Raw genomic sequence first — 56,187 nt, forward strand, 5'->3', positions numbered from 1 at the left:
TCTCCGGCATCAGCAGGATCGACCGGCCGGACCTGCACTACCCCAAGCAGGTGCCGCACACGAACCGGCACCTGAAGGAATCCGAGACGTCCAAGCCGGCGAACGTGTTCGCCGCCATGCGGCGCCGGGACATCCTGCTGCACCACCCGTACGATTCCTTCTCCACGTCCACGCAGGCATTCCTGGAGCAGGCTGCCGCCGACCCGCGCGTACAGGCCATCAAGCAGACCCTGTACCGCACCTCCGGCGACTCCCCCATCGTGGACGCACTGATCGATGCGGCCGAGGCAGGCAAGCAGGTCCTGGCCCTGGTGGAAATCAAGGCCCGGTTCGATGAGCAGGCGAATATCTCCTGGGCGCGCAAGCTCGAGCAGGCCGGCGTGCACGTGGTCTACGGCATTGTGGGCCTGAAGACGCACTGCAAGCTGTCCCTGGTGGTCCGGCAGGAAGTGGACGGCCTGCGCCGCTACTGCCACATCGGCACCGGCAACTACCATCCGCGTACTGCCCGCTACTACGAGGACCTGGGCCTGCTGACGGCCAATGAACAGGTGGGTGAAGACCTCACGAAGCTCTTCAACCAGCTGTCCGGGTACGCGCCGAAGTCCACGTTCAAGCGCCTGCTCGTGGCGCCCCGTTCCGTCCGGTCCGGGCTGATTGACCGGATTGAACGGGAGATCGCCAACAAGAAGGCCGGCTTGAACGCCCGGGTGATCATCAAGGTCAACTCGATGGTGGATGAGGCAATCATTGACTCGCTGTACCGTGCCTCCCAGGCCGGGGTGCAGGTGGACGTGATCGTGCGCGGCATCTGCTCCGTGCGTCCCGGCGTGCCCGGCCTCAGCGAGAACATCACCGTACGCTCGGTACTGGGCCGTTTCCTGGAACACTCCCGCGTCTTCGCCTTTGCCAATGGCGGGGACCCGGTGGTCTTCATCGGGTCGGCCGACATGATGCACCGGAACCTGGACCGGAGGGTCGAAGCCCTGGTGCAGCTGGTCTCCCGGGACGACATTGCCGATCTGGTGGCTTTGATGGACCGGTACATGGATCCGGGCACGGCCAGCTGGCACCTGGACCCGGAAGGCACCTGGATCCGCCACCACAAGGATGAGGAAGGCAACCCGCTGCAGGACGTCCAGTCCTGGCTGCTGGCCTCCCGTTCCCGCCAGCGCTCGGTGTCCCGCCGCTGATGGAGGCAATCCAGGCTGCCGCCGCAGCGCCGCAGGAGGACGCCCCCGTCAAGGTAGTCGCTGCAGGGGCGTTGTGCTGGCGGGAACGCGACGGCAAGCTGCAGGTCCTGATAATCCACCGCCCCCGCTACGACGACTGGTCCTGGCCCAAGGGCAAGCTCGACGAAGGCGAAACCACGCCGGAGTGCGCGGTGCGTGAAGTCCGGGAGGAAGTGGGCATCCGGATCAGCCTGGGCATTCCGCTGCCGTCAACGGTCTACCCGGTGGCATCGGGCCTCAAGATGGTCCATTACTGGGCGTCCCGGGTGGACTCTGACAAGCCCCGGCCGGACGGCAAGGAAGTGGACGGGACGCGCTGGTGCAGCCCGGAGGAAGCCGCTGAGGCACTCACCAATCCCACGGACAAACTTCCGCTCGAGGAACTGGTCCTGGCCCACAGCGAACAGCGGCTGCGGACTTGGCCGCTGATCATTGTGCGGCATGCCAAAGCGAAGCCCCGTTCCGCGTGGACGCGGGCCGAGGGCGAACGGCCGTTGGTGGCCACGGGGCTGCGGCAGGCGATGGCCGTGTCCCGGCTGCTGGTGGCGTGGCGGCCCAAACGGGTGGTCTCCAGTCCCTGGGTGCGCTGCGTGCAGACCGTACGGCCCTATGTGAAGGGCGAAGGCGCGAAGTTCAAGACCGTGGACGCGCTTACCGAGCACAGTGCCAAGCGCAAGCCCGCCAAGGCCCGCAACACTGTGGAGGGCCTGTTCGACAAGGCAAAGCCGGTTGCGGTGTGCACGCACCGTCCGGTGCTGCCCTTGGTCTTCGACGTGCTGGCCGGCCATATGCCCGCGGAGATGGCCGCCGGGCTGCCCGCCAAGGATCCGTACCTGGCTCCCGGCGAATCGATCATCTGCCAGGTCAGCAGCGCAGATATTGGCCGGATCGTGTCACTGGAAAAATACCGGGCCTTCGACGACTGACTCCAGACTGACCCCAGTCCAGCGGCGCCGCCCCGGCGCCCTGCCGGCCGGTGTGGCCCGCGTCGCAGTGCCGCTGCCGCCGGGCCGACCTGAACTAGACTGGCCCCGTGAGCATTCCTACCCCGTATGAAGACCTGCTGCGCGACGTCATGGCCAACGGCACGCAGAAGTCGGACCGCACCGGAACCGGCACGCGCAGCGTGTTCGGCCGCCAGATGCGCTTTGACCTGAGCGAGTCCTTTCCGCTGATCACCACCAAGCGGGTGCATTTCAAGTCCGTCGCCCTCGAACTGCTCTGGTTCCTGCGCGGTGACTCCAACGTCCGCTGGCTGCAGGAGCAGGGCGTGAGCATCTGGGACGAATGGGCGGACGAAGACGGCGAGCTAGGTCCCGTCTACGGCGTCCAGTGGCGCTCCTGGCCCACCCCCGACGGCGGACACATCGACCAGATTGAAAAGCTGGTGGAAGGTATCCGGAAGAACCCGGATTCCCGCCGCCACATCGTGACGGCCTGGAACCCCGCCGAGGTGGAAAACATGGCCCTGCCGCCGTGCCACGCCCTGTTCCAGTTCTACGTGGCGGACGGGAAGCTGTCCTGCCAGCTGTACCAGCGGTCGGCGGACACCTTCCTCGGGGTCCCGTTCAACATTGCGTCCTACGCGCTCCTCACCCTCATGGTGGCCCAGCAGACGGGGCTGGAACCGGGCGAATTCGTCTGGAGCGGCGGCGACGTCCACATCTACGACAACCATGTGGACCAGGTCCGCGAGCAGCTCAGCCGGGAGCCCTACCCGTACCCGAAGCTGCGCATCCGCCGCACTCCGGACAGCATTTTCGATTACACCCTGGAGGACTTCGAGGTCCTCGATTACCGGCACCACCCCGGTATCAAAGCTCCTATCGCTGTGTGAGAGGACCACAATGACCGACTCCCGTCCCGAAACACCCGTTACTGCTCCGCCCGGAGTAACCCGCTACTTTCCGGCAGGCGCAGGAACCGGTGAGGGTGCGGACCTGCACCAGGTGCTCCGGGAACGCGGCACGGTGCCCGCCGGTGAACCCTTCATCGGCATGGTGTGGGCGCAGACCGTTGACGGCGTAATCGGACGCGACGGCGGCATGCCGTGGCACCTGCCCGAAGACATGGCGCATTTCAAGGCAACTACGTCGGGACACCCGGTCATCATGGGCCGCCGCACCTGGGAGTCCTTCCCGGCTGCATACCGTCCGCTCCCCGGCCGGACGAACATCATTGTGTCCTCCAGCGCCCAGCTGCGCGGCGATGCAGCGGAGGCCGGCGCCGTCGTCGTTGGCTCGCTGACGGAGGCCCTGGCCGTGGCGGGCACCAGCCCCGCCAGCGGGGAAACCTGGATCATCGGCGGCGCCCAGCTGTATGAAGCGGCAGTCTCCTTAGCCCATGCAGCGGTAGTGACCGTCATCAACACTGAAACCCAGGGCGACACCTTCGCTCCGCTGCTGGGCACGGACTGGACGTTTGCCGGTGTGAGCCCCGCCGCAGGCTGGTACACCGCAGCCAACGGAACCCAGTACCGGATCGCCCTGTGGACCCGCGACCGTGATCTGGACGACGGTGACGGAAACAACCACGACGCAGGCGCACCGCTGGCCTAAAGTGGAAGCCATGACTTCTTCCTCCATTTCTTCTGCGGGTGTTCCCACTGCAGGCTTCATCGGCTGGCGCGGCATGGTTGGTTCCGTCCTGATGCAGCGCATGCAGGACGAAGGCGACTTTGACCTGATCAACCCCGTGTTCTTCTCGACCTCCAACGCCGGCGGCGCCGCGCCCTCCTTCGCTGCGGGGGCGGGACCGCTGCAGGATGCGTACGACGTCGATGCGCTGGCCAAGCTGCCGATCATCGTCACCGCCCAGGGCGGGGACTACACGGCGGAAGTCTTCCCCAAGCTGCGCGGGGCCGGCTGGGACGGCATCTGGATCGACGCCGCTTCCACGCTGCGCATGGAGGACGACGCGATCATCGTGTTGGACCCGGTGAACCGCGACGTGATCGACGCCGGCCTGGCCCGCGGCGTGAAGAACTTTGTCGGTGGCAACTGCACCGTGTCCTGCATGCTGATGGGGCTCGGCGGGCTGTTCCGCAACGGCCTGGTCGAGTGGGGCACCTCCATGACCTACCAGGCAGCCTCCGGCGGCGGAGCCCGGCACATGCGCGAGCTGCTCAACCAGTTCGGTGCGTTGAACGCCGCCGTGGCACCCAACCTGGCCGATCCGGCGTCGGCCATCCTCGAAATTGACCGCGCCGTCCTGGCGCAGCAGCGGAACCCGTCCATGGACTCCTCCCAGTTCGGGGTGCCCCTGGCAGGATCCGTCATCCCATGGATCGATGCGGATCTGGGCAACGGCATGTCGAAGGAAGAGTGGAAGGGCGGTGCGGAGACCAATAAGATCCTGGGCCGCGGCGACTCCGGCCGGATACCGTTCGACGGCCTCTGTGTCCGGATCGGTGCCATGCGTTCCCACTCGCAGGCCCTGACCCTGAAGTTGACCGAAGACCTCTCCGTGGCCGAAATCGAGAAGATCATCGACGCGGACAACGAGTGGTCCAAGGTGGTGCCCAACACCAAGGAAGCAACCATGGCGGGGCTGACCCCGGTGGCGGTCACCGGCACGCTGGACATCCCGGTGGGACGCATCCGCAAACTGGAAATGGGCCCGGAGTACATCAGCGCCTTCACCATCGGCGACCAGCTGCTCTGGGGCGCCGCCGAACCGCTGCGCCGGATGCTGCGGATCGCCACCGGCAACCTCTGATTTCGGTTCCCGTCCCGGGTCCGCTCCGGGTCCGCTCCGCTGGAGCGGACCCGGACTGCGTTAAAAGTGAGCTCTCAACCTCCGTCCGACAAAACTGTCAGTGCCGGATGGCAAGGTGTGCGCATGGAGCAGCAAAGCGTGGATTCGATCCTTAACACCTTCTTCGCCTTCAGCTGTGCCGGCAAGCAGGTGCCCACCCGGGCACGCTACCTCCGCGTAGCCCTGCAGCTGCGGCAGTACCTCGAGGCCGAGGGCCCGCGCATCCTAGGCGAGGAGGACACAGCACTGCTGGCGCTTGAACGGTCGCTGGAACCGGAGGCAGCCTTTGCCCGGCTGTTCGGGGCACACGAGCTCGCCTACGCGCTCAGTGGTTTCCTCGAGCCGGAGTGGCTGCTGCCGGACCTGCAGGACCGGCGCACCCAGGTAGCCCTGACGCCGCGGCTCATCCAGTGGCTGTGCAACAGCGCCCTGCTGGACGCGCGCCGGGACAGCCCCGCTATCCGGAGTGCGCGGGCAGCCGCAGCACAGGCACGGAAGGGACCTGCACGGAAAGGACCTGCGAACGCTCCCCCACATCCACCGTGGGAGGCAGGGGACGCAGCCCCGGCTTCGTAGCGCTGGTCCGCCGGCGTCGGCTACATCGTTACAGCGTGCAGTTCACCAGGAGGGGCTCGGGGTGGAGCCGGATACCGAAGGCCTTCTCCACGCCGGAGGCCACTGCACGGGCAACCACCAGCAGGTCTTCGGCGGTGGCGTCCCCGCGGTTGGTGACGGCGAGGGTGTGCTTGGTGGACAGCGCCGCCCGCCCCCCGGTGCCATCCTCGGGTGCCAGGCCGAATCCCTTCCGGAAACCGGCGTGGCTGATGAGCCAGGCGGCGCTGAGTTTCACCTTGCCCGGCTCCGCGACCGGGTAGCGGGGTGCATCGGGGGGCAATGCGGCTGCCGTTGCCTCATCAACAATGGGGTTCGTGAAGAACGAGCCGGTGCTGTACGTATCCGGGTCCGATGCATCCAGGACCATGCCCTTGCCCGCCCGCAGCCGCAGCACCTCGCGGCGCACGTCCACGGCGCCGGCACGTTCGCCGATGTCCACGCCCAGGGCGCCGGCAAGCTCGGCGTAACGGACCGGAGCGCTGGTGGAGCCCTTGGAGAGGGCAAACTCGACGGTCAGCACTACATACCGGGGCGAGCCGTTGACCGTGCTGCGCTTGAGCACCGAGTCCCGGTATCCGAATCCCAGCTCTGCAGTGGAGAATTCCACCACCGTGCGTTCCCGGCGGTCCCAGGCCCGCACGGAGGTGATGGACTGGGACACGTCGGCGCCGTAGGCACCCACGTTCTGCACCGGCGTCGCACCCGCCAGCCCGGGAATGCCGGAGAGTGCCTCCAGCCCGGAATACCCTTCCGCCAGGGTGTGGGCGACCAGTTCGTCCCATGGATGCCCGGCCTCGGCGCGCAGGACGGCGGTTCCGTCCCCGGTCTCCCGGAGGTCCAGACCTCGGCTCGCAACGTGGATGACGGCGCCGTCGAACCCTTCGTCGGAGATCAACAGGTTTGAGCCGCCGCCGATGATCAGCAGGGGCTCTCCTGCCTCATCCGCGGCACGGACGGCAATGATCAGTTCGTCTTCGGTTTCCGCTTCGAGGTAGCGGCGGGCGGGGCCGCCCACGCGTGCGGTGGTCAGGGACGCCAGCGGCATCCGGGTCAAAGCTGTCACCAGACCCGCACCACTGCCTGCGCCTTGACCAGCACTTTCTGGCCGTTGAATGTCACCGTGAGGTCAACGCGTGCGGTCGAATTGTCCGCGTCAAGGGCACCGATCACGCCGGTGACCTCCACGACCGCACCGGGGGCGCCGTCGACGTCCTCCACCAGGACGGGCCGGGTGAAGCGCGTCTGGTAGTCGATCACTGCTCCGGGGTCCCCGATCCAGTCGCTCACCAGCTGGACGGCCGTGCCCATGGTGAACATGCCGTGTGCAATGACGCCGGGCAGTTCCACGTCGCGGGCGAAGCGCTCGTTCCAGTGGATGGGGTTGAAGTCGCCGGAGGCCCCGGCGTAGCGGACCAGGTCGGCGCGGGAGATTTCCAGCGCCGCCGAACCGATCTCAGCGCCCTTGGACAGCTCACTCAATGCAATGGACATGGCGGCTACTGCCCCTCTCCGCGGACGAGGATGGATGAAAGGGTGGTGGCGACCTGCTCGCCTTCCGTGGTGGAGATTTCCGCGCGGGTGGTGATCAGGGCGCCGTCGCCCATGGCCCGGACAGCGTCCACGTGCAGCTCAGCGACGAGTTCGTCTCCGGCCACGATGGGACGGTGGTGGGTGAAGCGCTGGTCGGCGTGGACCACCCGGGAGAAGTCGATGCCGGCGTCGGGATCGGCGACCAGCAGCGCGTCGGCCCGCTGGGCCACGATAATGGCGAAGGTGGGCGGCGCCACGAGGTCCGCGTACCCCAGTTCCCGGGCGTGGGCGACGTCGAAGTGGGCCGGGTTGGTGGCCTTCACTGCAGTGGCGAATTCGCGGATCTTTTCACGGCCCACGGAGTATGCCTCCCCTGCCGGATAGGTACGTCCCAGGAGTTCGGGGTTAATGCTCACTTGTTGCCCTCCATGCCCTTGATGCGGCGCCGGGTGTCCCTGGCGCGGACCACCATACCGCTCAGGTGCGTGCTCAGGCCCACCACGATCAGGGGCAGGGCGATGTACATCAGGACCTGGTTGTCCAGGACTGCGCCCAGAAGCACCAGCAGCACCCCGGCGCCGCTGATCGCCAGGGCGCTCACGACAAGTTTCCGGTACAGGGGCGAGCCGGTTTCCCAGGGGGTATTTAGCATGTCTTCAGAATACAGGGGCGGCCGGGGCCGCCCCGAACCGTCCTGCGGTGCGGGTCCGGGCTAGAACAACGCGGCCTGCAGTGCCGGGACCGCGGTCCGGAAGGGACCGAACTCCAGCCTTCTGCCCTTCAGCCGGGAAAGGTCCGCTGCGAACAGCGTTTCCTCGCCGTCCACCCGCACCAGTGCGGTGGCGCCCAGCACCGCCTCAATGACCATGCCGTGCTCGCCTGTGCCGGGGTCGCACGGATACAGTTCACACGCTGTTTCCAGGACGGTGGCGAACTGGGCCGGCGGGTGCCAGGCCTCATCGGCTATCCGGAAGCCGGTGATCCCCACATCCGGCAGCATGGCCCGCACTGCACCGGCAGCCTCGGCATTGCGGGCGTCCAGTTCCCCGGCGGGCAACGGCCGGGTCAGCGCGGATGTCTTGGTTCCTGCCCGGACTGCCTGCTGGAGCCCGACGACGGCCGTGACGGCGTCTTCGAGCACCCGTACCGTCAGTCCGTCCCCGGCACGGGCAACGTAGCGTGCGCTGACGGCACCCTGCTCGATCAACCGGAGCTGTTTGCGCCCGTCCGCGGCGGTGCCGACCTTGGTGGATCCGTCGGCGAACGTGGCCACGTACAGCCAGTGCGGCTGGCCCAGGTAGCGCCGCAGCGCGTCGGGGATGCTGTCCATACGGTGGCTGTTATGGATTCCCCGGACCTCGTCGCGGATGAAACAGCTGCTGCACTGGTATCCGCGTTCGGCAGGAGCCTGTCCGGGACAGGGCGTATGGGACTGCACGCCGTCGTCGTTCACCTGCCACGAGCCGAGGCAGAATTTAGTGTTTCCGCCGGTGTCCGGAAGGACCCGGAACCGGAGTTCGGTACCCGGTTCGAGCCGCAGCCGAGAAGGCCGTCCGTCCGGGAGGTGCAGGCTGAGGTTTGGGCCCGAGGCGTCCCAGGAGGTCCCTGAACACAGGAACCTGCCGGCGTCGGCATTCGTGGGTGTACTCCCGGCTGCGGGCAAGGTTTGAACCTCCGGTTAACGCCAAAGGGCGGGGCAACGTTTTCACGTTACCCCACCCTTTGGTGGTGCTTTGGGAGGCGTCAGGCGTGCTGGCCCGCGTGTTCTCCTTCGGCGATTTCTTCGACGAGCTTGTCATTGAAGGCCGGCAGATCGTCCGGGTTGCGGCTGGTCACGAACCCCTGGTCCACCACCACTTCCTCGTCCGTCCAGTTGGCTCCGGCGTTCTTCAGGTCCGTGGCCAGCGTGTGGTAGGACGTCAGGTCGCGTCCCTTGACGACGCCGGCCTCGATCAGCAGCCAGGGGCCGTGGCAGATGGAAGCCACGGGCTTGTGTGCCTCGAAGAAGGCACGGGCAAACTGCTGGGCGTTCTTGTCCACCCGGAGGAAGTCTGCGTTCACGACGCCGCCGGGCAGGACCAGCGCGTCGAAGTCGCTTGCGTTGGCGTCGGCTACGTCGAGGTCAACGGTGAACGTCTCCCCCTTGTCCATGCCGTCGAATCCCTGGACAGTGCCCTTTTTCGGGGACACGAGGACCGGCTCGCCGCCGGCATTCTTAACTGCTTCCCAGGGGCTGGTCAGCTCAATCTGCTCCACGCCGTCGGTGAGGAGAAAAGCGACCTTCTTGCCGGAAATATCGTGCTCTGCCATGGTGACTCCGTTCGTTTCAGCTGCGGCCCGAATACCTGCGGGCCGCAGCGATGCTTCTACGGTGTTGGTGCCTGGTGCCGCAAACCCTGCGGTCCCGGACTCCCCACACTATGAAGAAACGGTGTTGATAAGCAACCTTATGGTGGCTTGCGGGAAACACCTGCAGTCCCGGAAGTGGACCGGCAGCGCCGGCGGACGCCCGACGGTGGGCGGTCTGGCCGCTGGAAACCCTCCGCCCCGGGAGAATCCGGGCAACAAAAAACCCCCGGAAAACCGGGGGTTGTTTGTAGCGGTGGGGAGGCTCGATCTCCCGACCTCACGATTATGAGTCGTGCGCTCTAACCAACTGAGCTACACCGCCATAAATGAGTGAAGCCCGCCCTACATCGGCCTCTGCAGAACATACAGCCTAAGCAACGCGGGCCCTCCCATTGAGAGCCCCGACCGGGAATCGATCCCGGGACCTCCATCTTACCAAGATGGCGCTCTACCACTGAGCTATCGGGGCAACGACATAAAACTCTACCAGCAGTTTTCGGGAAGATGAAATCGAAATGGCCTATCCCCCGCAAAGGTGATGAGCGACACTCCCGACCACCCGGACGCGCCGTTGGCTGCTGCGGAAATGTCACCATTCCGCCGGCTTTATCAGTATGCTTATGCTACGAGAAAGCGAGGGCACGTGAGCATAGTGCCAAACCACGTTTCAGATGGCCTCTTCCTGGGTGGAAGATACCGGCTCCTGAATCAGATTGGGGCAGGTGCCATGGGCACCGTCCACCGGGCCATGGATGAGTTCCTCGGCCGCGACGTCGCGGTGAAGATTATCCGCCCGTCAGCCACCAGCGAGACGGACCTGCGGCGCAGCGACGCCGAGGCCAAAATCCTCGCGCGCCTGAACCACCACAGCCTCGTCACCCTGCTCGACGCCGGGTCGGACACTTCCGATCCCGAATCGCCGCTGATCTATCTGGTCATGGAACTTGTTGACGGCCTGGACCTCCGCGAACGGCTGAAAGAGGGCACGCTGCCCCGCCGGCAGGCCGCGCTTCTTGGTTACGACCTCGCCATCGGTCTGGAATACATCCACGACAACGGCGTCGTGCACCGGGACGTCAAGCCCGCCAACATCATGCTGTTCGACTACAGGAGCGCCGATGCCCGGATCCGGGCCAAGCTCACCGACTTCGGCGTCGCACTGGTCGCCAATGATCCACAGTCGCAGCACGGCACGTTCTCCGGTACCGCAGCGTTCATGAGCCCGGAACAGGCCCGCGGCGAACAAGCCGGACCCTGGAGTGATGTCTACTCCCTGGGCCTTGTGCTGCTTCAGTGCCTCACCGGCAAGCATGCCTTCCCGGGACCCGCGCTGGAAAGCGCCCTCGCACGCCTTCTCCGGGACCCTGAGATCCCCGCAGAGCTGGGCGGAGACTGGGAACCCCTGCTGCGGGCCATGACCGCCCAGGACCCCGCAGAGCGCCCCAGCGCCCACGACGTCTCCCAGGTCCTGTACGACATGATTGTCGCTGCACGCGGCAGGCACCGGGTGGATCCGGAAATCATCCCCGCTAACGAGGCACGGCGGATGGACGCGGTCCGCCGCTACGACTTGCTGGACACTCCCCCGGACGGCGCCTTCGACCGGGTCACTGCACTGGCATCCCGCATCTTCGATGTCCCCGTCGCTATCGTCAGCGTGGTGGACGCCGACCGGATCTGGTTCAAGTCACATCACGGCACCGAAGCCGTCGAGATCGGCCGCGACCCGGGCCTGTGTGCCTCCGCCATCCTGCAGGACGATGTGTACGTTGTGGACGATGCCCGCCGGGATCCGCGGACGCTGGCTAACCCACTGGTGGCCGGAGACTTCGGCCTTCAGTTTTATGCCGGTGTTCCGCTGCAGACCAGCGACGGATATAACCTCGGCACGTTCTGCATCCTGGATACGGAACCACGCGCCTTCTCCTCCGAGGACACTGCCACCCTGCAGGACCTGGCCGCGATTGTCATGAATGACCTGGAAATGCGCCTCGAGAGCCGGCGCGCGGGCGGCGCAGGACAGCCGGCGCCGCTGCAGCAGTAGCCACGCAGCAGGACAAGAGCACAGCAGAAAGGGCGCCTCCCAACCGGGAGGCGCCCTTTCTGCTGTGCGGCCTTGTTTGTGCGGCCATGCATGCGGCGCCGGGTTTACCGGCGCCGCTGCTTCCTAGTCGCGGAAGCGGGGCTTGCGGGCGCCGGCAGCGGCACTGTCGCGGAAGCCGCCTTCACGCTTCTTGAACGGGCGGTCGCTGCCGCGGTCTCCGAAGGAACGCTCGCCGTCGCGCTTCTTGAAATCCTTCTTGAAGCCGCCGCGGTCGGCGCGGTCGTTGAAGCTGCCGCCGCCTTCACGCTCGCGGGCCGGCTTGCGTCCCTTATCCAGCTCGAGGTGGATCAGCTCGCCGCCGATCCGGGTGCGGGACAGGGCGCGCAGCTGGTCCTTGGAAAGGTCAGCAGGCAGTTCAACCAAGGTGTGGTCGGCACGGATGTCGATGCCGCCGATCTGCGCGGAGGACAGGCCGCCCTCGTTGGCAATGGCGCCGACAATCGAACCGGGCAGCACGCGCTGGCGGCGGCCGACGGCGATGCGGTACGTTGCATTGCCTTCGGTCAGCGGACGCGTCGGGCCGCGGGAGCCGACGCCGTCGTTGCGGCCTTCGGAACGCTCGCGCTGACGGGCCGGAGCCACCGGGATTTCCCGCAGCAGCAGATCGCGGCCACCCTGGGCCATGACGGCCAGGGCTGCTGCAACGTCTTCGGCGGGAACCTCGTGCTCGGCCAGGTACTTGGTCACCAGGTCCCGGAACACCGCGATGTCCTCGGAACCGAGGGTTTCCGTGATCTTCTCGGAGAACTTGGCCAGGCGCTTCTCGTTGACGACGTCGACGCTCGGCAGCTGCATGTGCTCCACCGGCTGGCGGGTTGCCTTTTCAATGGCCCGCAGCAGGTACTTCTCACGCGGGGTCATGAACAGGATGGCGTCGCCGGTGCGTCCTGCACGGCCGGTGCGGCCGATGCGGTGGACGTAGGACTCGGTGTCATGCGGGATGTCGTAGTTGACGACGTGGCTGATGCGCTCGACGTCGAGGCCGCGGGCGGCAACATCCGTGGCAACCAGGATGTCGATCTTGCCGTCGCGCAGTGCCTCGACCGTACGCTCACGCTGCTGCTGCGGGATGTCGCCGTTGATGGCGGCGGCGCTGTAGCCGCGGTCCTTGAGCTTGTCGGCCAGGTCTTCGGTGGCAGCCTTGGTCCGGACGAACGCGATGACGCCGTCGAAGTCTTCGGTTTCCAGGATGCGGGTCATAGCATCCAGCTTGTGCGGGCCCATGACCTGCACGTAGCGCTGGCGGGTGTTCGCACCGGTGGTGGTCTTGGACTTGACCGTGATTTCCGCAGCGTTGTTCAGGTACTTCTTGGCAATCTTGCGGATGGCCGGCGGCATGGTCGCGGAGAACAGCGCAACCTGCTTGCTTGCCGGAGTGGAGGAAAGGATCTGCTCCACGTCTTCGGCGAAGCCCATGCGGAGCATTTCGTCGGCCTCATCGAGCACGAGGTACTCGAGGTTGGACAGGTCCAGGGAACCCTTGGCGATGTGGTCAATCACACGGCCGGGGGTGCCCACAACAACCTGGGCGCCGCGGCGGAGGCCGTTGAGCTGGGGGCCGTAGGCGGAGCCGCCGTACACGGGAAGCACGGTGATGCCATCCATGTGGACGGCGTAGGACGTGAAGGCTTCTGCGGACTGCAGGGCCAGTTCACGGGTGGGTGCCAGTACCAGCACCTGGGTGTCCTTGGTTGCCGGGCGTCCGGCGAGCAGGGACAGGGCCGGGACGGCGAATGCGGCAGTCTTGCCGGTACCCGTCTGGGCCAGGCCGACGACGTCGCGGCCTTCGAGCAGCAGGGGGATGGTGGCTGCCTGGATGGGGGACGGCGTCACATAGCCGACATCCTTGAGGGCTGCCAGGACGCGCTCGTCCAGTCCGAAGTCACTGAACAGCACTGTGTTCTCTTCGGGTTCGGGAGCGGCGTTTTCGACGGTGCTGTTTTCCAGCGGAGCTTCAGACAAGAGGTAATCCTCATTCAATCGGGGAGCAGGCAACCATGAGGCTGCAGGACGTAAGTCCGGCGCTGTTGCAATCCCAGGCAGGACTTTCCGTCACAGCTGTGGGCCGATTTCACTGGATTGTGTCTACGACCGGTGTGACGATTTCTTTGCCGGCGCTCCCCAAAAGATGAATCTGCCCGCATAAGAAATGCGGGCCCCAACACAACGTACCGTACGGGTTTCGGTGAATATCTCGAATGAACCGCAGGAAAATAAGGGAATACCGGAGTGGGGGATGTGTTCCAGTGTACGGCATCGCGGTCTCCGGTGCATGGCCGGGGGCGGTGAGCTTCGGCACACCGGCTTCCGGACGGTCAGGGAGAGGCCGGTTCGGGCAGTGTGGACCGTGCTGTCTTCGTGGCCTGTGTGCGCAGTGCCTTGAGGATCTCCGGGGACAACACCACTTCGTCCAGCCCGGCCAGGCGCAGGTTTTCACCGAACAGGCCCGGCGGGATGTCGTGTCCCAGTTCCTGCGCCCAGTAGTCGGCATCATCCTGGGAGTAGGCGTAGATCGCCTTGGATTCGCCGCCGTGGTGCTTGCGGCTGGCCTGCAGGTCCCCGGTCAGCCCCAGGGGATGCACCTGGACCGGGCCGTCCACGGGACGCTTATCGATGGCCGTGACACCGGTGGCGTCCTTGGTGGGCAGGAGCCCGTGCACCAGGCAGACAGCGAGCAGGGAACCGGTTCCCATGCCCGCAGTCTAGGGCTGCGGCTCCGTGGCACGCAGCAGTTCGGGCGGGTTGTTACGCCACCAGTTGCGCGGGCGGCTTCCCCAGAATCCGGCGAACCACCAGGCCAGCAGCCCGATGCCCCAGAACACACCGAGGCTCGACGCCATCAGCCACGGCTCGGGAAGCTGGGAATCCAGGTTGGGGGCGTTGAACAGTTCGCCGATGGTCTTGGGCGAGTAAATGAAGATGACCAGCGAAGATACCAGCAGGATGAGGCCGGTGATGCGCAGCTTCCGCTGCCCCGGACCCAGGTCCATGATGTTCCGCGCCAGGACGGGGATGAAGAGAGCCACCCAAACCCAGTGGTGGGACCACGACACGGGGGAAATCAGCAGCATCAGCAGCGCGGTGGCGGCCAGTGCGGTGAAGGTCTGCCCGCGGTTGCCGGCGATGCGGACGACGACGGCCGTGGCCGCAACGGCCAGCAGGGACAGGAGGAGCCACGGGATGTCGACGGGGAAATCCGGGCCGCCGAAGTGCAGGATCGCGCCCTTGATCGAGAGATTGTCCACGTAGCCGGCCCCGCCGATCCGGGAAGTGTCCGGCAGCAGGTCCACCCAATACGTGCGCGATTCCCGCGGAAGGATCAGGAAGCCCAGGGCGAAGGTCGCGAGGAAGCCGTAGGCCATGTTGCGCAGGCCCCGCCAGTCCCCCCGGGCCAGGAAGTACAGGCCGAAGACCAGCGGAGTCAGTTTCAGTCCTGCTGCCACCCCGGTGAGCAGTCCGGTGGGCCAGCCGTCCTTCTTGATCACGAAATCGGCCATGATCACCCCGAAGAGCAGGATATTGATCTGCCCGAAGGCGGAGGTTTCACGCCAGGGTCCGAGCAGCACGACAAGGCCGGTGCCGGCGATCGCCAGGGGCCGCAGCCAGGGGTGGCGCAGCACATCCATGGCACCGCTGCGGCGGAAGACATAGCGGACCGCCCAGACGGCGGTGGCCGCGGCAATCGCAAGGGAGATGCCGGTGAAGATATTCAGCCCCGTACCCTGCCCGAACGGGGCAAGCACGGCAAAGACCAACGCTGCGAAGGGTGGGTAGGTAAAGAGCAGGCTGCTGTCGGCGTCGTACTGGACCGCCTTCGTGTAGAGCTCTCCGGCGGCGTCGAGCACGCTCTGCCCGCCGGAAAGATAGACACTGAAGTCCAGGCCGTGGCGCGGCGATAAATCGAAAGCTGTCCATACGAGCAGCCCGGCAACTGCCAGCGCCCCCAGGGTCGCAGCGGTCCGCACGACAGCGGATCGGTGGATCTGGCCCATTGTTCTCCCTGCAAGACTGCCGGCCGCGCCCGTGGCGCCACATAGCGTTTGTTCGCCGATATTGACTTTGGCAAGTCTACCGGCCAGCCTGCCACTGCTCCCCCGCTGGAGGGCAGGCGATAGGCTGGCCGAACCAGATCAGCAAGCGAAAGGTCCTCCATGTCCCCCGCGCTTCGAGCCTTCACCAATGCCCATGTGGTTCCGGTCACGGGCCGGCCCTTCCACGGCACGGTCCTCATTGAAGACGGACGGATCCTGGACCTGGGCCCCGGGGTCGCGGTACCCGGCGGCGCGGAGGTGTTAGATGCCGGTGGCCAGTGGCTGCTGCCCGGGCTGGTGGATGCGCACACCCACCTGGGCGTGCATGAAGAGGGCGAGGGCTGGGCGGGCAACGACTCCAACGAAATGACGGACCCGGTGATGGCCGGCGTCCGGGCGGTGGATGCGGTCAACCCCTTCGACACGGGGTTCGACGACGCCCTGGCCGGCGGCGTGACCACGGTGAACATCAACCCCGGTTCCGGCAATCCCATCGGCGGGCAGGCGGTCGCCCTGCACACCCACGGGCGCTACCTGGAGGAAATGGTGCTGCGCGCACCCAGCGGCCTGAAATCAGCCCTGGGCGAGAACCCGAAGCGCATCTACAGCGACAAGAAACAGACACCCTCCACCCGTTTGGGCACCGCCATGGTCATCCGGCAGGCCTTTATGGATGCACAGAACTACCTGGGCAAGGCGGACCCCAACACCCGCGACCCGCACCTGGAAGCACTGGCCATGGTGCTGCGCCGGGAAATCCCGTGGCGCCAGCACGCCCACCGGGCCGACGACATCGGCACGGCCCTGCGGCTCGCGGACGAGTTCGGCTACGACCTGGTACTGGACCACGGCACCGAGGCGCACCTCCTGGCCGATGTCCTGGCCGAACGGGGCGTACCCGTCCTGATCGGTCCGCTGTTCACCACCCGTTCAAAGGTGGAGCTGCGTGGACGGAGCATGGCCAACCCCGGGAAACTGGCCGCCGCCGGAGTGGAAATCTCCATCATTACCGACCATCCGGTAGTGCCCATCAACTTCCTGATCTACCAGGCGGCGCTCGCCGTCAAGGAGGGGCTTGGCCGCGAAGAGGCGCTGCGTGCCGTGACCATCAACCCCGCCCGTGTGCTGGGCCTTGCGGACCGGCTCGGCTCGCTGGAACCCGGCAAGGACGCGGACCTGGTCCTGTGGAGCGGTGACCCGCTGGACGTGATGCAGCGGGCGCTGAAGGTGTGGATCGGCGGCCGGGAGGTCTACCGCTACGACCTCGAGGCCCGCGAGCAGATGGTGGCACCACGCTGATGGGTCCCCGTTCCAGCGGCTCCGCACCGGGCACTCCCCCGCGCACTCCGCCGCCCGGCATCATCAGGGCTGCGGGCGCTGCCTGGCTGGTGGCTGGCGTGTTGGTGGCGACCGCCGGGGTCTCGTTTATCATCTCCGCCCGGACCCAGCACCAGGACAGCAGTGCGCTGACCCTGCTGGGGGTATTGGCCCTGGTGCTGGCAGCTGTGAGCGCCTACAGCGTGGTCCGGCTGCGGTCGGGAAAGCGCAGTGCCCGGGAAACACTGAGCAGCATCGGCATCATTGCCGGATTCCCGTTCCTCTTCCGCGGCCCGGCACTGGTGTCCGTGGGCGTGGTACTCCTGGCCTGCACGGCGCTGCTCTGGCTGCCGCAGAGCAACAGGTATTTCCAGCTCCGTGACCCAAAGAAGCGCAGGGCCCGCAGGGGGAACGGGTCCTAGAGCTGTCCCAGCGCGGAGTCGAGGTCAGCGATGAGGTCCTCGATATCCTCCAGCCCCACCGAAAGCCGCAGCAGGTTTTCCGGCACGGCCAGGGCGGTGCCCTTGACGGAGGCGTGCGTCATCTCGGACGGGTAGTTCATCAGCGACTCCACCCCGCCCAGGGACTCGGCCAGCAGGAACAGCCGGGTGGATTCGGCCACCTTCCGCGCCGCAGCCTCGCCGCCCTTGAAGGACACCGAAACCATGCCCCCGAAGTCCTTCATCTGGGCCTTGGCGAGGTCATGGCCGGGATGCTCTTCCAGTCCCGGATACAGCACGTGCTCCACCGCCGGCTGCTCCTTCAGCCACTTCGCCACGGCCATGGCGTTGGCTGAGTGCCGGTCCATCCGCACCGCGAGGGTCTTGAGCCCGCGGGTGGTCAGCCAGGCTTCCATCGGTGCGGATACCGCCCCAACGGCGAACTGGATGAAGCCGATCTCCTCCGCGTTTCCGTCATCATTCAGGATCACGGCGCCGCCCACGGCGTCGGAGTGCCCGCCGATGTACTTGGTGGTCGAATGCACCACGATGTCGGCGCCCAGCGTCAGCGGCTGCTGCAGGTAGGGGGACGCAAAGGTGTTGTCGACCACCAGGAGAGCGCCGGCGTCGTGCGCGGCCTGGGCCGTGGCGGCGATGTCGCTGATCTTCATCATCGGGTTCGACGGCGTTTCCAGCCAGACCATTTTTGTGTTCCCGGCCGCGACTGCGGCTGCCACTGCGTCGGCGTCGGACATGTCCACTGCTGTGTTGGTGATCCCCCATTTGCCCAGGACCTTGTTGATCAGCCGGTAAGTTCCGCCGTAGGCATCATTGCCCAGCACAATGTGGTCCCCCGGGGCCAGCAGCGCCCGGATCAGGGCGTCTTCCGCGGCCAGGCCCGAGCTGAAGGAGAAGGCGTGCCTTCCACCCTCCAGGGCAGCGAGCTGTTCCTGCAGGGAGTCCCGGGTGGGGTTGGTGCCGCGCCCGTACTCATAGCCGTTGCGGAGGCCGCCGATGCCGTCCTGGGCGTAGGTGGTGCTCTGGTACAGGGGCGGAATAACCGCTCCGGTGGTGGGATCGGGGGCCTGGCCCGCATGGATGGCGCGGGTGCTGAAGCTCGTCATGGTGTCCTTCCTTGCGCCGGCGGCAGCCGGCAGGTTGGTACTTCGCAGCGGTTCCGACCCGGGGTTGGCCGGGTCAGAGGCTCAGGTACGAAAGTAGGTCGTGCCGGGTCAGCATGCCAACGGCGCTGCCATCGGACGTAACCATGACGGCGTCGTCCTCCTTCAGCTTCGCGCGGGCGGCTGCCACCGTGTCTCCCGTGCCCACGAACGCCGGGCGCGGGCCCATGTGTTCGCTGATCCGGTCCGTGGGCTTGGCTTCGCCGCGGAACAGTTTCTCCGTCAGCGAGCGCTCGTCCACGGACCCGAGGACTTCGCCCAGGACCACCGGCGGTTCCTGCGAGAGGACGGGCAGGTACGAGACGCCGTATTCGTTGAGGATGGCAATGACGTCCCGCACGGTTTCGTTCGGGTGGGTGTGGACCAGGTCCGGCAGCGACCCGTCCTTGGTGGCCAGGACCTCACGGACGGATGCCCCTTCCCCGCCGTCCTGCAGGAATCCGTAGGAACGCATCCAGTCGTCATTGAAAATCTTGCCCATGTACCCGCGGCCGCTGTCCGGCAGCAGGACCACGACGACGTCGTCGGGCCCCAGCGGGCGTGCAACCTCGAGTGCGGCGGTGACGGCCATCCCCGAGGAGCCGCCCACCAGCAGGCCTTCCTCCCGCGCCAGCCGGCGGGTCATGACGAAGGACTCGGCGTCCTTCACCGCAATCACCTCATCCGGCACGGACCGGTCATAGTTGTCCGGCCACATGTCCTCACCGACGCCTTCAACGAAGTAGGGGCGTCCCGTGCCGCCCGAGTACACCGACCCGTCAGGATCAGCGGCGATGACGCGGACCGGTCCCGAAGCACGGTCGGCGGAGACCTGCTTGAGGTAGCGTCCGGTGCCGGTGATGGTGCCGCCCGTCCCTGCACCGGCCACGAAGTGTGTGACCCGCCCGTCGGTATCGGCCCAGATTTCCGGTCCGGTGGATTCGAAGTGGCTGGCCGGTGCCGACGGATTGGAGAACTGGTCCGGCTTGTACGCTCCGTCGATCTCGCGCACCAGCCGGTCGGAGACACCGTAATAGGAGTCGGGACTTTCCGGGGCCACCGCCGTCGGCGTCACCACCACCTCGGCACCGTAGGCCCGCAGGACATCCCGCTTTTCCACGCCCACCTTGTCCGGCGTAACGAAGATGCATTTATAGCCCTTCTGCTGGGCCACCAGCGCCAGCCCGACGCCGGTGTTTCCGCTGGTGGGCTCAACCACCGTGCCGCCGGGCTTCAGCTTTCCGTCCCGCTCGGCCGCTTCAATCATCTTCACGGCAATGCGGTCCTTCACGGACCCGCCCGGGTTCAGGTACTCCAGCTTCACCAGGACGGTCGCACGGATTCCCTCGGTCACATGGTGGAGCTTCACCAAGGGAGTGTTGCCGATCAGGTCCAGGACAGTATTGGCATACTTCATGTGACCCACGTTACTTTGTTGTCCCGCAGGGAACAGCGGGACCGGAACACGCCGTAGCAAAAGCCACACTCCTGCCGGGTTCTGCTGCGGACAGGAGTGGGGGTGCTGCGTGCGACCATGGTTGCATGTCCTTCACTGCCGCTGTTCCAACGCTGCAGCAGACTCCCTCGGGTCCGGTGCGTTATTGGGATTCGCCCGCTCCGTACTGCCTGCAGACGTCCCTGCGGATCCTGGTCCGGGGTAAGCAGGATCCCACCATCCGGTTGGGTCCCGGGGTGGCCTGGCTGGCCTTCCTCACCCCGGAGGGCCCCGCCACCCTGAACCTGCGCGAGGAACGCGTGCCCGCACCCGGGGCACGGGTCCGGGCCCAGGCCTGGGGGCCGGGCGCGGAGTGTGCGTTGGCGTCAGTGCCTGCCCTGCTCGGCGAAGGGGATGACTGGTCCGGTTTCGACGACGACGCCTTCCTCGCCACGCTGCCCCGGATGGTTACCGAAACCCGGCGCCGGAACCTCTCCCTGCGCCTGCCCAGTACGGGCCGGATCATGGACACCCTGATCCCCGTGGTGCTGGAGCAGAAGGTGACCGTATTGGAGGCCTATTACGCCTGGCGCTACCTGGTGACCCGGTACGGGATCGATGCTCCGGGTCCGGCCCCCGCAGGGATGAAGGCCTCCCCCGCACCGGAAACCTGGCAGCGGATCCCCAGCTGGGACTGGCACCAGGCACGGGTGGACTTCTCCCGCTCCAGCACCATCCTGCGGGCCTGCTCGCAGGCGTCTTCGCTCCAGCGGCTCGCCGACGCTCCCCTGGGGAAGGACCTGACCGCCAAGCTGTGTTCAGTTCCCGGGATCGGCGTCTGGAGCGCAGCGGAAATCACCCAGCGGACGCACGGCGCCCCGGATTCCGTGTCCGTGGGCGATTTCCATCTGGCCGCCTATGTGGGCGCCGCGCTCACGGGCCGGCGCACCGACGACGCCGGCATGCTGAAGCTTCTGGAGCCCTGGCGGGGCCACCGTCAGCGGGTCGTGCGGATGATCATGCTCAGCGGCTACCGCAAACCCACCTTCGGACCCAAGCTCGCCCCGATGGACCACCGCCGGCGCTGAGGCAGCGGAGCGGTCGGGTCACTCAATGCGGCAGGATCGCAAGCCGGTAGATCGATTCCGGCTCCGCGCCGAAGCGCTTGAGGACCGCCACCACTGCTTCCTCATGCTCTTCGTCGACCGCGGCCTGCACCCGCAGCCGGTCATGGAAATCGATCCGCCTCTCTTGGCTGCGGAAAGCCTCGGTCCGGATTTTGCCGGTGTAGACAGCGGCATCGGACAGCTCCAGGGAACGGGCACCCGCCATCAGTAAGGCATCCCGGAGTCCATCGACCCGTTCGCTAGAGACCACGGCGCTGACGAGGTGGCTGGGGGCGGAGCGCCTCGGGTCGGCGGTGATGCTGCCGTTCACTGCTCCCCTGCCTGCTGCAGTGGGCCGGGCCGTGACGCCGCTGAGCGAGTAGCCCGAAGAGTCCTGCTGGACGCGGTCCAGGTCCTCCTGTTCCGGCCCGGGCTCACGCAGTCCGATGGTGCGGGAAATAAGCGAGGCAATAATCCAGCTCAGCACAAAGGAGAAGAGCACTACGCTGACGACTGCGACCGTCTGGTGCCACAGCAGGAGACCTCCTCCGCCGGAGAAAACGCCGTCATCGCTGACCGGGTTCACTGCACTGTCGGCGAAAAAGCCCAGCAGCAGGGTACCCAGCACGCCGCCGACAAAATGGACGGCAATCACGTCCAGGGCGTCGTCGTAATGCAGGATCCGCTTGAGCCGGACGGCCAGGGCGCACAGGCATCCGGCAATCAGTCCGATCAACAGGGCCGAGCCGGTTCCGACAAAACCGGCACAGGGGGTAATGGTGGCCAGACCGGCGACTGCGCCGGAGACGGCACCCACCAAGGTGGAGTGCCCGCTGCCAACCCGTTCCACGAGCAGCCAGGTAAGCATGGCGGCTGCCCCGGCCGCGTGGGTGTTGATCAGAGCCTGCGCTGCAATGTCGTTGGCTTCCAGTCCGTCCCCGGCGTTGAATCCGAACCAGCCGAACCAGAGGATGCCTGCACCCACCAGCATCAGGGGGAGGTTGTTCGGCGAGGTCCGCAGGTTCGGCCAGCCGCGCCGCCTGCCAACCACCAGGAGCACTGCGGCGGCGGCGGCACCGGCGGAAGTATGCACCACCATGCCTCCGGCCCAGTCCTGGGCCCCGAGCTGGAACAGCCATCCCTGGGGATGCCAGAGCCAGCGGGCAATCTGCGGGTACACCAGGACCGAGAACGCAGCGAGGAAAACCACCCAGCCGGCAAACCGGAGCCTGCCTGCGGTGGCCCCGGTAAGCAGGGCTGGAGTGATTACCGCGAACATCATCTGGTAGGCCACAAAAGCGAGCGCGGGTATGGTGACGCCTGCCGCGACGGTGTGGAACTGCGGGGTGTCGAGATCCAGGAGCGCCACGGCATCAAACTCGCCGAGCACGGAGTTGCCCTTATTGCTGAAGGCCAGGGTGTATCCGACCAGGATCCAGGTCAGGGAAATGACACCCAGCGGAATGATGTTCTGCAGCATCATGGTCAGGACATTGCGGACCGGCACCATCCCGCCGTAGAAGAGGGCCAGGCCCGGAGTCATGAAGAGCACCAACCCGGCACAGGTCAGCACCCATGCGGTGTCTGCCGCGTTCATGCCGGGCACCGCAGGGGCCCGGGCCTACTGGTGCTGGGCCTCCCCGTACCGGGCGTACCCGGCCCGGATCTTCCGGTGCTGCTCGTCCCGCTGCTACCGCACATGGAGTCCCGCTTCCAACCCGCTTGCCGTTCATGGGCGTTCGGACTGCTGGGCCCCGGAACCGGTGCCGGGGGCCCAGGACCAGTCGAGTTTACCGCCAGGCCACGCGGCACCAGAAGGGAACGGGCACACACAGAAGCAGACAGGGCCGATTCGGTTCCGGTCCTGCCTGCTTCTGTCCGTGCTCCCGTTACCGGGGCTGGTCTTACCGGGACGCTGGAGCCTTAGTGCGAACCGACCATGCCGTTGGGGTCAATGACGTATTTCTTCGCCACGCCCGAATCAAACTCGCGGTAGGCCTCCGGTGCCTGGTCCAGGCTGATCGGGGTGGCGCTCACGGCCTTGGCAATCTGCACCTTGTCATGCAGGATCGCCATCATCAGTTCCCGGTTGTACTTCATCACGGGACACTGTCCGGTGGTGAAGGACAGCGACTTGGCCCAGCCCGCACCCAGATTGAGACTCAGCGACCCCTTCTGGGCCGCCTCATCGACGCCGCCCGGGTCCCCGGTGACGTACAGCCCGGGAATGCCCAGCGCTCCACCTGCCGCAGTGATGTCCATCAGCGAGTTCAAAACCGTCGCCGGAGCCTCACTGCTGGAGCCTGCACCGTGGCCGCGGGCCTCGAACCCCACGGCGTCGACGCCGCAGTCCACTTCCGGCACCCCCAGGATCATCTCGATCTGATCCCGTGGATCCCCCAGCGACACGTCCACTGTTTCGCAGCCGAAACTGCGGGCCTGGGCCAGGCGCTCCTCGTTCAGGTCGCCCACAATCACGGCAGCCGCACCGAGCAGCTGTGCCGACACCGCTGCGGCCAGGCCCACGGGACCTGCACCGGCAATGTAGACGGTGGACCCCACCCCCACGCCTGCCGTAACTGCGCCGTGATAGCCGGTGGGGAAGATATCCGAGAGCATGGTCAGGTCCAGGATCTTCTCCATGGCCTGGTCCTTGTCCGGGAACTTCAGGAGGTTCCAGTCCGCGTAAGGCACCAGCGCGTACTCGGCCTGCCCTCCGACCCAGCCGCCCATGTCCACGTATCCGTAGGCGCTTCCGGGCCGGTCCGGGTTGACATTCAGGCAGATTCCGGTCTTACGTTCCTTGCAGTTCCGGCACCGGCCGCAGGAGATATTGAACGGCACCGACACCAGGTCACCCACGTTGATGTACTCCACGTCGGGTCCGGTTTCCACGACTTCCCCGGTGATCTCATGACCCAGGATCAGGTTCGGCGGCGCCGTCGTGCGGCCCCGGACCATGTGCTGGTCGGATCCGCAGATGTTCGTGGTGACCACCTTCAGGATGGCCGCGTGCGGAAGTTTGCGGCCGATGTTGGCAGGATTCACCCCCGGCCCGTCCTGCAGCTCGAAGGACGGGTAATCAATGTCCTGGACTTCCACTACACCCGGTTCAAGATAGGCAATTCCTCGGTTGGAACTCATGTCTTCCTCGCTGTCGTCTCGTCGTCGTTGACGTCCGCGCTCTGTGCGTTCCCCCATGCGGTGCGCCCTATGGGAGCGAGGTTACAACGGGGGCTGTGGCTGCGGTAGACGGTAATGCTTCCGGATCCACAGCAGATCCGGAGAGGGTGTGTGGTTCCCGCTTAACGCACTCAGGGAGGTGTGGAACACACCTCCCTGAGAGCAAAACTATGGAGCCGGGTGCGGCTAGCCCTGGCCGTTGGAGCCGGCTGCTCCCTCGCGTTCCTGCGCTGCGATCTGCTCGTGGACCGCCTTCATGTCCAGGCCCTTGACCGCTTCCACCAGTTCGCTGAACTGGCTGGCGTTCAGGGCGCCGGGCTGGGAGAACACCAGAACCTTTTCCCGGAAGGCCATGAGGGTGGGAATGGAGGTGATGGCGGCGGCAGCTGCCAGACTCTGCTCGGCCTCGGTGTCCACCTTGCCAAAGATGATGTCGTCGTGCTGCTGGGAAACGGATTCATATACGGGCGCAAACTGCTTGCAGGGTCCGCACCAGTCCGCCCAGAAGTCCACGAAGACTATGTCGTTTTCCTCGATGGTCTCGGGGAACGTTGCTTCGGTGATGTCGATAGTAGCCATGGTCCAACGCTAGCGGTGCCGGCGTGCATTGTCTGCAACTGTTCGCTGACCGTGAAGCGGCTCAGGCCCCGGGCAGTTTCGTCAGGCGGCGGATCACCGGCAGCGCCGCCGAAAGGGACGCGCGTTCCTCGCTGCTCAGCTGCTCCAGCAGGGCGGCCATCAGCGCGGTCCTGCTCTCATTGGCTTCCTGCAGCGCCCGTGTCCCCTGCGGGGTGAGCGTGACCCGTACACCCCGGGAATCGTGCGGATCTGGACTGCGCAGCAGCAGCCCTGCGCCTTCAAGACGGATGATCTGCTCGGTGGCGCTGGGCACCTTCACGCCCAGGTTCCGCGCAATCCCACTGACGCGCATGCCTTCACCGGCGGCCATCTTCATGATGCTCACCTGCGTGGCACTGAGATCGGTATCCGCATCCATGTTGCGGGCAATGTACAGGGCCAGCCGGAGGGACTCGCGGAATTCCACGGCGAGGTCGTCCAGTGCGGGATCGGTACTCATGGTTAGGAAGCCTAATATCTAGTGGGGCTGGGCACAAGGGTCCGGGAACCTGAAAAACCCGCCCTCACCTAAGTGAGGACGGGTTTGTCGGTGGCAGATACTGGATTCGAACCAGTGAAGGCGTTGCCAGCTGATTTACAGTCAGCCCCCTTTGGCCGCTCGGGTAATCTGCCGAGTGTCTTCAAAGTGAAGACCTTGTCCGCAGCAGCTGCGGACAAGACAACTTTACCGAAGATTCTCCCAAGTTACGAATCGGGACCCAGATGCCTGCCGGCAGGCTTTTTTCACGGCCCTCCCGGAGCCGCCACCGCGGCTTTCCTTACCTGCCGCCGGCGCTACAGGCCCCGCACCATCCGGTCCTCGAGCTGTGCATAGAACCGGTCCGCCTGGGCCTGGGTCACCGACCCCCACTTCACCGCATTGACGAGGTCAGCGTGGATCCCCGCCAGACGCTCACGCATGCCTTCCACCCGGTCCGCTTCGACGGGCGACGCCGGAGAGCAGTCCACAGTGGAAGAGACCGGCGTGATCGCGGCCCTGGCCGGAGCAGCACCAAGGACACCCATGCCTGCCGCCGAGGCAGCGGCCAGGAAGGAACCGGCTGCAGCGGTGCGGATCCGCACGGCAGCGGGACGGCGGAGGGAGGGGCGGGAAGCAGGGCTGGAAGCATGAGGGTGAGTGTTTTCCACCCCCTCACCTTTCCCCGCCCCGATGGGATGACGCCGTGTGTTGGCTGTGCGGCCGCTGGGAGTGGGGAGCCATCGGGGCGCAGACCTATTACGCTAAGTAGCAGGAAAAGTCATCAACTTAGAGGAGTTCCGAAATGGCCAGCGAGTCCACGTTCGACGTCGTCAGCAAGATCGATAAGCAGGAAGTGGCCAACGCGCTGAACCAGGCGCAGAAGGAAATCGTCCAACGCTACGACTTCAAGGGGGTAGGCGCCGAGGTGGACTTCAGCGGCGAGAAGATCCTTATGAAGGCCAACTCCGAGGACCGGGTAAAGGCCGTGCTGGACGTCCTGCAGTCCAAGCTGGTCAAGCGCGGCATCTCCCTGAAGTCCCTGGACGCTGGTGAGCCGTTCGCCTCCGGCAAGGAATACCGGATTGAAGCCTCCATGAAGGAGGGCATCGCCCAGGACCAGGCGAAGAAGATCAACAAGCTGATCCGCGACGAAGGCCCCAAGGGTGTGAAGTCCCAGATCCAGGGCGACGAGCTGCGGGTCAGCTCCAAGTCCCGCGATGACCTGCAGGCCACCATGGCCCTGCTCAAGGGCGCCGACCTCGAAGTGGATCTGCAGTTCATCAACTTCCGCTAGGACTTTCCGGAGCACTTGCGGCGGCGCCTTCCCCCAGTGGGAAAGGCGCCGTTTGTGCGTTCACTGCGTTTTCTCTGCGGGCCGGGGCTTGCTGCCGAAGCTAGAGCGCGACGTCGTCGGCAGCCGGGCCGTCGTCGCCCTCATCCTTCAACTCTTCCCCACCTATTGCCTCACCCATCCACGTCAGCAGCTGCCACGGGCCGAGTCCACCGCCGGGCAGATCTTCCGCCTCCAGTACGGCAACACCGGTGTTGCTGAGCGCGTTTGCCACGATAAAGTCTGCTCCCACGTTCGCGGCACGCGCGGTGGCCCAGGCCCGGATCATCGCCCCGTGGCTGAAGACCGCCGGGGACTTCAATCCCGCGGCGGCGAGTTCCCCGACCACCGCGTCAAAGCGGCCCAGTGTCTCCCCACCGTCCGGCCCACCGGGCATCCGGGCGGCGGTGTCCCCGGAGACCCAGCGGTAGACGGTCTTCAGATAGGCAATGATTGCCTCCCGGTCGTTGCGCATTTCCAGCTCGCCGGCGGAAACCTCCCGCAGCCCGTCCCGGATTTCGACAGGGAGCCCCAGAGCAGCCGCCAGGGGTGCGGCGGTGAGCTGGGTGCGGACCAGGTTGGAGGCGAAAATACCGTCGATCGGCTCATGCCCGAGGGCTTCGGGCAGGGCCGCCGCCTGCTCCAGGCCCAGCTCCGTCAATCCGGGGCCGGGGACAGCGGTGTCCAGGTAATGCTCCACGTTCGAGGGGGTCTGCCCGTGGCGGATGAGTATCAGGCGCATGCTCGAAGCCTACTTCTTCACCGGGTGTTGGTTGCGGCTAGGCACCCAGGGTCCGGCCGGCCATGCGTTCCAGCCGCTGGATGCGGTCATCCATCGGCGGATGGGTGGCCAGCAGGCCCCGCACGCCGGCGCGGAACGGATTGGCAATCATCAGGTGCGACGTGTTGGCCAGCTTCTGGTCATTGCTCGGAAGCGGAGCCCGCTGGGTTCCGGCTTCGAGCTTGCGCAGGGCCGAGGCGAGCGCCAGCGGATCGTCAGTGAGCTTGGCGCCGTCTTCGTCCGCGTCGTATTCGCGGGTCCGGCCGATGGCCATCTGGATCAGCGAGGCGGCCAGCGGCGCCAGGACCGCCATGGCGATCATGGCCAGCGGGTTGGCGTTGCGGCGGTCGCCGCCGCCGAAGAAGAGCAGGAACTGTCCCAGCGAGGTGATCACGCCGGCGATGGCTGCGGCCACCGAGGAGGTCAGGATGTCGCGGTTATAGACGTGCATCAGCTCGTGGCCCAGCACGCCGCGGAGTTCGCGTTCGTTCAGGAGGGCCAGGATGCCCTGGGTGCAGCACACGGCCGCATGCTGCGGGTTGCGTCCGGTGGCAAAGGCATTGGGTGCCATCGTGGGCGAAACATAGAGGCGGGGCATGGGCTCGCCTGCCTTGACGGAAAGCTCGCGGACAATCCGGTACATTTCCGGTGCCTGGGCCTCGGTGACCGGCACTGCACGCATCGCCCGGATGGCCAGCTTGTCACTGTTCCAGTAGCTGTAGGCGGTCGTTGCCAGGCCGATGACGAGGAAGACCCAGATGAACGTCGGGCTTCCGGTTCCGCTGGAGAGCAGCGCCCCGATTCCCAGCAGCACTGCGAAAAGCACGCCGAACAGGGCTGCGGTCTTGAGTCCGTTGAAATGTCGGTGCACGGGTACTTTGTCCTTCTACTTGGTCCTTTGCGCAGGCCGCACCGGCCTGCGCCGCATCCATGAAGTAAAGCTGATCCAAATAGTTCAACGTTTAACCAGGCGGGACTGTTCCTGCCTGTGGCGGACGCTCAGGGCTCGGGATGCTGGGCGTCGTACCGGGCGAACCGCGGCTGCATGCGCGCCAGCACGGCCACCAGGGCAAGGCAGATCAGCCCTCCGAGTACCGCCGCCCAGCCCTCTCCCACGAAGGACGCGTCCACGCCCGCCACCAGGTCCCCCAGCCGCGGCCCGCCAGCCACAACCACCACAAACACCCCCTGCAGCCTGCCGCGCATCGCGTCGGGGGTGGCGGACTGCAGGATGGTGGACCGGAAGACGCCGCTGATGGAATCGGCAATCCCGGCGCAGGCCATCGCCGCAGCCGCGGGGATGAGCCACCGGGACGGGACCGCGCCGTCGTTGGATCCGGCCAGCACCACTACGACGCCGAAGGCCGTGACCGACAGCCCCCAGGCCGCGACCGACCACAGCACGGCCAGGCCCTGCCGGCGGACCAGCCCGAGCGGACCGGAGAACAGGCCGGCGAGGAAGGCGCCCACGGCCGTGGCGGCCAGCAGCACCCCCACCGTGGTGGCACCGCCGCCGAGCATCAGGGCTCCGATGGCCGGCAGCAGGGCACGGGGCTGGGCGAAGACCATGGCGCACAGGTCCACCACGAAGGTCATGCGGATATTGGGCCTGGTGCCCAGAAAGCGGAACCCTTCCAGCACCGAGCCCAGCCCGGCCTTCTGCACCTTGCCGACCGGCGGCATCGGAGCCAGCCGGTACAGCGCCCACATGGCTGCGGTGAAGGTGACGACGTCGATCGTATAGGTCCAGCCGTAGCCGACGCGGGCCACGAGCACTCCCGCCAGCAGCGGACCGGCGGTCATCGCCAGGCCGAAGGTCATCATGCTCAGCGCATTGGCTGCGGGCAGCAGTTCCGGACGGACCAGGCGGGGAATGATGGCGCTGCGGGCCGGCTGGTTCAGTCCGCCCGCACCCGCATTGACGGCCACGAGGAAGTACAGCAGCCAGACGTTGCCCACCCCTGCCCAGGCCTGGGCGGCTATGCCGATGGTGCTGAGCCACAGCAGCCCCGAGGAAAGCAGTGCGACCTTACGCCGGTCATAGGCGTCCACCACCGAACCGCCGTAGAGTCCGGCCAGGATCAGCGGCACCAGGCCCACCAGTCCCAGCAGCCCAACGTTGAAACTCGACTCGGTGAGTTCGTACACCTCCAGGCTTACCGCCACGAGGGTGAGCTGGGTGCCGACGGCGGACAGCGCGGTTCCGGTCCAGAGGCGGCGGAATTCCGGGCTTTCACGCAGGGGCGTGAGGTCAGCGAGCAGTCTTGGCACCAGAGCAGTCTAGGGGCCCGGCGGCCCCGATCCGGCGCAGTACACGCACACCGCAATAGGAAGCATGCTTAGGATGGGAAGGAACCGATGCAGCCGCCGTTCCCGCCGAAGGAGTAACCACCGTGTTTACCCGCAATGTTGCCGATGGAATCCACCGCATCGAGCATGCCCACGTCAATGTCTACCTGGTTGAGGACGACGACGGCGTGGCGGTGATCGACGCCGGCCTGCCGGGAATGTGGCCGCACCTGACCGGGGCGCTGGACGAACTGGGCTACGGTGCCGGCGATATCCGCGCCCTGGTGCTGACACACGCGCATTTCGACCACGTGGGCACCGCCGCCCGGCTCCGGCAGGAATACCGCACGCCCATCCTGGTGCATGACGCCGACCGGTACATTGCCGCCCACCCCTACCGCTACCGGCATGAGACCAACCGGTTCCTGTATCCCCTGCGCTACCCCAAGGCCGTCCCCGTCCTGGGCGCGATGACCCTCGCCGGAGCGTTGAACGTGCGCGGAGTGACCGACGTGCACAGCCTGACCCCGGACTCCGGCGACACCCTGCCCGGCAGGCCACGGGTTCTGTATACGCCGGGGCATACAGCCGGACACATAGCCCTGCACTATCCGGACCGCGGCGTCCTGATCAGCGGCGATTCCCTGGTCACCCTTGACCCCTACACCGGATCCAAAGGACCCCAGATCGTGTCCGGTGCGGCAACTGCGGACAGTGCCCAGGCGCTCGAGTCGCTGGCACTGCTGGCCGAGGCCGATGCACCGCTGCTGCTCACCGGCCACGGCGAGCCGTGGCGGGACGGCTCGGCGGCGGCAGTGGAGCAGGCGCTGGCCCGCGGCGCGTCCTAGCCCGCGAAACCCCAGGGACTGGGCGGTCCCGCCGGCGCAGGGGTTAGACAGACTCGCCGGCGCAGGGGTTAGACAGACCCGCCGGCGCAGGGGTTAGGCAGACCCGCCGCCGTCCGTGCCGGCGTCGTCGAGTTCCTGTTCCAGCACGTCGAGCAAGCGGGAATCCCCGATGGGCCGGAAATGGCCCATGGACTCCAGCTGGACGTTCCGCGCACCGGCCAGGTGGCTGCCCGCGGGGATATGGGGATCGAAGCTGCTGTAGACAGAGGTAATCCGGGCGTTCACGTCCTCGTTGCGCAGCAGTCGCTGCAGGAACGCATCCCGGGGCGAGAAGGCACGGATCGATGCCAGCGGAAACAGGTTGGCGTACACGGAGCCGGAGAAGGGCGTGTTCACGGCAATCATGCGCGCCACCCGCGCTCCGCCGTCGGGCAGGGTCATCAGGTGCTTGCCGATCAGCCCGCCCTTGCTGTGCGCCAGGACCAGGACATCCTGCAGGTCCTGGTCCACCAGATAGCGTTCCACCAGCTCCGCCATCTGCTCAATGGCTCCGCGGTTGTAGCCCAGCGGCGCCACGGTGTGCACCGGATGGCCTCGATCGTAGAGGTAGTCGGCCAGCGGGCGCAGGAACTGCCAGTTCTCGTAGACGCCGGGGATCAGCACCACCGGAGCCCGCACCTCGCCCTCCGGATGCAGGTACGCCGCAGGGTCGCGGCGGAAGAGGAAGCCGTGGACCTGCCAGTAGGCCACGTAGAAGTAGTCCGAGGCCCAGCCCCGCGCCTGGCGCGCCCAGCGGAAGATCCGTCCCTGCCGGCGCGGGCGGACACCCGGGCGGAGGGTGCTCACCGTACCGCTGCTGCGGAACGCATCAGTTCGGCCGTCTCCTTTGGCCGGGTGTACATCATCACGTGCGGCTGGCCGGGGATTTCCGCGGTTACGGCACCGGGGCGGGCAGCGGCAAGCCGGGCCACCCAGTCGGCGCGCACCACGGGATCCTTGCCGCCGCGCACCAGCAGGACCGGCGGCTTCACCCCGCCGATCCGTTCCTCCATCCGGTGCCGGATCATCACGGGCAGCGTGGACAGGTACCAGCGCGGACCCGCACGCAAATAATCCGTGATCAGCAGGTAGTTGACCGCCGGGGGTTCGACCAGGCAGTCCTGCATCAGCCGCAGCGCCTGCAGCGGAGCCGAGCGCTCGGCGTCGTTGATGGTTGGTCCCAGCAGGACCACCGAGGAGGCGGCCTCCGGGGCGGCGAGCGCCATTTCCACCACCACCTGGCAGCCCATGGAATGACCCACCCACTGCGCACGGTGAATCCCGGCAGCATCGAGTGCCTGCACGGCAATGCGTCCGAAGTCCTCCATCTGCAGCTGCCTGCGGGGTTTGGGAGTCGAGCCGAAGCCCGGCAGTTCCAGCGTGTGCACGGTGGACGAGCGCGCCAGTTCCCAGATCAACGGTCCGTAGTACCGCTCCGAAGCTCCGATCCCGTGCACCAGGACCACCTCGCTGCGGGTCTGCGGCCACTCCGGCGTTCCGGCGTCGTCAAAGCGCCGGTACGTACGGATATCCACGTGCGTCTCCCCTACCGCCACGCGCTGGTATCCGGTTCGAACTTCTGCTGCCGGCACTATGCCTCCGCTTGATGTTCCGTTGAATCAATCTCCGCCCAGCGTACCGGGACCGTGGCAGGTAAGGCGATCCTTATTATGAGTAACTCAAAATAAGGCTAGGATGATGAGCATGACTGGAACCGCAGCAGCAGAGGAGGCCACCGCCAGGTGGTCGGACGAGCTGCGCGCCCACGGCCGCCGCGTCACCAAGCAGCGCCTCGCCGTACTCCGTGCCGTCGACGCTGCACCGCACTCGGTGGCGGACGACGTCGTCGTCGGTGTCCGTAGGGAGCTTCCGGACATTTCACTGCAGTCCATCTATGTGGTCCTCGCGGATCTCACTGAGACCGGCCTGCTGCGGAAAATCGAAACCCCGGATTCTCCGGCCCGGTACGAGACCCGCGTGAATGACAACCACCACCACGCGATCTGCACCGGCTGCGGCCGGATCGAGGACGTGGACTGCGCCGTCGGCCACGCTCCCTGCCTGACCCCCGGAAATACCCACGGCATGACCATCCAGATTGCGGATGTTCTCTACCGCGGGCTCTGCACCGACTGCGCCGCCGCAGCCGCGTCCTAGCCCACCCTGATCCCCCTTCACCTTTTTTGCCAGCACCAGAGAAAGAACAAGTATGTCTAACTTCACCACCACGCAGACCGGCACCCCGGTTTCCAGCGACGCACACTCGCTGAGCACCGGCGCCGACGGCGCCGTTGCCCTTCACGACCGTTACCTGGTCGAGAAGCTGGCCCAGTTCAACCGGGAGCGCATGCCGGAACGCATCGTGCACGCCAAGGGCGGCGGCGCATTCGGTGAGTTCGTAGTCACTGAGGATGTCTCCAAGTACACCCGTGCCGCTGTTTTCCAGCCGGGCACCGTGACCGAGACCGTCCAGCGGTTCTCCTCCGTCGCCGGCGAAATGGGTTCCCCCGACACCTGGCGCGACGTACGCGGCTTCGCGATGCGTTTCTACAGCACCGAGGGCAACTACGACATCGTCGGCAACAACACTCCGGTGTTCTTCATCCGCGACGGCATCAAGTTCCCGGACTTCATCCACTCGCAGAAGCGCCTCCCGGGCTCCGGACTGCGTGACGCCGACATGCAGTGGGACTTCTGGACCAACTCCCCCGAGTCCGCGCACCAGGTCACCTACCTGATGGGTGACCGCGGCCTGCCGACGTCGTGGCGTGAAATGCCCGGCTTCGGCTCGCACACGTACCAGTGGATCAACGCTGCCGGCGAGCGCTTCTGGGTGAAGTACCACTTCACGTCCAACCAGGGCAACCATGAAATCACCGGTGCCGAGGCTGAAAAGATTGCCGGCGCCGACGCCGACTACTACCGCCGCGACCTGTACGAGGCCATCGAGGCCGGCAACTTCCCGTCCTGGGACCTGCACGTGCAGGTTATGCCGTACGAAGATGCCAAGACCTACCGGTTCAACCCGTTCGACCTGACGAAGGTCTGGCCGCACGCGGACTACCCGCTGATCAAGGTGGGTACCCACACCCTGAACCGCAACCCGGAGAACTTCTTCGCGCAGATCGAGCAGGTTGCCCTGTCCCCCGCGAACCTGGTTCCCGGCATCGACGCCAGCCCGGACAAGATGCTGATGGCCCGCATCTTCTCCTACCCGGATGCCCAGCGTTACCGCATCGGCGCCAACTACAACCAGCTGCCGGTCAACGCACCGAAGGCACCGGTCAACAACTACTCGCAGGACGGCGCCATGCGCTTCTCCTACAACTCCCCGGAGACCCCGGTCTACGCACCGAACACGCTGGGCGGCCCCGCGGCCGACGCAGCGCTTGCCGGTGCGGGCAGCTGGGAGAACGACGGCGCCCTGGTGCGTTCCGCCGCGACCCTGCACTCCGAGGACAGCGACTTCGGCCAGGCCGGCACGCTGTACCGCGAGGTTTACGATGACGCCGCTAAGCAGCGTTTCCTGGAAACCATCACCGGTGCCATCTCCGGCGTGAAGCGTCCGCACATCCGCGAAGCTGCGATCCAGTACTGGACCAACGTTGACGCGGTCCTGGGCGAGAAGCTGCGCCTCTCCCTGGCACAGGGCGAGACCACGGCCAACGAAAAGGCCGAGTTCGTGGGCGTTGCTGAGTAACTTCAGCACCCTATAGACACAGCAGCGGCTGGTCCCTTCGGGGGCCGGCCGCTGCTGTTTGTCCGCGAAGCTTTACCGGGAGGGCGTACTCCTGCCCGTTCCACACAGCTTTACCGGGAAGGCCAGTACCAGATGATCAGCAGGGTCACGAGGAATCCGGTGAGGAAGTTCAGCTTCAGGAACCGCTTCCAGCCGGAGTTGGCGGCTGCGGAACCGGCGTCGGTGATCCGTAGGAACGGAACCAGGTTGAGGATGTAGGGCAGCGCCAGCAGGCAGCCCAGGACCGCCGGCCACGCGGTGTTGAGCATCAGCAGGCCCGCAGCAAGGTAAGCGGCTGCGGCGAGCCACACCACCGGCCGGGCCCCGAGCACAGTGGCGATGGACCCGATGCCGCCTTCCCGGTCCGGCACCACGTCCTGAACAGCGCCGAATGCCTGGCTGGCCATGCCCCAGAGGAAGAAAGCCCCAAGGACTGCCCAGAGTTCCGGAGTGAATACCGCCCCGGCCAGGACCAATCCGTATACCGCCGGGCTGACGAAGTGCGTGCTGGAGGTCATCGAATCCAGGAAGGGCCGTTCCTTGAACCGCAGTCCCGGGGCGCTGTACGCAACCACTGCAAAGACGCTTATGGCGAGCACCAGCCAGGACAGCGGACTTCCGAGCAGGACCAGGGCAATCAGGAACGGCACATTCGTGAGGACTGCCGCCCACAGCGTGGTGCGGTGGAACCCGCGGTCCAGTACGGCGCCTTCCACTCCCCCCTTACGCGGATTGTGCAGGTCGGACTCGTAATCGAAAACGTCATTGATGCCGTACATCGCCAGGTTGTAGGGGACCAGGAAGTAGAGGGTGCCGATGACCCAGGCCAGGTCGATCCGTCCGGTGGTGAGCAGGTAGGCGGCAGCAAACGGGTAGGCCGTATTCACCCAGGAGAGCGGCCGCGAGGACACCAGCAGCATGCGCAGGGTTCCCGTCGTTCCGGTGGCGGCAGGGCTCACGGTTGCTCCTTCGGGTGCGGTTTCCCGCTGGTTGCTCTGGAGCCGGCTCCGCGGCCGGGCCCGGCTCCGGAGACAGGGGCGTGTCCGGGGGCGGGGGCATGTCCGGGGGCGGGGGCATGTCCGGGCAGCAGTACCCAGAGCGCGGGAAGCAGCAGCACGGCTGCAAGTGGATAGGCGAAATCTTCCAGCGGGGCTGCCCCGGCGAAGGCTCCGGAAATACGGTCCTCGTTGTACCAAAAGAGGCCGGCGCGGATCATAACGTTGTCGAAGACAGCGGTCAGGGCCAACAGGACGACGGCGGTGACGGCTGCTGCCGCCGCGAAGTAGCGGGGACGGCGGCGGGTGCGCAGCAGGGCTGTTGCGGCGGCCAGGGCTGCCGGCACCAGGAAGAAGGCATTGAGGGTCCAGTACGTCACGGCTGCCTCCCCACCGCATGGCCCGGGTGCCCGCCAGGGAGGTCCGGATCGGGTCCGGCCACCTGGTCCGGGGCTCCGCCGGGGAGGTCCGGATCGGGTCCGGCCCTCTGGTCCGGGGCTCCGCCGGGGAGGTCCGGGGCGCGACGCACGCCCCGTTCAGCGGCCCGCCCGGCAACCAGACGCACCAGGCCGAAGACCACCATGGTCAGGTAGCAGAGGAAGGCCAGGAAAAAGATCTCCTCCACGGGCAGGTGTGGTGCCAGGGTGAGGCCAAGCATGAAGGGAGTCTCGCCCCGGTAGAAGATATCGGAGCCGATGCCGGCCAGGTCCCAGCCGGTGAAGAACACCACGCCTGCCGCCAGCACTACGGCGGCCCGGCGCGCATCGGCAAAGAAGAACAGCCGGAACCGGCGGTCCAGGAGCACCATGCAGCCCAGGGACAGCAGCAGGAAGAGCAGGTACAGGAGGCCCATTACGCTCCCGCCCCGGGAGAAGAGGGTCCGGCGGGCGGCCTGCCGGCAGCGCGCGGCATCGCGGCCTGCGGCGATCCCGGCAGCGTTTCCGCGGCCGGTTCCGCCGACCCGGGTGCGGGCTCGGGCAGCGCCTCGGTGCCGGTGTCTCCGCGCAGCCGCTTGAGGACCAGCTCGGCGCTGATCAGGCACATCGGCAGGCCGATCCCCGGCAGGGTGGACCCGCCGGCATACAGCAGTCCGTCGATCTTCCTGCTGGCGTTCGTGCCGCGGAAGAACGCGCTCTGCTTCAGGATGTGGGCCGGCCCCAGCAGGGTTCCCCGCCAGGAGTTGAGGTCGGCGACAAAGTCCTGCGGGCCCACGGTGCGGCGAATGATGATGCGCTCTGCCAAATCGGGGATGCCCGCCCATGCGGAGAGCTGGGCGATGACGGCGTCGGCCATCTTTTCGATCTGTGGATCCCCGGCACCGTCAATCCCTCCGGCTCCCAGTGACGGATCGGACGGCACCGGGACCAGGACAAACAGGTTCTCGTGCCCTTCCGGGGCGGCCTCCGGATCCGTGGCGCTGGGGCGGCACACGTACAGGGACGCAGGATCCGGAACGGACGTTTCCGCGCCGAAAATCTTCTCGAAATTTTCTTCCCAGTCACTGGTGAAGAGCAGTGTGTGGTGTTCCAGCTGCGGCAGTTTTCCCTGCACGCCCAGGTGCAGCAGCAGCCCTCCGGGACCGGGGACGCGCTTCTCCCAGTATTTCTCCGGATAGGTCTGGAGGGCTTCGGGGAGGAGGGCGGTTTCAGTGTGGTGGAGGTCCGCTGCCGAAACGACCAGGTCTGCGTCCAGGGAGACGAGCGTTCCGTCGGCGTCCCGGTAATCCACGCCGGCGGCCCGCGGCTTGGGGTGCCGGGGCCGTACCCGGTTCCGGTCTGCGCCCGGCCCGGGTGAGGTGCGGATCCGGGTAACCTCGGCACCCGTGATCACCTGCGCGCCTTCCGCCCGGGCCAGGTCGGCAATCACCGAAACGATCCGGTGGAAACCGCCCAGCGGGTAAAGCACTCCGTCGGCCAGGTCCAGCCGGCTCATCAGGTGGTACATGCTGGGCGTAGTGAACGGGGAGGAGCCCAGGAAAACCGCCGGGTAGCCCAGGATCTGGCGGATCCGCGGGTCCGTGAAGCGCCGGGCCACGAAGGTGCTCAGCGGCTCCAGCAGCAGCCGGGCCAGCCGCGGACCGCGCCGCAGGACGTCGGGGCGCAGGAGCGGCAGGAAGGAGGCGAAAGTCGAATACAGGAACCGCTTCTTGGCCATCCCGTAAACATCTTCGGCGGATTCGAGGTATTCCTCCAGCCGGTCTCCGGCCCCGGGTTCCAGGGATTCGAAGAGGGCAATGTTCCCGGTCCGGGTGGCGGCTACATCCACCGGTTCGGTGCGGCCCTCGAAGAACACGCGGTACCCCGGATCCAGCTGGACCAGCTCCAGCTGGTCTGCGGCCGAGGTGCCCAGCAACCGGAAGAAGTGGTCGAAGACCTCCGGCATCAGGTACCAGGACGGGCCGGTGTCAAAGCGGAACCCTCCGGTTTCCCAGCTTCCTGCCCGACCCCCGGTCTCGGGCTGCTTTTCCAGCACGGTGACCTCCAGGCCGTCCCGGGCCAGCAGCGCGGCGGTGGCCAGGCCGGTGATGCCGCCCCCGATCACGACGGCGGTACGCGGACGCATGCTCATGGTTGCCTTTCGTTCTGCGACCCGGGGAACCGGGACCCCGGTTTCCCTCCCCCGGGCTGCTGTGTCCGGGGAACGGCGGCCTTGCGGGTCAGGAGCGCCCGTGCCGCAATCCGCGCCTTCACCGGGTTGGACACACGGACCCGCGTGGTGCGCAGCTCCTCGGCCGGCGTGCTGCGGAGCCGGCGGGCCAGCTCAGCGAACAGGTCCTGGGCCAGCACGACGGCGGCCCTGCAGTTTGCGGGCAGGCGTGCCACTGCGGCTCCCGAGACGAGCAGGTCGGCATCGATGCCGTCCAGGATCCGGTGCTTATCCGCCTCGCTGAAGGCAGCTACGGTGATGCCGGGGAAATAGCTGCGTCCCAGGGCCTCGAAATCCTGCGCGAGGTCCCGCAGGAAGTTGACCTTCTGGAAGGCCGCTCCGAGCCGCTGGGCACCTTCACGGAGCTGCTTGGCGTGGTCGTCGGGCAGGGGCACTCCCTGGAGGAAGCACTGTAGACACATCAGCCCGACCACCTCGGCTGAGCCGTAGACGTACTCGTTGAAGCTGTCCTCGGTGTGCTCCATCTGGTCCAGGTCCGCGCGCATCGAGGCAAAGAACGGCCGGGTCAGCTCCGTCCCGATGCCGGCCTCCCCCGCAGTCAGCGCAAACGCATGGACCACCAGGTTGACGCTGTAGCCGGTACGCAGTGCCCGTTCCGTGTCCGCCTCGAGCTCATCCAGCAGTGTGCCGATCTCCGCGGGGGGCACACGGGCGGCCGCCGGCACGCCGTCGACAACCTCATCCGCCAGCCGCACCAGCGCATAAATGGTCTCGATCTGCTTTCGGGTCCTGCCGTCGAGCAGGCGGGATGCCAGCCCGAACGACGTCGAGTACGACCGGATCAGCACGGCTGACGTCTGCCGTGCGACAGCGTTGTAAAGGGGCAGGCCCTGCTCAGCTGCCACGGACTACCGTCCCCGGTTCACGGCGTCGTCAACCACGGTCGACAATGCGGCCCGCAGCCCGGGGGTCACCGCGGGGCAGTCCAGGTGCTGGCGGGCCCGGTCGGCATATTCGCGCACCAGCTGCTGCGCGTGGTCCCGCGCACCGGAGGAAACCAGCAGTTCCCGGGCGCGGACGGCATCACGGGCGGTCAGCTCGGGGTTGCCGATCAGGTCCGAAAGCTCCGGCCATTCCGGCTGCCGTGCAGCATAGGAGACCAGCACCGTGCGCTTTCCCTCGCGCAGATCGGAAAAACTGGACTTGCCCGTGGCGCTCTCCGCACCGAAAACCCCCAGCAGGTCATCCACCACTTGGTAGGCGATCCCGATGTCCCGGCCGTACAGGCCCAGGGTGGTCACGACGTCGTTCGGTGCCCCGGCGAGCACGGCCCCGGCCTGCAGCGGCGCCTCGAAGGAGTAGACGGCGGTCTTGAGCCGTTCCATGTGCAGGATTTCCGCGATGGGCGGGGCGTCAGGGTGGAAGGAAAGGTCCACGTCGATCAGCTCGCCACCGGCGGACGCGAAGACGGCGTCGTCCAGGATCTCGGCCAGCCGCTCCCGGACGCCTGTGTGGACCTTGGCACTGTCCAGCAGCCGGAAGGCCCCGGCCAGTGCCAGATCACCGGCGATGACGCCGGCGGAGAGGCCGCGGTGCCGGGCTGCGCCTGCTTCCAAGCCTGCTGCGGCGGCAATCCCCCGATAAACGCCGGAGACATTTTCGTGGCCGCGGCGGGTGAAATCCAGATCGATCACGTCGTCGTGCACGATCAGGGCCGTGTGCAGCAGTTCGAAGGCGGCACCCACCCTGGCGGCCGCAGCTGTGTCCGTGCCCCCGAGGTTCAGGTATGCCGTCAGCAGGATGCGGGGTCGGACCCTTTTACCGCCCGCCGCGGAGTTTTCGAGGGCCTGCCAGAGGGATCCATAGGCGGGACCCAGTTTCGCCGCCCGCTCCTTCGCCTGCTCGAAGAACCGCTGCAGGACGGTCTCGACCTGGTCCTGCCCAGCGGCCAGGTCGAGCGGGGGGTGCGTATCCATAGGTAAAGTAAACACGTATGGGAGTAGGGGAAGAAATGACGGACAGCGCAGAACAGGTTGTTCTCGTCGACAATGAGGGCCGTCCCCTCGGTACCCGTGACAAAGCGAGTGTGCACACCACCGAGACACCGCTTCATCTGGCGTTCTCCACCCACGTCTTCAATACCCGCGGGCAGCTGCTGGTCACCCGCCGGGCATTGTCCAAGCGGACCTGGCCCGGTGTCTGGACCAATTCCTTCTGCGGCCACCCGGGTCCAGGAGAGGCCACGGAGGACGCGGTCAACCGGCGCGCACAGCGCGAACTCGGGCTCGAAGTCCGGGATCTGACGCTGCGGGTTGCGGATTTCCGTTACCGCGCCGTTGATGCTTCGGGCATCGTCGAACATGAGATCTGCCCCGTGTACACAGCCGTGGCCGACGCCGATCCGGTCCCCGCGGGGGACGAGGTCATGGACTGGGAGTGGGCGGATCCGCAGCAGCTGGTTCCCGCGGTGCGGCTGACTCCGTGGGCGTTCAGCCCGTGGCTGGTCCTCCAGCTTCCGCTCCTCTACCCCTGAGCCAGGGTTGGGCTGCGGCTGACGCTCAGTTCGCCGGTGCCGGAGACTTATTTCCCCGGAACCTCCGGCCCCACCGGACCCAGGGGTAGTCCTGCGGCCAGTGGCCGGCCAGGGTATGGAAAGCCCGGCGGAAGCGCAGCGCCAGGTTAGGCAGACTCTGCACGGCGCGTGGGGCCATCCCCACGATCAATGTCCGGTCCCTGCGGCACCGCCGGCCCTGGCCGAGGTGGAAACTGAGGCAGACGTCGTCGTGCATCTGCGCATCACTGCGGTGCACGTCGCCGCGGACTTCCCGCCATGTCTGCGCGCGCAGGGCCAGGTTGGAGCCGAATAACGGCCAGTGCGCCAGAGCCGAGCCCATCGCCAGGTAATAGGACCCCAGATACAGCCGGGAGAGCAGCAGCCCACGCAACGGGGGCATCCCGTAGAAAACTCCCGGCCCACTGAGCACTTCCAGCTCAGGGTCCTCGGCAAAGGCAACGGCAATGCGCTCGATCCAGTCCGGCGGCAGGACGCAGTCTGCGTCGCACCGCGCAATGACGGTGGCTCTTTGCCCGGAACCTGCTTCCGAAGAATCCGCTGCCGCGGCGTCGTACCCAGTACTGGCAGCGGCGGGGATCCCGGCGACGGGTTCCCACACCACCCGCGCACCGAACCTCCGTGCGGTTTCGGCGCTGGAGTCGCTGCTGTTATTGTCCACCACCACGATTTCCCGGGGCGCTACCGTCTGCCGGGCCAGCGAAAGCAGGCAGGCTTCCAAGAGGGCAGAGTCGTTCAGGCACGGAATGACCACGGACACTGCCGGAAGCTCGGAGGGCATGGGCCGAGTTTAGCGCGGGACCAGGCCCGGTCCGGACGCTTTGGGCGCACCCCTCCTGCGGGCGATCGTGCGCGGCTACCGTAGGAGGATGATCGATGCCCTGCTCCATCCCCCGGTGTCCCTGCGGGAATACCTCGCCGATGCCGTCCGTATGGCCGGAGTGGTCAGTGTCGTGGTGGCGCTGTTCCTGCTGGGGCCGGTGGAAACTGCGCTGTTCCTGCTGGTGTTACTGGGCCTTCTGGTGTCCCGTGCGCTGGCTGTCTTCCCCGGTTTCGATGCCGCGTACGGCGTGGTGCTGCTGACCGCGGCGTGGAGCAGCGTCGCGGATCTGTACGCCCGTATCCCATGGTGGGATTTGGCCGTCCATTGTGCCGCCACCGGCACCCTTGCCGTGATCGCCTATTTCCTGCTGGTGCAGTTTGGTGCTGTTCCGGCCGTCCGCCGTCCACACCGGGCTTCACGGTCGCTCCCCGTGGTGGTTCCACTGCTGGTGCTCGCCCTGGGGCTGGGCATGGGTGTGCTGTGGGAAATCGGTGAGTGGTGGGGCCATACCTATGTGGACGCGAGTATCAACGTCGGTTACGCGGACACCATGACAGACCTCGCCGCCGGAGGGTTGGGTGCGTTGGCCGCCGGCTTGTGCCTTGGGATGGCGGTGCGCCGTTCCGGTGCGTTGCTGCTTGCCCCGTTGCCTCACCGTGCCGGCAGCTAAGGTTCCGGGGCGGGCAGCCCCGGGGATAACTGCGAAGGGCAGCCCGGGCTTAACTGCGAAGGGCATCCCCGGGCAGCGCAGTGGCTGCCCGGGGATGCCCGGTTTCGCTGGCTTTAGCGCCGGCGTCTTCCGCTAGCGGGAGAGGAAACGCTCGTGCTCGCTGTGTGCACGGGCCACGGTTTCACGGATCTGCTCGATGTCCTTGACCTTATTGCGGTACTTGAGGTCCATCTTCAGGATCTCCTGCTCCTCGTCGCAGAGGGCCTTGTAGACCCGCTCCCGCTCGGTGGGATCGGCAGTGTAGTGAAGGTCCAGGTAGGCATCGGCGTGGCGCCGGGCATTGTTGACCGCAGTCATCGCCTTGCCTGCCGGGCTGAGCAGGGAGCCCACAATGGTGACGGCCAGTACACCGACGATGACCGAGAGTGAAAGGCCGGTGGTGACTTCGAAGACCGGGACATGCTCGCCGCCGTTGATGAACGGCAGGGTGTTTTCGTGCAGTGCGTGCAGGACGAGCTTGACGCCGATGAAGGCCAGGATGGCGGCAAGACCGTAGCTGAGGTAGATCAGGCGGTCCAGCAGTCCGTCGATCAGGAAGAACAGCTGGCGAAGGCCCATCAGGGAGAACGCAGTAGCCGTGAAGACGATAAAGACGTTCTGGGTCAGGCCGAAGATGGCCGGGATGGAGTCCAGTGCGAAGAGGATATCCGTACCGCCGATGGCCACCATAACCAGCAGCATCGGAGTCAGGACGCGCTTGCCGTTCTCCATCGTGAAGAGCTTGTCGCCGTCGTACTCGTCCGAGGTGTGGAAGATCTTGCGGGCCAGGCGGATGATGAAGTTGTTGGCTTCATCATCGCCCTCGGTGCTTTCAGGCTTCAGCAGGTTGCCGGCAGTGATCAGCAGGATCAGGCCGAAGAGGTAGAACACCCAGGAGAAGGAGTTGATCAGAGCGGCGCCGAGGAAGATAAACGCGGTTCGCGCGATCAGCGAGAAGACAATGCCGAAAAGAAGGACCTTCTGCTGGTCTTCACGCGGCACCCGGAAGCTCGCCATGATGATCAGGAAGACAAAAAGGTTGTCCACTGACAGGGCTTTCTCGGTGATGTAGCCGGCGAAATACTCCGTGCCCATCTGGTTACCGCCGAAGACCCAGACAACAATGCCGAACACGATGGCCAGGCCCACGTAGATGGCGGACCAGATGGCCGCTTCCTTCAGCGTGGGAATGTGCGCCTTGCGGATGTGGAAGAAGTAATCAAAGGCCAACAAGGCCAGAATGACCAGAATGGTCACTCCCCAGATCAAGGGGGAAACAGTCATAACCGTCTGCTTTCGTAGGGTACGCCGAAGGAGCATAGGTCTCTCCCGCCACCCAAACAGGCTGGCCGCGAATCCGGCGGAGCGTCGGTGCTCCACGTGTTGACGGATATCTGCGTTTTGGGATACTCCCCTACGAAGCCATCAGTCTAACAGGACGGATCCGATTCGCTGTCCACGTCACGCCCATCGGCCAGGTCGGAGCAGTCACCGTCCGGGTCCTCAAAAGTTTGGGGCTTAAACAGGAAGCCGCCGCACCTCAGTGGCGCGGCGGCTCATGTTTCGTTGGTCAGCCTTCACAGTCCTTGCAGTACGCCAGGCCGTTCTTTTCCACGGCCAGCTGCGAGCGGTGGCGGACGAGGAAGCAGGAGTTGCAGGTGAACTCGTCTTCCTGCGGCGGCACCACACGGACCAGCAGTTCTTCACCGGACAAGTCGGCACCGGGCAGCTCGAATCCTTCGGCTGCCTCGGTTTCATCCACGTCAACTACGGCAGACTGCTTGTCACTGCGACGGGCCTGAAGCTCTTCAATAGAGGCTGGACCGGCCTCTTCCTCAGTCTTGCGCGGCGCGTCATAATCTGTAGCCATGTTCTCGGCTCACACTCCAAATCCGTAGTGGTGTTGTTTCCGGGGCACTCGATAGTAGCCGAAGATAACGGACGGACGGGTGTGTAATATTCCCATCGTCGGTTTCCCTCGGCCTTTTTCTTTTCCGGTCGTTCCAGGCAGCCCCCGGAACGGGCGGTCCCCCCGGGCGGTCGGACGTTCCGTTGCGGGTTCCGTCCGCGTCTCGCTGCGCCCTTGCCTACCCAACGTGCATCCCGCCACACAGGTTCCGATGTTCGGTCGGGATTTTCTGCTGGCGCTTCGGTGAAGGGTCCGGACCAGCCCGCGACGGGTAACGGCAGGTAACGGCACGCCGCACCAGCCTGCGCCGGGTATATGAAAACACCGGACGGGTGAGCTTTCGCCCACCCGTCCGGTGCCGGACTGCGTGTTGTGCTTAGGCCTCGGGCTGCGGTTCAGCCGGGGACATCTTCTGCTCGCCACCCGTGGTGTAGGAACCGTTGGTTCCCGTGCCACCTGCAGCGGAAGAACCGGTGGAGGAGCCGGTGGAGCCGGTCGAGCTGGAGTCCGTCGAGCTGGAGCTGCTGGAACCCGTGACCTTGGACGCGGCGTCCTTGGCGACACCGGTGACCTTGTCCTGCAGGCCCGGAGCCTTGTCCTTGGCCCATTCGGTGCCGTGGGAAACGGTTTCCTGAACCTTGGGGTCGTTCCAAAGCTGCATCAGCTTTTCGCGGCCGCCCTTGGAACCAGCCAGGTAGCCGATACCCGCACCGGCCAAAAATACAAGCTTCTTTACCATGGTCGTCCTCTTCTCCTGCCCTTACCGGGCCTTGATAAGTTCTGTCCCCTTGCACCCTACCGTCCAAAACGGCAGGTTCAACAGTCAGCTTACTATTTGGACCCGGGGTCGAGGAGACGGGACCTGATGAGGAAGCGTTTGCCTTCGGGTGCTTCCACAGAGAACCCGCTCCCCCGGCCGGACACCACATCTACGGTCAGGTGTGTGTGCTTCCAGTACCCGAACTGTTCCCGCGACATCCAAAACTCCAGGTCCTCTCCGTCCAGGTCGAAGACGCCAAGGAGCACATCGGCGTCGCCCGTGAGGAACTCCCCGTGCGGATAACACATGGGAGATGACCCGTCGCAGCAGCCGCCGGACTGGTGGAACATAAGCCTTCCGTGGGTTTCGCGCAGCCGCAGCAGCAGCGCCAGGGCAACAGGCGTCAGCGCCACCCGGGAAAAATCCTCCCCGGGCAGCGCGGCAGCCGCTTCCATCCCAGGTGCAAGCGAAGAATCCATCAGTATCCAATCACCACACGGCCGTCTACACGGCCTTCTCGGAGTTCAGTCATCACATCATTGATTTCTTCCAGGTTGCGGACGGTGATGTTGGGGTGGATCAGTCCGCGGTCGTAGAAGTCGATCGCCTCCGCCAGGTCCTGGCGGGTACCCACGATCGATCCCCGGATCGTGAGGCCCTTGAGCACGGTGTCGAAGATCGGGGCCGGGAAGTCCCCCGGCGGCAACCCGACAAAAACAATCGTTCCTCCGCGCCGGGCCATGCCGATGGCCTGCCCAAAAGCTGTCGGATGCACCGCGGTGACCAGTATTGCGTGGGCACCGCCGATCTTCTCCTGGATGACCTCGGCGGGGTCCTCGTTGCGCGCATTGACCACAACCTCGGCCCCGTACCTCTTGGCCAGTTCCAGCTTCTCATCGGCGATGTCCACGGCGGCGACACGCAGTCCCATGGCAATGGCATACTGCACCGCTACGTGGCCCAGGCCGCCTATCCCAGAGATGACCACCCATTGCCCGGGTCGTGCATCGCTGACCTTCAACCCCTTGTAAACCGTGACTCCGGCGCAGAGGACAGGGGCGATCTCCTGCGGATCGGCCCCTTCCGGGATGCGCGCAGCGAAGCGCGCGTCCACCAGCATGTACTGGCCGAAGGAGCCGTCCACGGAATAGCCGCTGTTCTTCTGCTGCTCGCACAGGGTTTCCCAGCCTGTCCGGCAGTACTCGCAGACACCGCAGGCGTAGGCAAGCCAGGCGTTGCCCACCATGTCGCCCGGGTGCAGGTCGGTGACCCCCTCACCGACCTGCACCACCTCGCCGACGCCCTCATGCCCCGGAATGAACGGAGGAGTTGGCTTTACGGGCCAGTCCCCGTCCGCCGCGTGGAGATCCGTATGGCAGACACCCGTGGCCACCAGCTTGACGAGCGCCTGGCCCGGACCTGGTTCAAGCACCGCCATTTCCTCGATGGAGAGGCCCTCACCGAGACGGTTCACTACTGCTGCCTGCATGCTGGTCATGGGGTCCTCTTTCCATCAAAGGAACTACGGTTCAAGTGGAAGGCGAGTGACACCCCAGCCTAGGCATGTGCGAAGGCCGCTTAGAAGAACCCCTGCTTGTTTTCGGCGTAGCTCACCAGCAGGTTTTTGGTCTGCTGGTAGTGGTCCAGCATCATCGCGTGGTTTTCGCGCCCGATTCCGGAGGACTTGTAGCCGCCGAACGCGGAATGCGCAGGATAGGCATGGTAGTTGTTCACCCATACCCGTCCGGCCTGGATGTCCCGCCCCGCCCGGTAGGCGGTGTTGCCGTCCCGGGACCAGACACCTGCGCCCAGTCCGTACAGGGTGTCATTGGCGATCGCCATGGCCTCCCCGTAGTCGGAGAAGCGGGTCACGGAGACCACCGGCCCGAAGATCTCCTCCTGGAAGATACGCATGTTGTTGGTGCCTTCAAAAACCGTGGGCTGGACGTAGAACCCGCCGGCAAGGTCGCCGTCGAAATGCGCGCGCTCGCCGCCGGCAAGGACTTTCGCCCCCTCCTGCCTGCCGATGTCCAGGTAGGAGAGGACCTTCTCCAACTGGTCGTTGGATGCCTGCGCCCCCACCATGGTGTTCGTATCGAGGGGATTGCCCTGGACCATCAGTGCCGTCCGGGCCAGCGCGTCCGCCATAAACGAGTCGTACATGGAGTCCTGGATGAGCGCCCGGGACGGGCAGGTGCAGACCTCGCCCTGGTTCAGGGCGAACATGTTGAAGCCTTCGAGGGCCTTGTCGTAGAACGAGTCGTCGGCGGCAGCGACGTCGGCGAAGAAGATGTTCGGGCTCTTCCCGCCCAGCTCGAGGGTGACCGGAATCAGGTTCTGGCTGGCGTACTGCATGATGAGCCGGCCCGTGGTGGTCTCCCCCGTGAAGGCGATCTTCCGGATCCGGTTCGAGGATGCCAGCGGCTTGCCCGCTTCCACACCGAACCCGTTCACGACGTTGAGCACGCCTGCCGGCAGCAGATCCGCGATCAGCTCCATCAACACCAGGATCGACGTCGGCGTCTGCTCCGCAGGCTTCAGCACGACGGCGTTGCCGGCCGCGAGCGCCGGAGCCAGCTTCCAGGTGGCCATGAGGATGGGGAAGTTCCACGGAATGATCTGCCCCACCACTCCCAGGGGCTCGTGGAAGTGGTACGAGGTGGTGTTGTCGTCGATCTGGGAAATGCCGCCTTCCTGGGCCCGGATGGCGCCGGCGAAGTAGCGGAAATGGTCAATCGCCAGCGGAAGGTCCGCGGCGAGGACTTCCCGGATGGGCTTGCCGTTGTCCCAGGTTTCGGCGACGGCCAGGGTTTCCAGGTTCGCTTCAATGCGGTCCGCGATGCGGCTGAGGACCAGGGCCCGCTCAGCCACCGATGTCTTACCCCATGCCCCTGCGGCCTTATGTGCGGCGTCCAGGGCCAGATCGATATCGGCCGACGTCCCACGGGCCACTTCACAGAAGGCCCGCCCATTCACGGGCGAGATGTTTTCGAAGTACTCCCCCTTGACCGGGGCCACCCATTCCCCGCCGATCCAGTTGTCATACCGCGGCTTGAACGTGATCAGCGATCCTTGGCTGCCGGGCTGTGCGTAAACGGTCATTTTGCGCTCCTTGTGCGTTCGACGTCGGTGTCGGTTGCGGACACCACAGAGGCTACGGAGCGCAACGTTGCAACCGGGTTGCACTGGGCGGCAGGCCGCTACGCCAGGTCCCGTTCGATCCGTTCCAGGGCGGCGACGACGGCGGCCCGGCGAGGCGAACGCGGCGGAAGCACCCGCAAAGCCAGCTGCCAGGCCTCGGCGTCGTGGGCTGCCTCCGGCAGCTGGAGATACTGCAGCAGCGTGTCTGTGCCGGCGTCGGACAGTATGGCTTCGCGCAGGACGGCCGAAACCTCGGTGCGCAGCCGGACGACGGCGGGGGCCTCCGAGCGGGAAAGCACCGGTCCGCCGTACGTCCGCAGCGCAAGGCGGTACGCACCCTGTTCGAGGAACCGCAGGACCTGGACGGCGTCCACCGCGAGCGGACGCGCCAACCGGTAGGGACGGGAGCGTGGGACAAGCGGTTCAGCCGTTGTCCCTGCGGCCGCGGCTTCCATCAGGTTGCGCAGCCGCACCATCTCGGCCCGCACCGTACCTGCGTGTGCGTCCGGGTAGGCCAGTGCGGCAAGTTCCTCGGCAGTGAGGCCCCCGGGGTGCAGCGCCAGTACGGCCAGCAGTTCGCCGTGGCGGGCACTCAGTTCCACCGCCCTGCCGCCCGTGTGCAGCAGGGCACGGTCCCTGCCCAGCACCTCCAGGTTCTCCGCAAAACCTGGGGTGGGTATCCTCCGGGTACGACGGCGGGACGGCTGGGGTGCGCGGTCTCTGCTGCCGGATGCCTGCGGTCTGCGGACTGTGTCCCGGTGTGCCTGCAGGCGCTCGACCTGGAGCCGGGCCTCTGCCGCCGCGACAGCCGCCCGAACGAGGGCAAGGGTATGCGGCGCCACCGCTTCGGAACCTCCGGTCACGTCCACGACGCCGAGCACTGCACCGGTGTCCGGGTCATGGACGGGTACCGCGGTACAGCTCCAGGAGTGCACGAGCCGGCTGAAATGCTCGGGACCCGCGATCTGCACCTCGGATGCGGTGGCGAGGGCCATCCCGGGGGCACTGGTTCCGACCGTGCGTTCGGACCAGTCCGCGCCGGCCATAAACAACATTCCTTCGGCACGCCGGCGCAGGACCGGATCTCCGTCCACCCACAGCAGCCGGCCCAGCTCATCCCCTACGGCCACCAGGAGACCGGAATCCTGTCCCGGTTCCACAAGCAGACGGCGGATCACCGGCATTACGGACGAGAGCGGATGGGCGGCACGGTGGCGGACCAGGGCGTCGCCGTCGAACACCAACTCAGGACGTGAAATGTCAGGGTCCGGGTGGTGCTGGAGCGAACGCTGCCAGGATTCCCGCACGGAGGGGCGCAGCCGTTCCAGCCATCCGGTGCCCGCGCCCAGCGATTCGTGCGCCCTTACGGCATTCCGCTGCAGGATGTCCGCAGGTAGCCGCGGCAGGACGCTGGACTGCCCGGTTCGGGACACAGATTCATTTCGTGCCGCAATGCGCACGGCCCCCGCCTATCCACGCTGATAAACGAACACCGCCCAATACGTCGGACGCTGCCCGGTGAGGGAACACATCATTGCTGGATATGCTCCCACGCGCGGACCGGCGGAGGCCAGAGAAACTGCGGTTTACTTCGGGACTGCTACTCGCCGCGGGAGATGCGGGTCATCTCTTCGCGGTCAACCACCTTCACGCGCTCGCGGACGAGTTCGCCGGTCAGCGGATCAGGGTGGATATAGGAAGCGCCGAGGCTGCGCTCGTAGGCATCCAGCTTCAGCCAGCCTTCCCAGGTGGTGTACTTGACGCCGCGCTCTTCGAGCAGGTCGATGATCGACGACGGGTCCGGGTGCGTGGCGGCCGGCAGGTTCAGCCGGTCCTCGAGCAGGAAGCCAATGGTTTCCAGAGCGTCGCCCTTGGTGTGGCCGATCAGGCCCACCGGACCGCGCTTGATCCAGCCGGTGGTGTAGATGCCCGGCACCGGAGCGCCGTCTTCGTTGATGACGCGGCCGCCCTCATTGGGGATCACGCCGCGCTGATCGTCGTAGCCCACTTCGGGCAGCTCGGAGCCGAAGTAGCCGATGGCCCGGTAAACAGCCTGGACGGGGTAGTCCACGATTTCACCCGTACCGCGGACGTTACCGGTTCCGTCCAGCTCCGTGCGCTCGAACTTCATGCCGGCGACCTTGCCCGGATCAGCGGGATCCTCGTAGATCTCGACCGGGCTGTGCAGGAAGTGCAGGTGCAGGCGGCGCGATGCTCCGGTGTCCTGTTCCTCCACCAGCCAGTTGGTGAGGGTGTTGACCATGGTCTTGGTCTGGTTGTTGGTGCGGATCTGCTCGTCGGAGCCCTCGTCAAATTCGAAGTCCTCGGGGTAGAGGACAATGTCGACATCGCGGGAATGCGAGAGTTCGCGCAGTTCCAACGGAGTGAACTTCACCTGGGCCGGGCCGCGCCGGCCGAAGATGTGCACGTCGGTGACGGGGGACTTCTTCAGGCCCTCATAGACGTTGGTCGGGATCTCCGTGGTGAGCAGGTCGTCGGCGTGCTTGGAGAGGATGCGTGCGACGTCGAGGGCCACGTTGCCGTTGCCGATCACTGCAACTTCCTTGGCATCCAGCGGCCATTCCCGCGGGACGTCCGGGTGGCCGTCATACCAGGACACAAATTCCGCACCGCCGAAGGAGCCCTCGAGCTCCACTCCGGGGACGTTCAACGGGGCATCCTTGATGGCTCCCGTGGCGAAGATGATGGCGTCGTAGAAGTGGCGGAAGTCCGCCAGCGTCAGATCGCGGCCGTAGTTGACGTTGCCCAGGAAACGGATGTCTCCGCGGTCCAGGACCTTGTGCAGGGCGTTGACGATGCCCTTGATCCGCGGGTGGTCGGGGGCCACTCCGTAGCGGATCAGGCCGTAGGGGGCCGGGTACTGGTCAAACAGGTCAATGCTGACCTCGAAGTCCCGCTCGGCTTTGGTAAGGATGTCGGCGGCGTAAACACCGGCGGGGCCTGCACCGATAATGGCGACCCTCAAAGGACGCTGGGCGCTGTCCGCGGCAGGGTTAGTCACTGATAGTCCTTCTTCTCTTCTGAGCTCTAGGGTGCGTAATTAACACACAGTTGTTTATTCTAAATGCCGGGTTCGCCCGTCGTCTAAACGGCACCGGAAAGCCTTCCGGGTGAGGTGCGGGAATACGCTCCGGGAAACGTGCGTTAAGCCCTGCGTGCCTTTCTCAAAGCCCGTCCCCGCCCTGCGCGCCGTACCTACCGCATCGCCGGACGCCGGCGTCGTCGATTCCCCGAGTCCATCCGGATCTGCCGCCCCCACACAGGGGACCGGCCGTGAGAACCTGCCCGGCATTCTCTTTGGGATCGGCGCCTATGGCCTGTGGGGCCTTCTCCCCCTGTACTTCATGGTCCTCAAACCGGCCGGCGCGGTGGAGATCGTTGCCAACCGCGTGGTCTGGTCGCTGGTGTTCTGTGCAATCCTGCTGACCGTCATGCGCGCCTGGAAGCCCATGCTTGCTGCGGGACGGAACCCGCGGACCGTCGCAACCCTCGCCGGGGCGGCCCTCCTCATTGCGGTCAACTGGTTGACGTACTCCTGGGCCGTGCTGAACGAACATGCGGTGGAGGCAGCCCTGGGGTACTTCATCAACCCCCTTGTCTCTGTTTTGCTGGGCGTACTGGTACTCAAGGAAAAGCTTCGTCCGCTGCAGTGGGCCGCCATGGCCGTTGGGTTCATCGCGGTCCTGGTCCTTGCCGTGGCCTACGGAACCGTGCCGTGGGTTGCCCTGGCCCTGGCCTTCAGCTTCGGGTTTTACGGCCTGGTGAAGAAGGGCGTCGGCTCCCGCGTGGATGCTGTTTCCAGCCTGACAATTGAAACGGCGGTCCTCACCCCGATCGCCGTGGGCGTGATGATCTGGCTTTCCATGACCGGTGCTGCCACCCTGACCACCAACGGTGCCGGGCATCTTTGGCTGCTGGTGGCCTCGGGCGTCATCACCGCCGTGCCGCTGATCTTCTTCGGTGCGGCTGCCCGCCGGCTTCCGCTGTCCACGGTGGGCTTGCTGCAGTACCTGGCGCCCACCCTTCAGTTCATCCTGGCCCTTACGGTCTTCAAGGAAGCCATGCCGCCGGAGCGTTGGGCGGGCTTCGGCCTGGTCTGGGTGGCGCTGGTGATGCTGACCATCGATATGATCGGCGGCCCCCGCCGCAACCGCAGGCTTCGGGCTGCCGCTGCTGTTTCGTAGGGGCATCTAGGACGGTGCTGTTTCTGGGGATTCCTAGGGTTCTGTTTCCTGGGGTTCCGCCGTGGCTCGTTGCTGCCGCGGGCCTCCCCATGCCCCGCGGCCATCAACTGCGTCCGGCGCCCGCATGCCCTCCGGCACGTCCGCTGATGGCCACCTCTGGCCGGGTTTCCCGGATTTCTCCTCCACTGCCAATGCCGGCTCCGGGCGTCCGGCTCCGCGTGCCCCGCGGCTGATGGCCTCCTCTGGCGGTTTCCCGGACTTGTCCTCCACCGCCGGCTCCGGGCGTCCGGCATCGCATGCCCCGCGGTGATGGCCTCCTCTGGCGGTTTCCCGGACTTGTCCTCCACCGCCAGCGCCGGCTCCGGGCGTCCGGCTTGTTATCCCCACCCCTTAGGCCGCTCCACTTGAGTGATGGTTCGCGGCGGGAGAATTGGTCCATGGCTGTGGAACCTTTGGACGTGGTGATGTTCCCGGCGGATTCCTCCGCCGGGGCTCCCACCGGCACGCTTATTCAGTGTGTGGAATCGGTGTTGGGTACAGCCAATGAGCTTCGCGAAGCCGCAACCGACTCATGGGGTCTGTTGGGACTGCAGGAAGCGGTGGATTTCGCTGCCGCTGTCGAGGACATTTCGCGGATTACGGACTACTTGAAGCTGACGGCGGCTGCCGCCATTGACCAGCAGTGTCCCGCGTCCACCCTCGCATCCTCCGCTGCGGCCGGACCCACTGCGGAGCTGCTTCGCGTCGTGGATGGGCAGGAGGACGTCTTCGGATCCGCAACCGCTGTGTCGAACGCCAGCCCTTCGTCTGACGGGTACGGCGCCTGCTCCCACGCGGAGCCCACGGTGCTCCCGAAAGGCGGCGGCCGACGTCTGCGGGAATTCCGAAGTACTGCGGATTTTCTGCGGGCCCGCTTACGAATCTCCCGGGCCGAGGCCCGCCGTCGTCTGGCCATGGCAGCGGCACTCCTTCCCAGGCCCACACTCATGGGTGACGTACTCCCGCCCGCTTATCCCCGGGTCGCACAAGCCTGTGCCGATGGAGTGCTGGCGGCAACTGACATGGACGTCGTCGCACGGGCGTTGGAGGAAGCAGTTCCGCGCTTGGAGCCAGAGGCGCTTGAAGCCATGGAAAAGCAGCTCACAGATATCGGCACCTACCAGGACCATGACTTCCTGGTACGCGCAGCGAAGCATTGGACAGCGTTGCTGGACCAGGACCGGCCACCCACCGAGGAAGAGCTGAAACAGTTCCAGGGCATTTTTCCTGGCAGGCGCCGCAATGGTTTGAACCATCTGCACATTTACTGCACAGATGAACAGCACGAGGCGCTCACGACGCTGATTAATAGCGCAACCAACCCCCGGAACAATGTCCAGCTGGCACCCGTTTCAGCAGCCGGGGGCTATGCGCCGGACCACAGCGGAATGCCGGATGACAGCAGCAGGGTGCCGGAAGGATGCACGGCACCGGAACAAGGCGGTGCGCCCGTCCAGGGAACCTCCCCTCCGGAAGGTGAATTCCGGGGTGTAGCACTGTCGACTCCAGACCCCAACAGGCAGGACTCCCTTGCCGAGCCCAGAGTCATGGATCTTCTGCCGAGGCCAACTCGTCCCCAGCTGTTACTCGAGGGCCTGCTCGGCGCGGTCCGGGCCGCGCTCGCTTCAGGCGGCCTGCCCGCAGCCGGCGGGCTTCGTCCCCAAGTCATGGTGACGATCAGCCACGACTCATTGCTTAGGGGGCTGGCGAATACACCAGGTGGCATGGGCATGAGCGGCCACCGCGACCGGACGGCGGGCACAGGCAAAACCCCCAGAGAAGCTCCCCCGGAAAACCCAGCAACAGCAGACCGGTTGAATCACCCAGACAATCCCGGCAACGGAGGAAACGAAGGCGACCGAGGCGGCAGCGCCAGAGGCGGCAACGCCGGGGGCGCAGGCAACGCAGGGGGCAGCAACGCAGGCAACGAAACCAGGACAACGAACTCCCAGATGCCGGGAACCGCTGCCTTCTCCGGTCCTATCGACGCACGCTCAGTTCGCCGGATAGCCTGCGACGCGGACCTGATCCCGATGGTCCTGGGATCCAACGGACAGGTCTTGGATCTCGGCCGGGCTGCACGACTGTTCCCCCCCACATCTGCGTAAGGCTCTGCACGCCCGAGACGGAGGCTGCGCGTTTCCAGGCTGCACCGTTCCCGGGCCCTGGACCGAGGCGCACCACGTGACATTCTGGGAGCAAGGCGGAGGCACCGGTATCGACAACGGTGTGCTGCTGTGCTCGTTCCACCACCACTTGATCCATCAGGGCAACTGGCAGGTATCCATGCGCGCTGGCATCCCCTGGTTCCTCCCGCCCCACTATGTTGACCCCAATCGCCGGCCACTGCGGAACGTCTATTTCCATCCGGAATTCCTTGCCGCTGGTGCCGGCCCCGCTTAGAGCGGGCACCCTGTTTTCCGGCGTCTCAGCTCCTGGGCGTCTCAGCCCCTCGCCCGGACAGCAGCCTCCAGCACGGTCAGTCCATCGAGCAGCAGTTCATCGCCGATAGTCAGCGGCGGCAGCAGCCGGATCACATTGCCGTAGGTGCCGCAGGTCAGCACAATGACACCTTCCTGCAGACACTCTGCCGCGATTGCCTTCGCGGTCTCGGCGTCGGGCGTCTTGGTACCGGGCCTGACAAATTCCATCGCCAGCATGGCCCCGCGCCCACGGACATCGCCGACGGCACCGCCCTCCGCCTGCAGCGCGCGCAACCGGGGCAGCGTGAGCTCCTCGATGTGCCGTGCACGGCCAGCCAGGTCCTGCGCGACCATGGTGTCCATGGCTGCGAGGGCAGCAGCGCAGGCCACCGGGTTGCCGCCGTAGGTGCCGCCCAGGCCGCCGGGATGGACGGCGTCGAGCAACTCCGCGCGTCCTGTGACGGCAGAGAGCGGAAGCCCGCCGGCAATGCCCTTGGCCATGGTGACGAGATCGGGAACCACTCCCTCGTGCTGTACGGCGAACCATTCACCCGTGCGGCAAAACCCTGACTGCACCTCGTCGGCGATGAAGACCACGCCGTTGGCCCGGGCCCACTCCGCCAACCGCGGCAGGAAGCCCTCCGCAGGAACAATGAATCCGCCTTCGCCCTGGATCGGTTCGATCAATAGAGCAGCCACCTGATCCGCACCGATCTGCTTTTCAATGGCCAGGATTGCCCGGTCAGCAGCCTCGGCGCCGGTGAGGTCCGGATTCTCCTCACGGAACGGATAGCTCATGGGCATTCGGTAGATTTCCGGGGCAAACGGACCGAAACCGGTCTTGTACGGCATGGCCTTGGCTGTCAGCCCCATGGTGAGGTTGGTACGGCCGTGGTAGGCATGGTCGAACGCGACGACGGCGTCGCGTCCGGTAGCCGATCGGGCAATCTTCACGGCGTTCTCCACCGCTTCCGCGCCCGAGTTGAACAGCACGGTCCTTTTGTCGAAGTCCCCGGGCGTTACCGCGGCCAGACGCTCGGCAACAGCCACATAGCCTTCATAGGGCGTCACCATAAAGCAGGTATGCGTGAAATGTTCCACCTGTGCCTGCACCGCAGCAACAACGGCCGGGTCGGTGGCACCCACGCTGGTCACGGCAATGCCCGACCCAAGATCGATGAACGCGTTGCCGTCCACGTCCAGGATGATTCCACCGTCAGCGTCGGCGGCATACACGGGAACGCTCGACGCAACACCCTTTGCCACCACTGCTGCCCGGCGTGCCTCCAATGCGACGGACTTCGGGCCGGGAAAAGCTCCGGTGATCCGGCGTTTCTGTTCAAGGCGGGCACTCGGTGTGATGACGGGGATACTCATGCGATTGCCTCTCGGTGCTGCTGCGGAAGAAAGGAAGAAACCGGGACAGGTGCACCGCTAAGCATCGAGTGCGCTCATCACGTGCTTGATGCGGGTGTAGTCCTCCACCCCGTACATGGAGAGGTCCTTGCCATAGCCGGAACTCTTGAACCCGCCGTGCGGCATCTCGGCGGTGAGCATGATGTGCGTATTAATCCAGACGGCTCCAAAATCGAGGTCCCGGGACAGCCGCATAGCGCGGCCG

The 56,187-nt window shown here is 66.0% G+C and carries 55 protein-coding genes, 3 tRNA genes and 1 pseudogene (2 of these 59 cut by a window edge); 18 read left to right on the forward strand and 41 right to left on the reverse strand.

The annotated features are described in order from the left end of the window. The 6 genes from QNO10_RS11530 to QNO10_RS11555 form a co-directional block, all read left to right on the forward strand. On the forward strand, positions 1-1,193 hold the 3' portion of the coding sequence (locus QNO10_RS11530) for an RNA degradosome polyphosphate kinase (protein WP_229947213.1). It extends 1,033 nt beyond the left edge of the window; 1,193 of the gene's 2,226 nt are visible here — the last part of the coding sequence; its start codon lies off the left edge, out of view; it ends in the stop codon at positions 1,191-1,193. Beyond that, positions 1,193-2,158, forward strand: coding sequence for an NUDIX hydrolase (locus tag QNO10_RS11535; RefSeq protein WP_229947210.1), 966 nt, complete (start codon positions 1,193-1,195; stop codon positions 2,156-2,158). Before QNO10_RS11530 ends, QNO10_RS11535 begins: the two co-directional genes overlap by 1 nt. A gap of 107 nt (positions 2,159-2,265) precedes the next feature. Continuing rightward, complete coding sequence (locus tag QNO10_RS11540; protein ID WP_283995863.1) at positions 2,266-3,069, forward strand: thymidylate synthase; 804 nt, start codon at positions 2,266-2,268, stop codon at positions 3,067-3,069. A 10-nt stretch (positions 3,070-3,079) separates the two neighbouring features. Next, positions 3,080-3,790: a dihydrofolate reductase gene (locus tag QNO10_RS11545; protein ID WP_269437799.1), complete on the forward strand. Its 711-nt coding sequence runs from the start codon at positions 3,080-3,082 to the stop codon at positions 3,788-3,790. A gap of 10 nt (positions 3,791-3,800) precedes the next feature. Beyond that, positions 3,801-4,949, forward strand: a complete 1,149-nt coding sequence (gene asd / locus QNO10_RS11550) for an aspartate-semialdehyde dehydrogenase (RefSeq protein ID WP_269437798.1) — start codon at positions 3,801-3,803, stop codon at positions 4,947-4,949. A gap of 123 nt (positions 4,950-5,072) precedes the next feature. Continuing rightward, positions 5,073-5,564, forward strand: a complete 492-nt coding sequence (locus QNO10_RS11555; protein WP_229947208.1) for a hypothetical protein — start codon at positions 5,073-5,075, stop codon at positions 5,562-5,564. 28 nt (positions 5,565-5,592) lie between these two features. On the opposite strand, the gene QNO10_RS11560 is transcribed toward QNO10_RS11555, so the two are convergent. The 8 genes from QNO10_RS11560 to QNO10_RS11595 form a co-directional block, all read right to left on the reverse strand. Then, positions 5,593-6,657, reverse strand: coding sequence for a UDP-N-acetylmuramate dehydrogenase (locus QNO10_RS11560; RefSeq protein WP_229947422.1), 1,065 nt, complete (start codon positions 6,655-6,657; stop codon positions 5,593-5,595). A gap of 5 nt (positions 6,658-6,662) precedes the next feature. Next, positions 6,663-7,094 carry a MaoC family dehydratase gene (locus QNO10_RS11565; protein ID WP_229947205.1) on the reverse strand — a complete coding sequence of 144 codons (432 nt, stop codon included), beginning with the start codon at positions 7,092-7,094 and terminating at the stop codon, positions 6,663-6,665. Between the two features lie 5 nt (positions 7,095-7,099). Then, positions 7,100-7,549, reverse strand: coding sequence for an FAS1-like dehydratase domain-containing protein (locus tag QNO10_RS11570; RefSeq protein ID WP_229947201.1), 450 nt, complete (start codon positions 7,547-7,549; stop codon positions 7,100-7,102). Then, entirely contained in the window at positions 7,546-7,785 is a 240-nt protein-coding gene (locus QNO10_RS11575) for a hypothetical protein (protein ID WP_229947197.1), read from the reverse strand. The genes QNO10_RS11570 and QNO10_RS11575 overlap by 4 nt, the downstream gene beginning before the upstream one ends. Positions 7,786-7,845: 60 nt before the next feature. Further along, positions 7,846-8,586: a DUF2797 domain-containing protein gene (locus tag QNO10_RS11580; RefSeq protein WP_349665749.1), complete on the reverse strand. Its 741-nt coding sequence runs from the start codon at positions 8,584-8,586 to the stop codon at positions 7,846-7,848. Between the two features lie 290 nt (positions 8,587-8,876). Continuing rightward, positions 8,877-9,443: a type 1 glutamine amidotransferase domain-containing protein gene (locus tag QNO10_RS11585; RefSeq protein WP_229947189.1), complete on the reverse strand. Its 567-nt coding sequence runs from the start codon at positions 9,441-9,443 to the stop codon at positions 8,877-8,879. Between the two features lie 287 nt (positions 9,444-9,730). Beyond that, a tRNA-Met gene (locus QNO10_RS11590) sits at positions 9,731-9,804 on the reverse strand. A 75-nt stretch (positions 9,805-9,879) separates the two neighbouring features. Beyond that, positions 9,880-9,951 (reverse strand) — tRNA-Thr (locus QNO10_RS11595). A 183-nt stretch (positions 9,952-10,134) separates the two neighbouring features. Here QNO10_RS11595 and QNO10_RS11600 point away from each other — a divergent pair. Then, positions 10,135-11,526 (forward strand): protein kinase domain-containing protein, encoded by a 1,392-nt coding sequence (locus QNO10_RS11600; protein WP_502864970.1) that lies wholly within the window; start codon positions 10,135-10,137, stop codon positions 11,524-11,526. A gap of 123 nt (positions 11,527-11,649) precedes the next feature. On the opposite strand, the gene QNO10_RS11605 is transcribed toward QNO10_RS11600, so the two are convergent. The 3 genes and pseudogenes from QNO10_RS11605 to QNO10_RS11615 form a co-directional block, all read right to left on the reverse strand. Further along, the gene (locus QNO10_RS11605; protein WP_442860233.1) at positions 11,650-13,581 is read right to left on the reverse strand and encodes a DEAD/DEAH box helicase; all 1,932 of its coding nucleotides are present in this window, start codon (positions 13,579-13,581) and stop codon (positions 11,650-11,652) included. Positions 13,582-13,994: 413 nt separating this feature from the next. Further along, positions 13,995-14,279 (reverse strand): annotated as a pseudogene (locus tag QNO10_RS11610) (MOSC domain-containing protein); the annotation flags it as partial. A gap of 9 nt (positions 14,280-14,288) precedes the next feature. Next, the gene (locus QNO10_RS11615) at positions 14,289-15,578 is read right to left on the reverse strand and encodes a glycosyltransferase 87 family protein (protein WP_229947185.1); all 1,290 of its coding nucleotides are present in this window, start codon (positions 15,576-15,578) and stop codon (positions 14,289-14,291) included. A gap of 159 nt (positions 15,579-15,737) precedes the next feature. Between QNO10_RS11615 and QNO10_RS11620 the strand changes: the two genes are divergently transcribed. Beyond that, positions 15,738-16,916 (forward strand): amidohydrolase, encoded by a 1,179-nt coding sequence (locus tag QNO10_RS11620; RefSeq protein WP_229947181.1) that lies wholly within the window; start codon positions 15,738-15,740, stop codon positions 16,914-16,916. After that, a complete protein-coding gene (locus QNO10_RS11625; protein ID WP_229947178.1) occupies positions 16,916-17,356 on the forward strand; it encodes a hypothetical protein in 441 nt (146 codons plus the stop codon). The genes QNO10_RS11620 and QNO10_RS11625 overlap by 1 nt, the downstream gene beginning before the upstream one ends. Here the strand turns inward: QNO10_RS11625 and QNO10_RS11630 are convergent. Together QNO10_RS11630 and QNO10_RS11635 are read right to left on the reverse strand one after the other, a co-directional pair. After that, a complete protein-coding gene (locus tag QNO10_RS11630; RefSeq protein ID WP_229947175.1) occupies positions 17,353-18,498 on the reverse strand; it encodes a cystathionine gamma-synthase in 1,146 nt (381 codons plus the stop codon). The genes QNO10_RS11625 and QNO10_RS11630 overlap by 4 nt on opposite strands. Before the next feature lie 73 nt (positions 18,499-18,571). Next, on the reverse strand, positions 18,572-19,951 hold the full coding sequence (locus QNO10_RS11635) for a cystathionine beta-synthase (protein ID WP_229947173.1): 1,380 nt from the start codon (positions 19,949-19,951) through the stop codon (positions 18,572-18,574). A 125-nt stretch (positions 19,952-20,076) separates the two neighbouring features. Between QNO10_RS11635 and QNO10_RS11640 the strand changes: the two genes are divergently transcribed. Continuing rightward, positions 20,077-21,057 (forward strand): DNA-3-methyladenine glycosylase family protein, encoded by a 981-nt coding sequence (locus QNO10_RS11640; protein ID WP_229947170.1) that lies wholly within the window; start codon positions 20,077-20,079, stop codon positions 21,055-21,057. A gap of 22 nt (positions 21,058-21,079) precedes the next feature. On the opposite strand, the gene amt is transcribed toward QNO10_RS11640, so the two are convergent. The 6 genes from amt to QNO10_RS11670 all read right to left on the reverse strand — a co-directional run bounded on the left by amt (position 21,080) and on the right by QNO10_RS11670 (position 26,025). After that, a complete protein-coding gene (gene amt, locus QNO10_RS11645) occupies positions 21,080-22,672 on the reverse strand; it encodes an ammonium transporter (protein ID WP_229947168.1) in 1,593 nt (530 codons plus the stop codon). Positions 22,673-22,998: 326 nt separating this feature from the next. Continuing rightward, positions 22,999-24,219: a formaldehyde dehydrogenase, glutathione-independent gene (gene fdhA, locus QNO10_RS11650; protein WP_229947165.1), complete on the reverse strand. Its 1,221-nt coding sequence runs from the start codon at positions 24,217-24,219 to the stop codon at positions 22,999-23,001. Between the two features lie 225 nt (positions 24,220-24,444). Beyond that, on the reverse strand, positions 24,445-24,837 hold the full coding sequence (locus QNO10_RS11655) for a thioredoxin family protein (RefSeq protein WP_229947163.1): 393 nt from the start codon (positions 24,835-24,837) through the stop codon (positions 24,445-24,447). Between the two features lie 61 nt (positions 24,838-24,898). Further along, complete coding sequence (locus tag QNO10_RS11660; protein ID WP_229947161.1) at positions 24,899-25,336, reverse strand: MarR family winged helix-turn-helix transcriptional regulator; 438 nt, start codon at positions 25,334-25,336, stop codon at positions 24,899-24,901. Between the two features lie 91 nt (positions 25,337-25,427). After that, positions 25,428-25,509: transfer RNA gene (locus QNO10_RS11665), tRNA-Tyr, on the reverse strand. Between the two features lie 162 nt (positions 25,510-25,671). Next, entirely contained in the window at positions 25,672-26,025 is a 354-nt protein-coding gene (locus QNO10_RS11670; protein ID WP_229947158.1) for a hypothetical protein, read from the reverse strand. Positions 26,026-26,159: 134 nt separating this feature from the next. Between QNO10_RS11670 and QNO10_RS11675 the strand changes: the two genes are divergently transcribed. Further along, entirely contained in the window at positions 26,160-26,651 is a 492-nt protein-coding gene (locus tag QNO10_RS11675) for a YajQ family cyclic di-GMP-binding protein (protein ID WP_146360925.1), read from the forward strand. A gap of 100 nt (positions 26,652-26,751) precedes the next feature. On the opposite strand, the gene QNO10_RS11680 is transcribed toward QNO10_RS11675, so the two are convergent. The 3 genes from QNO10_RS11680 to QNO10_RS11690 form a co-directional block, all read right to left on the reverse strand. Then, positions 26,752-27,429: a histidine phosphatase family protein gene (locus QNO10_RS11680; RefSeq protein WP_229947155.1), complete on the reverse strand. Its 678-nt coding sequence runs from the start codon at positions 27,427-27,429 to the stop codon at positions 26,752-26,754. A gap of 37 nt (positions 27,430-27,466) precedes the next feature. Beyond that, positions 27,467-28,339: a zinc metalloprotease HtpX gene (gene htpX / locus QNO10_RS11685; RefSeq protein WP_229947153.1), complete on the reverse strand. Its 873-nt coding sequence runs from the start codon at positions 28,337-28,339 to the stop codon at positions 27,467-27,469. Positions 28,340-28,467: 128 nt separating this feature from the next. Continuing rightward, positions 28,468-29,739 carry an MFS transporter gene (locus QNO10_RS11690; RefSeq protein WP_229947151.1) on the reverse strand — a complete coding sequence of 424 codons (1,272 nt, stop codon included), beginning with the start codon at positions 29,737-29,739 and terminating at the stop codon, positions 28,468-28,470. 122 nt (positions 29,740-29,861) lie between these two features. Here QNO10_RS11690 and QNO10_RS11695 point away from each other — a divergent pair, with 122 nt between their 5' ends. Then, complete coding sequence (locus tag QNO10_RS11695) at positions 29,862-30,605, forward strand: MBL fold metallo-hydrolase (RefSeq protein ID WP_229947148.1); 744 nt, start codon at positions 29,862-29,864, stop codon at positions 30,603-30,605. A 93-nt stretch (positions 30,606-30,698) separates the two neighbouring features. Here QNO10_RS11695 and QNO10_RS11700 read toward each other — a convergent pair whose 3' ends face one another. Both QNO10_RS11700 and QNO10_RS11705 read right to left on the reverse strand, forming a co-directional pair. Continuing rightward, a complete protein-coding gene (locus QNO10_RS11700; RefSeq protein ID WP_229947146.1) occupies positions 30,699-31,451 on the reverse strand; it encodes an esterase/lipase family protein in 753 nt (250 codons plus the stop codon). Then, the gene (locus QNO10_RS11705) at positions 31,448-32,179 is read right to left on the reverse strand and encodes an alpha/beta fold hydrolase (RefSeq protein WP_229947144.1); all 732 of its coding nucleotides are present in this window, start codon (positions 32,177-32,179) and stop codon (positions 31,448-31,450) included. Before QNO10_RS11705 ends, QNO10_RS11700 begins: the two co-directional genes overlap by 4 nt. 169 nt (positions 32,180-32,348) lie before the next feature. On the opposite strand from QNO10_RS11705, the gene QNO10_RS11710 reads away from it, so the two are divergent. After that, complete coding sequence (locus tag QNO10_RS11710; RefSeq protein WP_229947142.1) at positions 32,349-32,801, forward strand: Fur family transcriptional regulator; 453 nt, start codon at positions 32,349-32,351, stop codon at positions 32,799-32,801. A 52-nt stretch (positions 32,802-32,853) separates the two neighbouring features. Beyond that, positions 32,854-34,344 carry a catalase gene (locus QNO10_RS11715; RefSeq protein ID WP_229947141.1) on the forward strand — a complete coding sequence of 497 codons (1,491 nt, stop codon included), beginning with the start codon at positions 32,854-32,856 and terminating at the stop codon, positions 34,342-34,344. A gap of 110 nt (positions 34,345-34,454) precedes the next feature. Here QNO10_RS11715 and QNO10_RS11720 read toward each other — a convergent pair whose 3' ends face one another. Genes QNO10_RS11720 through QNO10_RS11745 form a run of 6 tightly spaced genes read right to left on the reverse strand, consistent with a single transcriptional unit; the run spans position 34,455 to position 39,961 of the window. Then, on the reverse strand, positions 34,455-35,303 hold the full coding sequence (locus tag QNO10_RS11720) for a prenyltransferase (protein ID WP_229947419.1): 849 nt from the start codon (positions 35,301-35,303) through the stop codon (positions 34,455-34,457). 35 nt (positions 35,304-35,338) lie between these two features. Beyond that, positions 35,339-35,758: a lycopene cyclase domain-containing protein gene (locus QNO10_RS11725; protein ID WP_283995861.1), complete on the reverse strand. Its 420-nt coding sequence runs from the start codon at positions 35,756-35,758 to the stop codon at positions 35,339-35,341. After that, positions 35,755-36,231, reverse strand: coding sequence for a lycopene cyclase domain-containing protein (locus tag QNO10_RS14585; protein WP_331460320.1), 477 nt, complete (start codon positions 36,229-36,231; stop codon positions 35,755-35,757). The genes QNO10_RS11725 and QNO10_RS14585 overlap by 4 nt, the downstream gene beginning before the upstream one ends. Continuing rightward, entirely contained in the window at positions 36,231-37,940 is a 1,710-nt protein-coding gene (crtI, locus tag QNO10_RS11735; protein WP_229947414.1) for a phytoene desaturase family protein, read from the reverse strand. The genes QNO10_RS14585 and crtI overlap by 1 nt, the downstream gene beginning before the upstream one ends. A 2-nt stretch (positions 37,941-37,942) precedes the next feature. Then, entirely contained in the window at positions 37,943-38,890 is a 948-nt protein-coding gene (locus tag QNO10_RS11740; RefSeq protein WP_229947140.1) for a phytoene/squalene synthase family protein, read from the reverse strand. Positions 38,891-38,893: 3 nt separating this feature from the next. Next, positions 38,894-39,961, reverse strand: coding sequence for a polyprenyl synthetase family protein (locus QNO10_RS11745; RefSeq protein ID WP_229947139.1), 1,068 nt, complete (start codon positions 39,959-39,961; stop codon positions 38,894-38,896). 35 nt (positions 39,962-39,996) lie between these two features. On the opposite strand from QNO10_RS11745, the gene idi reads away from it, so the two are divergent. Further along, positions 39,997-40,518 (forward strand): isopentenyl-diphosphate Delta-isomerase, encoded by a 522-nt coding sequence (gene idi / locus QNO10_RS11750; protein WP_229947138.1) that lies wholly within the window; start codon positions 39,997-39,999, stop codon positions 40,516-40,518. Positions 40,519-40,543: 25 nt separating this feature from the next. Here the strand turns inward: idi and QNO10_RS11755 are convergent, their stop codons facing one another. Next, positions 40,544-41,338, reverse strand: coding sequence for a glycosyltransferase family 2 protein (locus QNO10_RS11755; protein WP_229947137.1), 795 nt, complete (start codon positions 41,336-41,338; stop codon positions 40,544-40,546). 88 nt (positions 41,339-41,426) lie between these two features. Here QNO10_RS11755 and QNO10_RS11760 point away from each other — a divergent pair, with 88 nt between their 5' ends. After that, a complete protein-coding gene (locus QNO10_RS11760) occupies positions 41,427-42,050 on the forward strand; it encodes a DUF2238 domain-containing protein (RefSeq protein WP_229947136.1) in 624 nt (207 codons plus the stop codon). A gap of 132 nt (positions 42,051-42,182) precedes the next feature. Here the strand turns inward: QNO10_RS11760 and QNO10_RS11765 are convergent, their stop codons facing one another. From QNO10_RS11765 to QNO10_RS11800, 8 genes are all read right to left on the reverse strand, one after another. Then, entirely contained in the window at positions 42,183-43,373 is a 1,191-nt protein-coding gene (locus QNO10_RS11765) for a TerC family protein (RefSeq protein ID WP_229947135.1), read from the reverse strand. 286 nt (positions 43,374-43,659) lie between these two features. After that, positions 43,660-43,959 (reverse strand): DUF4193 domain-containing protein, encoded by a 300-nt coding sequence (locus QNO10_RS11770; RefSeq protein ID WP_146360892.1) that lies wholly within the window; start codon positions 43,957-43,959, stop codon positions 43,660-43,662. A 415-nt stretch (positions 43,960-44,374) separates the two neighbouring features. After that, a complete protein-coding gene (locus QNO10_RS11775; RefSeq protein WP_229947133.1) occupies positions 44,375-44,737 on the reverse strand; it encodes a YtxH domain-containing protein in 363 nt (120 codons plus the stop codon). 92 nt (positions 44,738-44,829) lie between these two features. Then, the gene (locus QNO10_RS11780; RefSeq protein ID WP_229947130.1) at positions 44,830-45,237 is read right to left on the reverse strand and encodes a DUF779 domain-containing protein; all 408 of its coding nucleotides are present in this window, start codon (positions 45,235-45,237) and stop codon (positions 44,830-44,832) included. Beyond that, complete coding sequence (gene adhP / locus QNO10_RS11785) at positions 45,237-46,256, reverse strand: alcohol dehydrogenase AdhP (protein WP_229947128.1); 1,020 nt, start codon at positions 46,254-46,256, stop codon at positions 45,237-45,239. The genes QNO10_RS11780 and adhP overlap by 1 nt, the downstream gene beginning before the upstream one ends. An 80-nt stretch (positions 46,257-46,336) precedes the next feature. Continuing rightward, positions 46,337-47,860: an acetaldehyde dehydrogenase ExaC gene (gene exaC / locus QNO10_RS11790; RefSeq protein WP_229947126.1), complete on the reverse strand. Its 1,524-nt coding sequence runs from the start codon at positions 47,858-47,860 to the stop codon at positions 46,337-46,339. 98 nt (positions 47,861-47,958) lie between these two features. Then, positions 47,959-49,332, reverse strand: a complete 1,374-nt coding sequence (locus tag QNO10_RS11795; RefSeq protein WP_229947124.1) for a helix-turn-helix domain-containing protein — start codon at positions 49,330-49,332, stop codon at positions 47,959-47,961. A gap of 167 nt (positions 49,333-49,499) precedes the next feature. Beyond that, positions 49,500-50,921, reverse strand: coding sequence for an FAD-dependent oxidoreductase (locus tag QNO10_RS11800; RefSeq protein WP_229947122.1), 1,422 nt, complete (start codon positions 50,919-50,921; stop codon positions 49,500-49,502). A gap of 154 nt (positions 50,922-51,075) precedes the next feature. Here QNO10_RS11800 and rarD point away from each other — a divergent pair, with 154 nt between their 5' ends. Both rarD and QNO10_RS11810 read left to right on the forward strand, forming a co-directional pair. Next, a complete protein-coding gene (gene rarD / locus QNO10_RS11805; RefSeq protein WP_442860231.1) occupies positions 51,076-52,104 on the forward strand; it encodes an EamA family transporter RarD in 1,029 nt (342 codons plus the stop codon). 437 nt (positions 52,105-52,541) lie between these two features. Beyond that, positions 52,542-54,251: a DUF222 domain-containing protein gene (locus tag QNO10_RS11810; protein ID WP_331460319.1), complete on the forward strand. Its 1,710-nt coding sequence runs from the start codon at positions 52,542-52,544 to the stop codon at positions 54,249-54,251. A 336-nt stretch (positions 54,252-54,587) separates the two neighbouring features. Here QNO10_RS11810 and gabT read toward each other — a convergent pair whose 3' ends face one another. Both gabT and QNO10_RS11825 read right to left on the reverse strand, forming a co-directional pair. After that, on the reverse strand, positions 54,588-55,943 hold the full coding sequence (gene gabT / locus QNO10_RS11820) for a 4-aminobutyrate--2-oxoglutarate transaminase (RefSeq protein WP_229947121.1): 1,356 nt from the start codon (positions 55,941-55,943) through the stop codon (positions 54,588-54,590). A gap of 57 nt (positions 55,944-56,000) precedes the next feature. Further along, a protein-coding gene (locus QNO10_RS11825; RefSeq protein ID WP_229947120.1) for a gamma-aminobutyraldehyde dehydrogenase crosses the window boundary here: on the reverse strand, positions 56,001-56,187 show its 3' end. 1,244 nt of this gene lie beyond the right edge of the window; 187 of the gene's 1,431 nt are visible here — the last part of the coding sequence; its start codon lies beyond the right edge, outside the window — the gene reads right to left on this strand; its stop codon occupies positions 56,001-56,003.

The organism is Arthrobacter sp. zg-Y919 (assembly GCF_030142045.1).
In the GTDB taxonomy this organism is placed as follows: domain Bacteria; phylum Actinomycetota; class Actinomycetes; order Actinomycetales; family Micrococcaceae; genus Arthrobacter_B.

What these genes read in the sequence shown, in the direction of transcription:
- QNO10_RS11720 (WP_229947419.1), bottom strand. Translation starts at nt 35,303, where the DNA reads ATGCTGCTGGTGTCCTCGCGGCCGCTCTCCTGGGTGAATACGGCCTAC.
- gabT (WP_229947121.1), bottom strand. Translation starts at nt 55,943, where the DNA reads ATGAGTATCCCCGTCATCACACCGAGTGCCCGCCTTGAACAGAAACGC.
- QNO10_RS11765 (WP_229947135.1), bottom strand. Translation starts at nt 43,373, where the DNA reads ATGACTGTTTCCCCCTTGATCTGGGGAGTGACCATTCTGGTCATTCTG.
- QNO10_RS11715 (WP_229947141.1), top strand. Translation starts at nt 32,854, where the DNA reads ATGTCTAACTTCACCACCACGCAGACCGGCACCCCGGTTTCCAGCGAC.
- crtI (WP_229947414.1), bottom strand. Translation starts at nt 37,940, where the DNA reads ATGCGTCCGCGTACCGCCGTCGTGATCGGGGGCGGCATCACCGGCCTG.
- QNO10_RS11760 (WP_229947136.1), top strand. Translation starts at nt 41,427, where the DNA reads ATGATCGATGCCCTGCTCCATCCCCCGGTGTCCCTGCGGGAATACCTC.
- QNO10_RS14585 (WP_331460320.1), bottom strand. Translation starts at nt 36,231, where the DNA reads ATGGGCCTCCTGTACCTGCTCTTCCTGCTGCTGTCCCTGGGCTGCATG.
- QNO10_RS11565 (WP_229947205.1), bottom strand. Translation starts at nt 7,094, where the DNA reads ATGTCCATTGCATTGAGTGAGCTGTCCAAGGGCGCTGAGATCGGTTCG.
- QNO10_RS11630 (WP_229947175.1), bottom strand. Translation starts at nt 18,498, where the DNA reads ATGACGAGCTTCAGCACCCGCGCCATCCATGCGGGCCAGGCCCCCGAT.
- QNO10_RS11755 (WP_229947137.1), bottom strand. Translation starts at nt 41,338, where the DNA reads ATGCCCTCCGAGCTTCCGGCAGTGTCCGTGGTCATTCCGTGCCTGAAC.
- QNO10_RS11585 (WP_229947189.1), bottom strand. Translation starts at nt 9,443, where the DNA reads ATGGCAGAGCACGATATTTCCGGCAAGAAGGTCGCTTTTCTCCTCACC.
- QNO10_RS11545 (WP_269437799.1), top strand. Translation starts at nt 3,080, where the DNA reads ATGACCGACTCCCGTCCCGAAACACCCGTTACTGCTCCGCCCGGAGTA.
- QNO10_RS11575 (WP_229947197.1), bottom strand. Translation starts at nt 7,785, where the DNA reads ATGCTAAATACCCCCTGGGAAACCGGCTCGCCCCTGTACCGGAAACTT.
- QNO10_RS11625 (WP_229947178.1), top strand. Translation starts at nt 16,916, where the DNA reads ATGGGTCCCCGTTCCAGCGGCTCCGCACCGGGCACTCCCCCGCGCACT.
- QNO10_RS11620 (WP_229947181.1), top strand. Translation starts at nt 15,738, where the DNA reads ATGTCCCCCGCGCTTCGAGCCTTCACCAATGCCCATGTGGTTCCGGTC.
- QNO10_RS11775 (WP_229947133.1), bottom strand. Translation starts at nt 44,737, where the DNA reads ATGGTAAAGAAGCTTGTATTTTTGGCCGGTGCGGGTATCGGCTACCTG.
- QNO10_RS11640 (WP_229947170.1), top strand. Translation starts at nt 20,077, where the DNA reads ATGTCCTTCACTGCCGCTGTTCCAACGCTGCAGCAGACTCCCTCGGGT.
- QNO10_RS11655 (WP_229947163.1), bottom strand. Translation starts at nt 24,837, where the DNA reads ATGGCTACTATCGACATCACCGAAGCAACGTTCCCCGAGACCATCGAG.
- QNO10_RS11535 (WP_229947210.1), top strand. Translation starts at nt 1,193, where the DNA reads ATGGAGGCAATCCAGGCTGCCGCCGCAGCGCCGCAGGAGGACGCCCCC.
- QNO10_RS11675 (WP_146360925.1), top strand. Translation starts at nt 26,160, where the DNA reads ATGGCCAGCGAGTCCACGTTCGACGTCGTCAGCAAGATCGATAAGCAG.
- QNO10_RS11615 (WP_229947185.1), bottom strand. Translation starts at nt 15,578, where the DNA reads ATGGGCCAGATCCACCGATCCGCTGTCGTGCGGACCGCTGCGACCCTG.
- QNO10_RS11680 (WP_229947155.1), bottom strand. Translation starts at nt 27,429, where the DNA reads ATGCGCCTGATACTCATCCGCCACGGGCAGACCCCCTCGAACGTGGAG.
- asd (WP_269437798.1), top strand. Translation starts at nt 3,801, where the DNA reads ATGACTTCTTCCTCCATTTCTTCTGCGGGTGTTCCCACTGCAGGCTTC.
- fdhA (WP_229947165.1), bottom strand. Translation starts at nt 24,219, where the DNA reads ATGAGTTCCAACCGAGGAATTGCCTATCTTGAACCGGGTGTAGTGGAA.
- QNO10_RS11710 (WP_229947142.1), top strand. Translation starts at nt 32,349, where the DNA reads ATGACTGGAACCGCAGCAGCAGAGGAGGCCACCGCCAGGTGGTCGGAC.
- idi (WP_229947138.1), top strand. Translation starts at nt 39,997, where the DNA reads ATGACGGACAGCGCAGAACAGGTTGTTCTCGTCGACAATGAGGGCCGT.
- QNO10_RS11780 (WP_229947130.1), bottom strand. Translation starts at nt 45,237, where the DNA reads ATGGATTCTTCGCTTGCACCTGGGATGGAAGCGGCTGCCGCGCTGCCC.
- QNO10_RS11635 (WP_229947173.1), bottom strand. Translation starts at nt 19,951, where the DNA reads ATGAAGTATGCCAATACTGTCCTGGACCTGATCGGCAACACTCCCTTG.
- QNO10_RS11555 (WP_229947208.1), top strand. Translation starts at nt 5,073, where the DNA reads ATGGAGCAGCAAAGCGTGGATTCGATCCTTAACACCTTCTTCGCCTTC.
- QNO10_RS11745 (WP_229947139.1), bottom strand. Translation starts at nt 39,961, where the DNA reads ATGGATACGCACCCCCCGCTCGACCTGGCCGCTGGGCAGGACCAGGTC.
- adhP (WP_229947128.1), bottom strand. Translation starts at nt 46,256, where the DNA reads ATGACCAGCATGCAGGCAGCAGTAGTGAACCGTCTCGGTGAGGGCCTC.
- exaC (WP_229947126.1), bottom strand. Translation starts at nt 47,860, where the DNA reads ATGACCGTTTACGCACAGCCCGGCAGCCAAGGATCGCTGATCACGTTC.
- QNO10_RS11660 (WP_229947161.1), bottom strand. Translation starts at nt 25,336, where the DNA reads ATGAGTACCGATCCCGCACTGGACGACCTCGCCGTGGAATTCCGCGAG.
- QNO10_RS11770 (WP_146360892.1), bottom strand. Translation starts at nt 43,959, where the DNA reads ATGGCTACAGATTATGACGCGCCGCGCAAGACTGAGGAAGAGGCCGGT.
- amt (WP_229947168.1), bottom strand. Translation starts at nt 22,672, where the DNA reads ATGAACGCGGCAGACACCGCATGGGTGCTGACCTGTGCCGGGTTGGTG.
- QNO10_RS11810 (WP_331460319.1), top strand. Translation starts at nt 52,542, where the DNA reads ATGGCTGTGGAACCTTTGGACGTGGTGATGTTCCCGGCGGATTCCTCC.